Source organism: Paenibacillus sp. SEL3, assembly GCF_054602585.1.
Genome location: NZ_CM137725.1, coordinates 288,358 through 346,028 on the forward strand (window position 1 = coordinate 288,358; position 57,671 = coordinate 346,028).

A 57,671-nucleotide genomic window follows, 5' to 3' on the forward strand; every position below is an offset into this window, starting at 1 on the left:
CATCTTCATCAAGATAGTGGAAAGCTAGGAAAGGGATATTTAATTCAGCATTAGTTTCTTGAATATAACGTTCAATACCACCAAGACGATGTTGTCCATCCATCAGGGATGCTTTCCCTTTGCACATAAGTCTTCCATAATTTGTTCTTATATTATCGTAAGCTGAAAATTCCCAATTCCCAGCAGCATTTAACAAAACAGGTGTAAATAAAGCATCGTCACCTTTAGATAAATATATTGCAAAATCAGTACTTCTTTTAGAATCTATAGGCCGTTGATACCCTTTACCAGCAGGATGATCGTAATGCTTTACATAAGTAGCATTTAGTGCAGTTGAAGCAGCTAAGTAACTTTGATAGGCTACTTTACCGCGCATTTTATATTGAAGAACATTTTCAATAACAATTGGCTTAGGCAAGCTATTCATAGAAGTTTAATCACCTTTTCTTTCTAATTTCTTCGTAGTTGCTCATAAACAATATAGATCTTAAACTGTATAATTTCAAATAAAAATATATAACATGAATATCTGTAATCCTGACTGAAACTTACCTAATCTGTTAAGAGAGGTGGTTACTGTGGGGATTCATATTACTGATTATGTAGGAGAGCGAATTAGAGCTATCCGAAAAAGCAAAAATTACACCCAGGAGCAGCTGGGTGAAAAAGTCGGCTTGCCTCAGCCCTATATTGGAGGAATATAACGAGGTGAAAGGAATATTTCCTTAGAAACATTGGAAAGAATTTTAGAAGCTCTCGAATCCACTCCTGACGAGTTTTTTAGATTCTACAATGATAAGTACTTCTCTGAAGATGAAAGAGCAAAAGAAGAGGTTATAGACAGCTTAAACGACTTGTTATCGAGGAGATCTATTTATGATATTCAATTGATTCAACAATTGGCATACAATATTTTAGTTACAATAGATTCTCATATAGAAAAAAGATAGCCTACAAGACAAAAGTCTAGATAGGCTATTTTTTTATCATTTTTTAGTTTTATTAACTCATCATACAAAGCGTCTAATTTCTTGATCAACTTGGTAGAAATGAGAATTTTCTTAGAAGGTCTTACTTACTTATAATATGCAAGTTTCTACTATCCTCTTCTCAAATACTTATTCTCATAAAATTATCACTCACGCTTATTTTTAACAGCTGGAACCCATTACTTTTTATCTCCATACATTAAGACATTTTGAAAAAATAAAAATATGGGTTCCTATAAATTCATAACTTTTTTTCATTTTGGCCTAAACATATCAAATTGTTCGATTAAATCAGTCATAATTTTATCCTTATTCTTTTTATCCCCTTTTTTGAAGTCAAATACATTTTTTAATTTTGAATCGGGGTAAGAAGAAGTAACAGCAATATTACGATAGGCTTGGCTAAAATGCTCAACTTGTTCTCTCAATAATTTATTTTTATTTTTTTCCACAATAAGTTCTTCATTAATTTTTATTATCTTGTTATTCAAATCTTCAATCTCCTGCTCAAATATGTGAACACTTTTAGCTTTAACATATAGTTTCTGAATAATACTGTTTACTTGATTTAACGTTTGAATTAATTTTTGTTGATTACCAATATTATTTTTAACCAGTTCATCCATATTAGGAAGAGGAAGAGAAGATTCATTTCCTTTTTCTAATATGGATGGCGGGCGATTGAGATTTTCTATTTTTTCTTTCATATTTCGAGACCATGTATTGCGTCCTACTCCAGTAGCTCTCTCCAAATCGATATATGTAATTGTTGTTGAGGGATTATTTTCAACATATTTTAGTAGCAAACAATCTAACTGGTCTATTGAATATTGCTTTGGTTTACCAACTCTATTCTTCATCATGTAATGCTCCTTCTCTGAAAATTAAATTGAGCTTAGCGTCATTTTGAGCTTTTTGCTCTCTTAGTTTCTTAGAATTTGCCGCTAAGAAACTAAGCTCAGACTGCGCGATAGGATCGCTCTCAAATGTTCCAAAATTGTATGTCATGTTACACGTAATACTTTTCATAAGTTCCAATTGTTCTTTGATCAAGTTAGTAAGTCTAATTGATTCATCGTTTAACCAATAAATTAATTGAGAATTAAACTGATCTGCTGGAATATATAAATGAGAACAGTGTCTACAGTCACCTACTGGACATTTTTCCGGATTAAAAGTGCAGTAACCAAATTCCATAGAGAAGAAATTTTTTATTTCATCTTCTGTATATCTTTTTAACAAAGATTTAGCCTTAATAATCTTTTCTTCAGATCTTAGTGAACTTTGATCGGGTAGAGAACTAAATTTGTTGTGTTGTTCTGCTAAAAATTGAATCGAGGATTGACTTAAATTTTCGAGATGACTAAAATAATGCATTTGAGCATTAAGCGTTTTATGTCCGCCTATCCGAGCTATGGTTAACATATTAAAACCTTGTAGCATCATATTACAAAAAGCATAATGGCGGGTATCTAGAAGTTTTATTTTTTCTAATGTGAAATTGTACTTTTTTTCAACAATTTCTTCATAGAAGTATACTAATAATGAAGATAGTTGCTGAGTTCCAAACATATCAATATTATTCTTGCGAAGTTGTCTCCCGTTGCTTTTCTTCACTCTCAGAGATTCACAGTAGGCATCATAAGATAACAAATAGGGGGTTTTATTGAAATCCTGAGTTGTTTCCTTATACTCTAAAATTAAATTGAACAAATCTTCATTAAGTTCAAGAACATCGGCAATATTTATCTCGTTTTGTTTTTTAGCGCGTACTTTTTTCCTAGGAATTTTTAATAGAAATCGATTAGAAGAATCTACAGTAATACAATCGTTTGCAAGTGAACAGAATTCAATTACTCTCATAGGAATAACAAGAGTAACACGCCACCACAAGATAATTGGGAAAAAAATCAGTTTTTCGTAATCGGTCCATGTCTTCTGGAAATCCGTAATAATATGATCAAATATCAAGGTATCTTTAAAATTAGGCAGAGTTCGTACACCATCAACAAATATACAAATTTGATTTGATATTTCTAAAAGTTCTTTTTTTAAAATGGGATTATAAAAGTTTAAAAATTGATTGAGAATTGGTCCTAATTTAGAAAGTAAAGGTTTGGTTTTTGAAAGAAGCCAGCTTTCAAATGCTATGACATTTTTTTCAGACTCTGCTTGATAGCCAAAACATTGCAGTAAACATTCATTTAAATATTTAATACGTAATTGCGTATATGCATTAACATGTCCTTCAATGATCCCTAATATAGTAAAACATTTAAGTAACAGCTTCATTTCAGTGGATAATTTAGTATTGAATCTAATTAAAGATTTTGATTCGTTTTTTTGAGCATTCAAAATCCATTCATCATCTTTAAAGTTAGTATTTATTATTCTTCCACTGGATCTTATTTCTATAAATTTATCAATGTAAATTTGTAAATCTTCCAATTTAAAAGTTATGTTTTCGAAAGAATTCACAAACTTTTCATAGCCTAAATCTGTGACATACTCTTCTTTAATATACCCATGAACATTCAACAAACATCACCCTATAATTATTATTTTAATAAGCCATGTTGATTATGGTAAGCTTCTGCAATATCTAATAGTAAGTTTTCATAATCAACAAATGTCTTGGTGTACTCTATACCAAACGTGTTAGTTGCTTCTTGTAAAAGTATTAACAACTTGTTTATCCAAGCTCTCTCCCGACAAGCAATTGAGGACTTAACCGTATACTTAAGTATTCCAACCCGCCGTTTCAACTCATTTGAAACACTTATCAACAAATAATTTTTGGGGATCATATTAGGACATCCAACACAAGTTATTGCAGTTGGATGAATACAATTAGGATGTACAAAACATTGAGTATGCTCCGTATGACCAGGCATTTTATCTTCATATACTTTATTCAGTATTTCACTGGCTTCGTCTGTTGTCATTAGAGATACTCTTATAGCGAGAGATTCTCTTTCTTCAAATTGTTCTTTTAATAATTAACCGAATTTTTCCAATTCATATGGAGTACTAAAAATTGATTTGAATTCTTGAATTTTAAGGGATCTTTCATTTAGCGAATCATTGATTTCTTTTTTTGCAAGCATATAAGATCTTTCAATTAGCAAATTATAAAGATAACCAAAATGTCCTCTGTTACACAAATTAACTGTTATATTTGATATGTTTCCATCCTTATTTACAGATTGAACATACAGAGCAGTAGAGTCATTTCTCTTATGACGGCGACTATTTTGTACTAACTCTAGAGCAATTCCTTGTGTAAATGTATTTTCTGTTGCTTTATAAAATAAATACGTCATAAAGGAACGATTCATTTTCATACTTCCAAACTGAAGTGGATAGGGTAGAAAAGTGGGAAGGTTTCCTTTAATTAATGTACTAATGCTTCTTCCTGATGTAAGGAGATGTCGGGCATTCTTTTTTCTTCGATGAAGCTCACAAATAACAATCATTGTCGCAATCGGGATAAGCATTTCGAAATTTATAAGAAAACGATTGAGAGCACCGGTTTTAGAAACTTTTAAACGAGTATAGGCATATTGGTTTACAATTCTTTGAGACTGCTCAGACGACAGGCGATTACCTTCGTAAAACCATTTGAAATCATTAATACCGATTAATGAAATATCTACAGTAGGTAACCTCAAAAAATCTGAAGACCTCCAAGCATTAGTTAAATGTAAAGAAATGTAAAGCCAGGTAGCCGCATAATTCCTGCTCCTCAATGCATGCCCAATATGATGTTCTATGTCTTTTGAATATTGCTGAATACTAATGAATTCATCATAGGAATAAATATCTTTTTCTTTAGGTTTCAATTGTTTTTCTGAAATTCTGTATTTCTCCACAAAAACTGTCGAAGTTTGTTCTTGTAAATACAATAAAAAACCAATTAAATTCCTTTTTAAATTTGTATTTACAGTTGTACGCAATAGCCATTTAAGTTCAGAATCTGTAAAGTAAGAAAGTTCTTTTTCAAGCTTCATTAGGTATTGAAGTAAAAAACCATATTCTCTTGCCTTCATTCTTTGCGAATCTTTACTAGCTTTCGAAGTATTTTGCTTCAAATTAACAAATTCAAAATATAAACTCTTAGTTTGGGTAAGATAGGTAGGAACTTCTATCTTCAAAGCAACGTTTAAAAAAATCAAATGTGGATCTGTCATTTTTTCCAATCTATATTTATCAAACTTTTCAAATAAAGCTTCAAAATCAGACTTTAAAATAACTCTTTCGATTTGTTGGACAAGTACAACCCATTTAGTTTGCTCATGCAAATTTTCATTAAGACACCTGTTTACAAAACAGCGATGGAGATTAAACTTCTTTATAATTTGTTTAACTGTATAGTATTTGTAAGGTATTTCATTTATAAAATCATTAAACTGATGGACATCACTTTTTAATAAGAAATAAGAGTTTTTTCGCATATTTTTTATTCCAGTGAGTTCAACCTTCGGACTTCTTATCATTGTACGTACGGAATCAGGAGAATAATTTAATATTTCAGCTGCCTGGCCTATAGAATAATAATCATCTAAATCACTAATATTTTTTAAATACTTATTTTTATATTCTTCAACAGATTCCCTTGGTGCGTAAAAATGACCTTTAACTATAAAACCACCAGCAATTTCGTTTTTATGGAGGGCATCAAGGACAGTACATCTATGTATTTTTAACTCAGCCGCAATCTCTTTGGTATTCATACAATCACTTATGTCAAAACTAAGATTTCGAAGAGGTTTAATATCATCCTTATATATATAATTGGTACCCCCTATCTTCTTAATTCTGATCTCTTTGCGATTACGAGTGACCCAATTCTCTAATACACCACGCTCCCATCCCAGATCAGCAGCAGCTTCTGCAACTGTTATGTAAAAACTCAGAAAATTTTCATAAGCTTCAATTATTGTCTCCTTGATTAGCAATCTCCCATTAATTTTCTCAATTTTCGTACCAGAGATTACTTCTAATGGATTATACCTATTTTGGAACCACCATCCTAGCTTCTTCTTTTCAATCTTCAGCCTTTCTGAGGCTTGTTCAATAGTGTAATACTTCATGCTCTCACCTTCACTATTCTTTGTATATACTATCGATCAGATCCTCCAAGATTAGTTTCATTTCCTCACTGTTACTCATATAAGTTAATGAGGAGGGAATATTTTTATCACCTCTAGGCAAAGCAATATCGTAAGGATTTACAGCCGCTCTAGCCAAAAGATTAGTAAAAGTTCCTCTACCTATATGAAAAGACCATTTCGTTGATTGCAGGTTTATAGCAGTAATCATATCATTTGGATTTTCTGACGAAGTGAGGTTCTTAAGAAAAGCCTCCTTCACTTTACCAAACCTATCTCGTAAGCTTTTCCCTGTTAAAGCTTTTCCATTAGCATTAACAAAGAGAGGAGAACTTCCACTAAATTCACTACCTAGTTTTCTTTGCAAATTATTTAAGTGGAGCTTATACAAAACAGAGAGCATATTTTTTACAGAATAAACAAATTGCTTCCTATCTCTTTTCACTCTGGAACTTCCCGAAGTATCTTTAATGTCCGTTCTCAGATTTTGCGTTTTTAGAAGAATCAGCAGTCCTCCTTTTCCATATTCATCACCATAGGGTCGCAGATCATTCACCCTAATGTTAACGATTTCGCCTGCACGAAGCCCCCCAAAAATAGAAAGGTATATTGCAAATGCAATGGATGGAGATATCGATAAAGCAGTCCTCAAAAAAACGAATATATATTTATTGGGCAGCGTATGTTCGATTGCTAATTTCCCCCTCTCCATATCATAAGCAAACTCTTTTGAATACATTGGATTAAATGGATGCAGAACAATATCATGAATTAAACAATCTTTCTCAGCTAAGAAGTTATAAAAACACCTTAATGTACGCTCCACATTTTTAACACTGACATTTGCATTCCCCTTGCTTAGTAGATAATTCAAGAAGTCAGTTCCATGATTATTTGTTAGTTCAGACAAAGATTTCAATTCATATTTTCTTTTTTTCTTGATAAGTACGTAATTTAAGAATTGAGACAGATGAACACCATGCAATCTTTGAGTATTGTACTCCTTATATTTCCACCTCCATTGAATAAAGGCTGTTAGAGGATGTACAATCATTTTCCCATCAAGCTTATTTTTCAGTACAATAACGGCATGTTTTCTAGTAGCTCTCTCTTTTTTTATCCAATACTCTGCAAATGCTACATCTACACCAAAAGAAAAATTCTCATATTCTAATTCTTCGATTTTATGGTGCAATTCCAATAGTATTTCCCCCTACTAAAACAGCTCTCTTTCAATATACAATCTCCAGATTTTGTACACAACTAGGAAATTGCTCGAAGAATAATGTACATCAATCTAAGACTAAAACTCTCTAAGCCATCATTCCGTAGAGAAAAAAGCATTAATTATGTACAAACTAATTACGTGCATAATTAGTTTGTCTACGCGACAGATATATGGGCTAAAAAAATGACAGTGGCATTTTCTTGTTGCCTACATCCGATATTACAGCGTTGCTGTGGCCTCAGCCAGTACGTCTTATGTTCGGCATTGGTTCGCGTATGGAACGGCATTTGGAGAAGCTTGGACTACACACTATTGGAGATATCGCACGTACCCCCTTACCCCGGCTACAGGACAGATTCCGGTCTCATTTCGGCAAGCAGTCCGATATTCAGGCAGAGGTGATATGGCGAACTGCTAACGGGATCGATCACAGCCCGGTCAAGCCGGAAACATTTAATACACCTCCCAAATCCATCGGTCATATGATGACTCTTCCCCGCGACTATCTCCAGCCTGCGGAAGTGGAAACCATCCTGCTTGAACTAACAGAAGAGGTGTGTCGGGACGCCCGCCGCAAAGGATATATGGGCTCAGTTGTGACTGTTCATTGTATATGCAGTCCCTACGAGGCACCAACTGGGTTCTCCCGACAAATGAAGATACCCGATCCTACAAACCATACCCAAAAAGTATATGAAACCGTTAAAAAAATCTTTTATACTTTTTGGAATCATATGCCCGTGAAGCGCGCAGGGGTTACTTTAAGCGGATTGGTGGATGATCAACTATATCAGTTGGATTTATTTGAGGATCAGGAGCGATCCCGTGCTTTGGAAAAGGTGACGGACACTTTAAAGGATCGGTATGGTCAGTCCATCATCATGCGAGCATCATCGTTAACAGATGCCGGGCAGGCCATGGAACGCTCTATCAAAATTGGCGGTCATTACAAATAAAAAGTCTCATGATAAGTGCACACTAGCTATTGCCCGGGGAATGAACTAAAACAAACCAAAAAGGATCGCCTGATATCAGGCAATCCTTTTTTTATCTGTGCTTCACAAAAAAACATGGAGAATGCTTTGAAGCACCTCTTCAAATAGCAATCAACGGAACATTCCCCACAGCTTGATTAGATGAAATGTATTGGACGGATCAATTTTTTGTGCCAATACGAAGGCGGTCAATTGCTCCTCCTGCGCAGCCGTCAAACGCTCGTTTAAAATAGCAGAAGTGGACTTCACAAGATGACGCACCTTCGCTTTATTTTGCAGGTCCGCTTTAGTCACACCTTCAATCTGCTGCTTAACCCGCTCCTTGAGCGCACGATTCTTCATTTTCAACTTAATCCGCTCCACCAGTTGCGGACTGATTCCATATTGCTGATAGCTCAATGTTGCCACACCTCCCATATCATTCGGTCATTCCCAAATATATGACGGCCAGCCTGTCCATTGTGCCTATCTGTTTAAAACGTTTAAAACAATCTCATAATTCATGGTGGATTAATCGATGAGATCCCCCTGAAAAATCTGCTCTTTTTGCAAATAACCGCGCAATGCTTCATACTGCGGAGATGTCCAAAAGGACGCATCCTTGATCAGATCAGTTGCATCCTCACGCGCCATTTCCAGCACCTCAAAATCCGCTACCATATCTGCTAAACGAAACTCGGGTAGCCCACTCTGCTTGGTACCAAAAAAGTCACCCGGCCCCCTCAAATCCAGATCGCGTCTAGCCACCTCAAAACCATCGTCCGTATCGGTCATAACCTTCATCCGCTCCTGACCAACCTCCGACTTAGGGTCAGCGATCAATACGCAATACGAGGCATGTGCACCCCGTCCGACTCGTCCACGTAATTGATGTAACTGGGATAGTCCAAAACGATCCGCATCCATAATGACCATTAGTGTCGCATTGGGAACGTCTACCCCTACCTCCACAACCGTCGTTGAAACGAGCAACTGAATTTCATTCGCATAGAAAGAACGCATAACTTCTTCCTTTTCTGCGGGAGTCATCCGTCCATGTAATAGCCCAACGCGGTAATGTGGAAAAGCCTGCTGCATTTGAATATGCAAATCGATGGCATTCTGTACGTCTAGCTTCTCCGACTCTTCAATCAACGGACAAATCAGATAAGCCTGCCGTCCCTGGTCTACCTCGCGGGAAATAAAACCAAGTACCCGATCCATCAGTTCGTGCTTCACCCAATAGGTGGAAATTGGAATACGCCCCTTCGGCCGCTCTGACAACGTAGAAACATCCATATCGCCAAACGCAGTGATGGCCAGCGTACGAGGGATCGGTGTGGCCGTCATCGTCAGCACATCGGGATTATAGCCTTTGCGACGCAGTACACTTCGCTGGTTCACTCCGAATCTATGCTGCTCATCCGTTACAACAAGCCCAAGCTGACGAAAATATACATCCTCCTGAATGAGAGCATGGGTGCCTACTACAATGTCCAGCAGACCCATTTGGAGAGCAGCTAGCAGTTCCTTACGCTTCTTCCCGGTTGTACTCCCAGTCAGTAGACCAACGCTGATTTCAAAGGGCTCAAACAGCTTGTGAAGCGATCGCATGTGCTGCTCGGCCAATATTTCGGTTGGCACCATCAGCGCTCCCTGAAAACCGGAACGTACTGTGGCAAATAAACCGATGGCAGCAACAACTGTTTTACCTGACCCAACATCCCCCTGAAGCAGACGGTTCATACAATAAGGTGAGCGTAGATCGTGCAGTATTTCAAGCTCTACCTTCTTCTGTGCATCCGTTAATTCAAAAGGCAAAGCCCTTACAAATTCACGAATCGTGGCGTTATCCACTGTATGTACCACCCCGTCCGCTCGACCACGATTTAACGCCCGGAATGCCTGCATTTTCAGCTGAAATAAAAATAGCTCCTCATACACCATTCGCCGACGAGCCTCTTGCCCCTCGCGGTTGTCCTGAGGCTGGTGTATACCCGCAATAGCCTGCTTGCGCGGCATCATACTATATTTGCGTACAAGCAACTCAGGCAATATTTCGGGGATCATTTCACCAAACTGCTGGAGCGTCTGATTCATCGTTTTTCGCATCCAGCTTTGCGTAATCTTGCCGCCTATAGAGTACACCGGTTGAAGTGTCCCCGAGCGGGCTACTCCTTTATCAGGAAACTCAGAATCTGCAACAGTCATCTGCATACGTTTGAGGTCCCATTTACCAGTCACCACAATTTCACGACCTGAGGTTAGCTGCTCCTTCATGAAATGCCGATTAAACCACGTCGCGGTAAACATCCAATCCTCGGCCATCAATTTACAAGTCAACCTTGATTTGCGCCCGTAACGCTGAAGCACCGGAATGCCCATAATTTTGGCTTGTACCGTAATCTTATCTCCGTCCTTCACTTCGCTTAGCGAGCGCAGTCGGTAATCTTCATACCGAAACGGATAATATTCCAGCATATCCTGTATGTTAAAAATGCCAAAAGCGTGAAGCTCTCCCTCTTTGAGAGCACTCACGCCATGAATTTGTTTTAAAGGTATTTGATCCAATTGCAGCATATTACCTCTCATCTCCGGCCGGCCACACAAAAATGCCAATCGTTCCTGGCCCTACATGGGTCCCAATCACAGCGCCAAGTTCAGTATATATTCGATCTCCTAGCTCAAAATGCTCTGCCAGCTGAGCCACGAACGCTTCTGCCGCTGAGCGATCTGCCGTATGACCCACAGCAATATTAATTTTTTGGCCTTTTAAGTCCCGCTCCAGTAGTTCAATAATTCTCGCTGTCGCTTTTTTATGCCCTCTCGCCTTATCAACCGAATAAATAATGCCTTCTTTGTCAATCGAAAGTATCGGCTTAATGTTAAGCAACGTGCCCACCATTGCCGCTGCCTTACCAATACGTCCGCCTTTTTGTAAGTATTGCAGGGTATCCACCAGGAAATACAAACAACGGCGCTCTCCACGACGTTCCACAGCCCGAACAATATCAGCCGGGGAGTGCCCGGCTGCCGCTAGCTCTGCCGCATAAACCACTAGCATACCGTATCCGTATGAAGCTGATTTGGAATCCACCACAGTCACTCTATGTTCATGCTTCTCTAGCATGGATTTGCCCAGCAAAGCAGACTGATACGTTCCGCTCACACCCGAGGATAAATGGATAGAGATAACCTGACTCTCAGGGTATTGCTTCAACAGTGTCGTGTACGTCTCCAAAAAACGGGCTGGTGAAGGCTGTGAAGTCGTAGGCAGCTCATCAGCCCGCACCAGTTCGCTGTAAAACTGCGCCGCTGACATCTCAATGCCGTCCAGGTAAGCTGTGCTGCCGAACATCACTGTCAGTGGTACAACGACTATACCGAGACGGTCTGCTAATTCCGGTGGAATATCAGCTGTGCTATCCGTCAAAATGATGGTACTACTCATCAGTCAGACCTCCTTTTGTAGTGGACTTCCTTGGGGCGCAAAAGCACATCAGGTTTCCACTGAGAACAAATAAGGATAAATCGGCTGACCACCTTCATGAACTTCCACTTCAGCATCCGCATAATTTTCTTCAATCCATGCAACAAGCTGATCTGTGTCTTCTTGATTCGCGTCCGAACCTGTAAGAATCGTAACAATTTCATCGCCATTCACCAGCATTTTCGCTAGCAAAAGACGGGACGTTGCCATTAAGTGTTCCTCGGTCGCAACAATCTTGGAATCCTGAATACCGATGTAGTGCCCTGCTGTAATATGCAGATCATCAAGCGTCGTATCCCGTACCGCGTAGGTCACTTGCCCAGACTTCACCCGGGTGACTGCGTCACGCATATTGTCCTGATTTACCTCAAAAGCCTCTTCCTCCTGAAAAGCAAATGCTGCCGCAATGCCCTGAGGAATTGTTTTGCTCGGAATAACCGACACCAAACGTTCCATCTCTAGCAGTTCACGTGCTTGTTCTGCCGCCAAAATAATATTGGAATTATTCGGAAGAATAAAAATATGTTGAGCCGCAATCGAGCGGGCCGCATTAACGAAGTCCTCTGTGCTCGGATTCATTGTTTGACCGCCAGCAAGGACAACATCGACGCCTAAACTTCTGAAAATATCAGCAATTCCTTCACCGGAAGCCACAGCTATAAAACCAAAGGATGCCAGTTCATGAGCGGGAGGCTCAGACGGCTCTTCCTCACGTACAGGCTCTGTTGGTATTTCAGCAAACCACTCAGGCTCAGGAGCAACATCCATACCCGCAGACAACAAATCACGATGCTGCTCGCGCATATTTAAAATACGAATCTGTGTAATTTCTCCGTAACGCAGTGCCAAATTCAGTACTTCACCAGGAGCCTTAGAATGCACGTGAACCTTGATGACATCATCGTCTGAAATCACGATAATAGAATCACCATCTACAGATAACGCTTTCCGGAAGGCTTCCTCATCAAAATAGGTACCTTGCGCATCGCCCAGTTGTCGATTAATAAAAAACTCCATATCATACAAAAATTCAATATTATCCGTTTCGAGCTTCGCTTGCGCAGAAATCGGCGCATCTGGGGAAGGAACAACTGCAGGAGCAGTAGGTCTCTCCGATACGTGAGGAGCAAAAACCTGGCGTGCATTATCACTTTTTGCAATTGGAGACGTCACCAAGCCGCTTCCAAGATGCTGCATAAAGCCTTCATAAATATACACAAGACCTTGCCCACCCGAATCTACAACTCCTACTTGCTTCAGTACAGGGAGCATGTCCTGCGTCATGGCAAGCGTTTCCTTCGCTTTGGCAAGCACTTCTTCCATCAGTTCCGTGATATCGTTCGTCCGGCGCGAGAAAAACACAGCATGCCTAGCCGCTTCCTTCGCCACGGTAAGAATTGTACCCTCCACCGGCTTAACCACCGCCTTGTAGGCCGCATCCACCCCGCTCTGCAATGCCGATGCGAACTGAAGGGTATTCAATTCCTCGTATGGGGCAGCGTAACGGCTGAAGCCACGAAACAACTGAGACAGGATAACCCCTGAATTGCCGCGGGCTCCCATCAGCAAACCTTTGGATAATATGCCGGACATGACACCGATGGAGGAAGAATCCCCCCTCTTTAATTCCGTTACGCCCGCGCTCATCGTCAAATTCATGTTGGTTCCCGTATCACCGTCTGGCACCGGGAATACATTTAGTGAATTGACATGTTCCGCATGCTGCTGTAATTGTTCCGCCCCGGCTAAAACCATTGCGGTAAAATCTGTTCCATTCAAAGAACGATTACTCAAGAGAATTCCCCTTCCTAGCTTAATACACTTGTTTTACTATCAACCTTCACCACACCTTATTCAACTGTGCCTACAGGTTCAATTAAATTATACTAAAGCCAGACGACGAATACGAATGTCACACTTTCATAAGCTCTTGTACTCACGTCTGGTCGTTCTTCTACAGGTCATATACAATGAAAAACCAGTCAACTGCCCCACAATAAATCATCGGCTGGAATGATAACTATAGTCCCGCCTCTGAACCGCCGGCATGACTGGAATAAGAATTCACATTCCATTTAAATACAAAATAATCGCAACAATAACTATCCCATATTGTACTATAATGCGAAAGAGAAATAAATAAAGTTTTTGAATCAGTTGACGGAGCTTTTTTGACTATGATATTATATTTAAGTATTGTTTTGTTCAGGTTAGTGACTTACAAAGTCCGGCTGACCCAGTCGGCCTGAAGAGAGACCCGTTCCATATGGAATTTGGTTATTTTCAGAATAGGAGGTGGAATCATGTCTCGTAAATGTTCTGTAACAGGCAAAAAGCCTGGCAGCGGTAACCACGTATCTCACGCTAACAACCGTAATCGCCGTACTTGGGGCGTCAACGTACAAAAAGTTCGCATTCTCGTTAACGGTAAACCGAAACGCGTTTATGTCAGCACTCGTGCATTGAAAGCCGGTAAAGTGACTCGCGTGTAGTCGTAAAAAAATATCGTTATAAACAAAAGGCACCTCGTTTTAAACGGGTGCTTTTTTGGTTATTCGAAAAGTAATATCTGCCTAGTTCAGGAGAACAAAATGTCAGGCACCTTCCCGTGCGTTCTTATCTTTTACTACCGAGCTACCTATCTGTTCTGCCCGGGAAGCGTGCCCTGTGTACCTCTAGCTTTCATCCTACATCCTGTGTTTACATTACGTTGAATTCAGTTTTTCTGGAATGTATTCAAAATGGCTTTAACGAATCCACCCAGAAATTTTGGCAGCTTGATTGTGTAAAACTTCATGCCTCACCCTCCCCATCATCCTCCTGCATCCGTTCTCTGTAGTTTATGCAACCTGTCAAGGGTTGTTACCCCACAAAAAAAGGCTACATGAGAATCCCGCTCATGTAACCATATTTATGCACAACCATCCCAGGCTATACCATCAGACAAGTCCGCGAACATAGAGATATGCTGAGAGTATGAAAATAAACAGGATATAATAAAGTACGCTGCACACCACAAAACCTATTCGTAAACCACGCCGTTCATTTTTACGAAAATAAAACAGCACAACTAGAACAGCCAAAAGTGAAAGAACGGCATTCCAAGGAGCCTTCACAAGCGAGAAACAGCTAAGGGTCAACCCCGTCGCCATGCTCGCGACAGTCATCCACAATGCTTCGGTCAGCTTCACTTGGACAAACGAGCTGCACTGTCCCGAATCGTAGCAATAGCCGCTGCGCGGTCTGCTCTGCCGAATACCGCACTACCAGCCACCAGCACGTTAGCCCCCGCTTCAAATACGGCTGGTGCCGTCTCCTCCGCAATACCTCCGTCTACCTCGATATGTACGTCTGGACGACCCAATTCGTTCAACCAAGCACGGATTTGTCTGATTTTATTCAACGTCTCTGGAATGAAGGACTGTCCTCCAAAGCCAGGATTGACCGTCATCACTAGAATCATATCTACATTTGGCAGCACTTCCTTGATCGCGTATGGTGAAGTACCCGGATTGAGAGCCACTCCAGCCAGAGCGCCTTGCTGCTTGATCAAGTGAAGGACACCATGCAAATGAACACACGCCTCAGCATGAACAGTGATGATATCGGCTCCTGCTTTTACGAAATCGCCAATATAACGTTCAGGATGCTCAATCATCAGATGAACATCCAAGGGAAGAGTCGTATGCGGACGAATAGCCTGAACGATAGGTGGCCCCAATGTAATATTGGATACAAAATGCCCATCCATTACATCCACATGAATCCAGTCTGCCCCTCCTGCCGCAGCTTCCGCAACTTCACTGCCCAAGCGAGCAAAATCAGCGGATAAAATCGACGGTGCTATTTTTAACATAAACTTAGTACCTCCGTTTTTTTTCTTTTAATTCCTGATAGAACTGCAAATAGCTATCATACCGTCCCTGTGAAATATGTCCTTCTTCCAGGGCCTCTCTTACTTTACAGCCAGGCTCGTGAATATGGGTACACCCCCGAAATTTACATCCTTCCGCATACTGCTGGAATTCACGAAAACAGGGAGATAGTTCATCCACACCCAGCTCCAGAAAATCCAACTGGCTAAACCCCGGCGTATCTGCTACAAACCCTCCGTTGTCTAAAGGAATAAGCTCTACATGACGAGTCGTATGTCTTCCTCGGCCCAGCTTATTGCTTATGGCGCTCGTCTCGAGCGTTAACCCAGGCTCCAAAGCATTAAGCATGGAAGACTTCCCTACACCTGACTGCCCGGAAAACACGCTGATTTGACCAGCCAACAGCTTCTTAAGCTCAACCGTTCCTTCTCCGGTACGGGCACTGGTTACCAGCACTTCATAACCGATCTTCCGGTACATTTCCTGAACGGTCAGCACGGTGTCATCCTCTGAAGGGCTGCCTTCATACAAATCGCGCTTAGTCAGACAGATAATCGTATCCAGCCCGGCGTGCTCAATATGGACTAAAAATTTATCCAGTAAAGGCAGGTTTAAATCCGGCTCACGTAAGGAAAACAGCAGCACAGCAAGCGTGGTATTAGCTACCGGAGGACGAATCAGCTCCGTTGTACGCTTTCTAATCTCCTTGACCATACCTTCCCCGTTCTCAGTCAGTTCGTAAACGACCCGATCACCGACAAGAGGCGTGATCTCTTTTTTCTTAAAAATGCCGCGTGCTCTGCATTGTACCGTAGCTTCGCCAGATATCGGACGCCCATCCTGATCCAGGCTGGAGACATAATAATATCCGCTAAGCGCCTTGACGATCAGACCTTCAGGCATGTGTAAGATGTCCTCCTTCATAATGTTTAAGTTTTATTGCGTATAGCAGGTTGAGCATCTCCTATTGCACGTTTACTGATGCTGAACAGCCTCAATCACTTTTTCCTTCTTTTTGTGGGAAGCGTGACCTGGGTTGTTTTTATGGCTAACTGCCAACTCACTGCGCGTAGCCCCCGTGGAATTCGTTCCAGGAACAAAGGCGGAAGGGTCACCATTACCTCCTGTGCCCTCCTGATTGTTCGAGTCGCCTCCACCGTCACCACTATCATTAGAAGATCCCCCGTTATCACCTTCCTCGCCGTTTCCACTTCCATTTTGCGAGGAATTACCATCAGGTGTATCCGTTGGTGAAGTTCCAGCAGGTGGGGCAATTTGAGGCATCGTCACTGTTCCATTTTTCGCATCAATATAAGAGACCGGATACGTATCAATAAAGTCACCATCTCTAAATACTGAGACAACACTGTCTTTGTTCGGAGCCATTAGCAGGTTGATAGTGAACACCTGTGTCGTATTAATTGTACGGCTTCCCCATTCCTGATTTTCTCCACGTGCATCCGTATAAGTAATACGAATTTTGCTGTTTTTACCCTCTTCCTTCGGTGCAACAGGCACATTAAATGGCAGCGTAATCGCTTCTGGCGGGTAACCAGTGCTTACATAAAACGTAATTTCCGTATTTGGTGGCAACTCACTGCCTGCCTCTGACGGCCATTGTTTGGTTACTCTTCCTTTTTCATGCTCATAGCTAAACTCTTCTTTAATTGAGCCAACCTTCAACCCTGCCTTTTTGACCTCATTTTCCGCTTGGTTCTGTGTTTTCCCTACGAGGCTTGGCATTTTTACAGTGTCAGCGCCCTTGCTGACTGTGAGCACAACTTGGACTGAATCCTTATCAAATGGCTCATTTGCAGCTGGAGCCTGACTAAGGACGGTCCCAACGGCCTGATCACTGAACTGCTCATTTTGCTGAATCTGCGTCTCCTTAATTTGCTGGGCGGTCAGCAGCTTAACAGCATTCTCGTAGCTTTGGCCTTTTACATCCGGCATTGGGGTGAGCGGCTTGGCAATCCCGACTTTCAGACTAATCTTGGTTCCTTCCTTGACTAAAGAATCTGCAGGATAGCTTTGATAAAATACAATTCCAGGCGCGATCCCCTCTTTGTATTCATGCTGGATTGGCTCCTCAATGAGTAAACCCGCTTTACTGAGATTAACCTTCGCTTGGTCTTCAGTTTGTGTCAATACACCTGGTACTTTCACCTCAGGCACGACAAGTACACTTTGCACATAGTACACCACTCCGCCCATGCACAGAAGTAACACCAACACTAGTGTTACCCACAAGATCGCTTTTTTTCTATTTTTCTTGGACGATTGCTTGCTCGGAAGCTGTTCAGACTCACGCGGTTGGGCAGGTACATCTTCCCCGCTAGAAGACATCCCTAATTGTTGAGGCTTAATAGCCGGAATAACCCGTGTTTGATCCTCATCATCCAAATGTGTAAACTCCAGCTTGGATTCATTACGCCGTCCCGGCAGCAAACAGGTTTCCAAATCTTTTAGCATTTCATCTGCCGATTGATAACGCTCTTCTGGATTTTTGCGCATGGATTTTAGAATGACATTTTCCACACTTTGCGGAATCAACGGATTAATTTTACGCGGTTCCTCAAACTCCTCTTGCAAATGCTTGAGCGCTACACTAATTGGACTTTCTCCGAGGAAAGGGAGCTGCGCCGTCAGCATTTGATATAAGACAATACCTAAAGAATATAAGTCCGATTTTTCGCCGGTGACGACACCCTTTGCATGCTCAGGTGAAAAATAATGAACAGAACCTACAACAGAACCCGTCTGGGTAATGGTCGTTGACGTAACAGCTCTAGCAATCCCAAAATCGGTTACCTTAACCCGTCCATTACGTCCAATTAATATATTATGAGGCTTGATGTCTCGGTGAATGATCTGATTTTGGTGAGCATGCTCCAGCGCATCACAAATCTGGGAAGCAATCCGTACTGCTTCATCCACTTGCAATGGCGCACGTTCTTTAATAATCTCATTCAAATTTTTACCTTCGATGCACTCCATTACAATATAATGGATTTCATCCTCTTGGCCGACATCATAAATACTGACCACATTCGAATGCGAAAGCGAAGCCGCAGACTGCGCCTCACGCCGAAACCGGCGAATAAATTCCTCGTCATGAACAAATTGCTGGCGCAACACTTTAACTGCGACATTGCGATTCAGCAAAATGTCTTGAGCCTTGTACACCAGAGCCATACCGCCGCCACCGATACGCTCAATAATTTCGTATCTTCCCCCTAGCAGGTGCCCGATCATGCGTCACACCCCTTTTCATTCAATGAAACCGTGTCATCGGGCAATTCAAACAAAGCTACAGTAATGTTATCGTCTCCTCCGGCAAGCAACGCCAGATGTAGCAGACGATCCGCACGCTCCTCCAAAGGATTCTCTGCGGCACCTACTACTTTACTGATTTGTTCTTCCGTTACCAGATTGCTTAATCCGTCGCTACACAGTAACAGTACATCGCCTTTTTCCAGCATAATGGAGTCAATATCCACTTTCACCTCGGAATCAGTGCCCAACGCCCGTGTCAGTACATTGCGACGAGGATGGTTCTCCCGTTCTTCCTTACTGATCTGACCGTTTTTGAACAGCTCGTTAACCAAAGTATGGTCTTCTGTAAGCTGACGTACCGCTCCTTTGGATATGACATAGGCGCGACTGTCACCGATATGTCCGATAATTCCGGATGCGTCGTATAGTAAAACCGCAACAACTGTCGTTCCCATATTATGATACTTCTCATCGCGTGCAGCCGTCTGGAAGATGACTTCATTGGCATGCAAAATAGCGTCGCTGAGCGCCGCCGTCAAAGAATGTGCGGATAATCCGCTCTCCAGCGTCGCCAAATCAGCGGCAAGTGTCTCTACCGCAAGGCGGCTGGCCGTATCACCGGCCAAATGCCCCCCCATACCATCGGCAACAATCCCAAGAATATAGCCTTGCTCTAAGTGCCTGATCCAGGCAGAATCCTCATTCACCGAACGTACACGTCCGACATGGCTGACATGAACTGTTTTGATCAAATGGTTTCACCCCAACTCCATATGCTTTGCACGCAACTGACCGCAGGCAGCGGCAATATCGTGACCCTGTTCACGCCGGATCGTCACATTGACGCCTTTTTCGGCAAGAATACGTTGGAAATTAAAAATATCGCTACGCGATGTGCGCACATACTTGCGCTCAGGCACATGGTTGACTGGAATCAAATTAACGTGACACAGCATGTCCTTTAACACATCCGCTAGCTCTTCAGCATGTTCTGCCTGATCGTTTACCCCACCAATCAGGGCATATTCAAACGAAATTCTCCGCCCCGTCTTAGCAAGATAGTAACGTAGAGAATCCATAACATCCTTAAAGGGATAACGCCGATTTACAGGCATTAGCTTCGACCGAAGTGCATCATTAGGCGCATGAATGGATATTGCCAGATTAATCTGGGTATCCTCGTCGGCAAATTTATAAATATTCGGTACAATACCGCTGGTCGACACTGTGATATGACGTTGACCAATGTTCAGACCTTTTTCATGAACCATTGTACGCAAAAACGTCATGGTCGCTTCATAGTTTTCGAAAGGCTCGCCCGAGCCCATAATCACGATGCTGCTCACTCGTTCATTCGTTTTATCCAAAATTTTCTGAGCCTGTACTACCTGTGCAGTAATTTCACCAGCTGTCAGGTTTCGTTTGAGGCCTCCAAGCGTCGAAGCGCAGAAAGTACAACCAATTCGGCAACCCACTTGTGTCGTTACACAAATACTGTTTCCGTAATTGTGTCTCATAATGACCGTTTCAATGGCATGATCATCATGCAAACCGAACAGGAATTTTACTGTACCGTCCTTTGATTCCAACTTTGTAATTTCACTAAGCGTCACAAAACTAAATTGCTCCTCAAGCTTCTCTCTCAGCGCCTTGGGCAAATTCGTCATCTCGCTGAAATCATTGACCCGCTTCACATACAGCCAGTCAAAAATTTGTCCTCCACGAAAAGCAGGCTCGCCATTGTTCTTGGCCCAGTCCTGAAGCTCCTCCAAAGTTAAATCATATATAAAAGGTTTCATCAATGTTTGCACCCGTTCCTTCTTCATTAAGTTCTGTTTGATCGCAGATCGTATTTTTCATTCTTCCTATTTTAGCACAAATCCCTGAGGGGGTAAAAATTTTTCGTCTTCATGCAAAAAACCGCCGGAAATGTTCCGGCGGAATGTGGAAATGCTGGTGGGCAGCTGCATGGAATTCTCTTCCGCGCTATTTCACCCGACGCAGGCGCGCGATATAAAATCCGTCGCTGTGGAAATGCTGCGGTAACAGCTGTACCGAGCCTCCCTGTATACTATCCTTTTCGCGGCTCACGTCCGGGAAGGAATGACCCTCTGCCAATTCATACTCTGGATGTTCGCTTAAAAACCGAGTCAATTGTCCTTCATTTTCGTCCGGCTCAATCGTGCATGTGCTGTAGACCAGAATACCACCTGGCTTCAACAGTCCCGCTACACTATCCAGCAGCTCATGCTGAAGCTGTGTAATGTCGCGAACATCCTGCGCAGTTTTACTCCAACGCAGGTCCGGTTTACGACGAATTACTCCAAAGCCAGAGCATGGCGCATCCAGCAAAATACGGTCAAAAGAAGCTGGGGCATATCGTTCCTTCAGTTCTAGCGCATCACCAGTGACTGTTTCCACGGCATCCAGGCCAAGTCGTTTAGCCTGTTCACGGATTAATTGATGTTTATGGGCACGCAGATCATTTGCAATGATCTGGCCGCGATCCTTCATCAGCTCAGCCATATGAGCTGTTTTGCCGCCTGGAGCGGCGCAGCAATCCAGTACCAGCATACCGGGCACAGGAGCAACTGCTTCGGCAACGAGCATAGAGCTTTCATCCTGTACGGACAGCAAGCCGTCCGTATACCACGAGGTAAGCGCCATATTGCCACCGCTACGAACAACAATGCCATAGGGACTAACTGCCGAAGGAACGGCATCAAGTCCTTTTGAGCGCATCTCGTCCAGCAGCTGATCACGGCTGGTCATTGTCGTATTCACCCGTACGCTGACCGCAGGGGGCATATTATTAGCCTGACAAATAGCCTCAGCAGTATCTGCACCGTATTGCTTAATCCAACGCTTAACTAGCCACTGTGGATGAGAATGTTCTAATGAAATCCGTTCCTCTGGTGACAAATCGTCAGGAATACGCAGCTTGTCCGGCTCACGCAGCATGCTGCGGAGCACGCCGTTGACCATACCGGAAATCCCCTGATGTCCACGACGCTTGGCAATGGTCACCGCTTCACTAACGACTGCATGATCTGGAACTCGATCCAGATACACCACCTGATACACACTCATCCGCAGCAACGAACGTACCCAAGCCTGAAGCTTGGCCGTTCCTTTTTGAACAAATTTATTCAAAAAATAATCTAGTGTATTTCGGCGTGCGACTGTACCGTATACAAGTTCAGTCGCCAAACCAGCGTCACTTGCAGATAAACCTGCCTGCTGAAGTCGACGATTCAATTCAAGATTGCTATACGCACCCTCTTGCTCCACACCGGTCAACACATCAAGTGCAACTTCCCGCGCCGTCTGTTTGCGAGTATTGCCGGATCTGGCACCCACTCCCTTGCCTTGGCCTCCCTGACGGGAGTGACTCCCGCTCATCCGAGCACCGTGCCTGGCTTCATCTGTCCGCCGCGCGCAAAGGTTCCGGCATCCATAACCTTTTTGCCAGCCGGTTGAACCTGAGTCAGCCAAAGAGTTCCTTCGCCTGTCTGCACCTCAATGCCACGAGCGGTCAATTGAAGAACCGTTCCGGGTGCTGGAGCATTTGAGCCACTCACTTCATTATTTATGAAAGGCTGCTCAGCAGCCCATATTTTAAAAACATTTTCCTCCCAAAGCGTAAACGCGCCCGAAAAAGGAACAAGGCCGCGGATCCGGTTGTATATCTGCTGTGCATTGTCACTCCACGAAATACGCTCATCGTCGCGGTTCAGATTCGGAGCATAGGTCGCCTCGTCCTCGTTTTGCGGCGTACGGTCTGATTGCCCAGCCAGCAATTTAGGCAGCTCGCCCTGCAAAAGCTTTGCTCCAGCTACGCTTAGCTTTTCAAAAATCGTACCGGAGGTATCCTCCGGCTCTATAGCAACCTCAACTCGCGATATCATATCGCCAGTATCCAGTCCTTCCGCCATATACATCAGCGTCACACCCGTCACGGTCTCACCGTTAATAATCGCACGCTGGATCGGTGCACCTCCCCGATAACGGGGAAGTAACGAACCATGCACATTCAGGCAGCCGAAACGAGGCAGGTCTAGTACGGATTTTGGCAAAATTTGCCCATAGGCTGCGGTTACGATCAGATCAGGACGCAGCTCCGCCACCTGAGCCACCGCTTCTGGCTGGCGCAGGCGGGTCGGTTGCAGTACAGGTAATCCGCGTTTTTCTGCCGCTTCCTTAACTGGTGTAGGCGTCAATATTTTTTTCCGTCCCTGTGGCTTATCGGGCTGTGTAATCACACCGACCACGTTATAACCATTATCCAGTAACATGTTCAACGATGGCACTGCAAACTCAGGAGTACCCATAAAGATAATACGAATGTCTTCACTCATCGAACCTCACTCTCCTATCTGACGGTTCGGTCCTGGCTGTTCCAGCGCAACCTCATATACTTTTTCTGCAATATCCGTGAACAAAATTCCATTTAAATGGTCGATTTCATGCTGAAAAGCACGAGAAAGCAATCCTGTCGCTGTAACGGTAATGGCCTTACCCTCGCGGTCCAGTCCCTTGACTGTAACTTTCTCGGCACGACGCACATCCCCGTTCAACCCTGGTATACTCAGGCAGCCTTCTGGACCCAATTCCTCCCCTTCTTCGGCCACGATTTCTGGGTTGATCATTTTAATCAAACCATGTTCATCTCCAGCATCTACAACGATGAGACGCTTCAAAATACCTACTTGCGGAGCAGCAAGACCTACACCCTCCGCTTCATACATCGTATCTGCCATATCGTCAAGCAGCTTTTGCACGTTAGGTGTAATTTTAGTGACTTCCTTTGCTACTTTGTGCAATACATCATCCGGCTCCAACACTATAATTCTAATTGACATGACAACAGAACACCTTCCTCTTTATCCTTTTTCCTTCGTTTAGGCTTAACTGTATTCATCACAAACGCGACTGCTACATTATCCTATGTACGGACGACTTGTCCGCATTAATTGTGCTAATAACTTTTGTGGCAACGCTCTACATAAGCATTTGTGGATCAACATCCAGACTAATCAGCAACTTTTGCGCCTGTGCGGATTCGGCCATTTCATCAGCTACTTGCTGAGCCAAACTAATGGCGTCGATATTTCCACGCCATTTTATCATACATTGAAATCGGTATCTATTCTTGATTCTCGAAATGGGTGAAGCTACTGGTCCCAAAATGTCGAGTACATCCGATGTAAGACGATCCATATTCCCGAACCAGCCCCGTTGTCTGGCCCGTCCCTGTAGTGTTGCTGAATAATTCTCAGCCAGCCGAACCAGCACCGGGAGTTGTTCATGAGAAAAGGTTACCAAAATAAGACGACAATATGGTGGATAGTGCAAATTGCGGCGGTGTTTCAATTCTTCCCTCACAAAAGAAGCATAATCATGGCGACTTGCGTGAATCACCGAATAATGCTCTGGAGTATAGGATTGTACGAATACTTCCCCTGGCAATTGATGTCTCCCAGCACGTCCAGCTACTTGTGTTAACAGCTGAAATGTCTTTTCCGCAGCCCGAAAATCCGGTAAATTGAGAGCTGAATCCGCAGTAATGACACCAACCAGTGTCACATCGGGAAAGTCCAGGCCTTTGGCAACCATTTGAGTACCGAGCAGCACGTCCGCTTTTTTATCACGAAATTGCTTGAGGAGCTTTTCGTGGGCATTTTTTTCTGTCGTTGTATCAACATCCATTCGAACAACACGTATACCGGGGAATAGCTTCGCCAGCTCTTCTTCCACTCGCTGGGTACCTGTACCGAAATAGCGAATATGCTCACTACCGCATTCAGGGCAAGTCTGAGGCACAGGCTCGGAATAACCACAGTAATGACAACGTAAATTGTTCGACCGCTGATGATACGTAAGCGAAATATCACAATGCGGACAGCCCGCCACATAGCCACAGCTACGGCACATGACGAATGTGGAGTGTCCACGCCGATTCAACAGGAGCACCGTCTGCTCCTTACGCTCTAACCGCTCTGCAATCCCATTATGCAACGCACGGCTAAACATAGAGCGGTTGCCAGCACGCAGTTCCTCACGCATATCCATGATATGTACTTCGGGTAACGTGTTCCCCAATGCGCGAGTTGGCATTTCAAGTAGCAACGGCGCAAACTCGTCGTTGCTTTGTGAGCGAGCCGCATAGTAGCTTTCCAGCGACGGTGTAGCCGAGCCGAGAATAACGACAGCCCCATGCTGATGGGCTCTGCGAATGGCGACATCACGCGCATGGTATTTAGGTGTCTCTTCCTGCTTATAGGACGTTTCGTGCTCCTCATCCATAATAATAAGACCTAACTCACGAAAAGGCGCAAATACTGCCGAGCGAGCACCAATCGCCACTTTCACACGGCCTTCGCGTATTTTGCGCCACTCATCGTACCGTTCTCCTCCAGACAACCTACTGTGCATCACTGCTACCTGATCGCCAAACCGACCTTTAAAACGCTCAACCATTTGTGGGGTTAACGATATTTCAGGTACCAGCACAATGGCCTGCCGATTCTGCTCGATACAACGTTGAATCGTCTGTAGATAAATTTCCGTCTTACCGCTCCCCGTGACTCCATGCAACAAATAAGCTCCTTGCTCACGCGTGTCCAGCTGGCGAATAATCCGTTCATACACCGACTGCTGCTCTGCTGTGAGAGGGAGTGGCTCTGTAGGCTTGAAGTGTCTGCCCCGGTACGGGTCGCGGAACACTTCGACATCCTCCAGCAACACATAGCCCTTATCTTCCAGCGCCTTAACCGTTGCAGCAGACACACTCAATGAGGTCATGACTTCCTTGAGCGACAGAGGCAAAAACTCGCTACGTTCCAGCAAAAAAGCAAGTACCTCCCGCTGACGCTGTGCTTTGGCAGAAAATTGCTCCAGTACCGTTGATGCCTCGTCTATGCCGATAGCCAGATCAACGGATTTCATGGTCTTTTTGCCAAGCTTGTCTTTAATAACTTGACTTTCCTGAAGCACACCCCGGCGTAACAGTGATTTAATAACCTCCGCTTCCTCAGGGAAACGTCGACTGAGTTGCTGCAACGGGACTTGCTCCTTCTCCTGAATGAAGCTGACAATCCGACGCTCTGTCGGATCACTCATACCATCGTCGGTCAGAAGTGCCCATTCGAGCTCATCGCCCTGATTCGGTTGTATACTACGCTGTGGATGCGTTAACTCATGCTGTTCCGCAATTGAGATATAACGTTCTGCTTTGCCTTTGAGCGCGGTAGGAATCATCACTTGCAATGCCATAATTTGATTACAAGCATAACGTTCACTCATCCACTTGCCCAGTTCGACTAGGTCGGCAGATAAAGGTGGCACCAAATCCAGCAACTCCTGAATCGCTCTCATCCTGTATTTCGGTGGTTCCTCAGCTGGGACTACCGAGATGACGAAAGCCTGCACCGTCCGTTTGCCAAATGGCACAGCTACCCGACTACCCGGCTCAATCCAAGGTCTCATTGAATCCGGTATCAGATAATCGAAGGTGCGGTCCGTATCCTTGGCAGGTACATCGACAATGACCTTGGCAACTAAATTGCCCGTCTCCATTAATGCAGCACCCCACCCATGCGTCCCGCGGCTATAGTAAGCAACTTACGCGCAACTTCTTCCTTTGACTGTACAGGAATACGCTCAACGATCCCGCTTCGGTCATAAATTTGAACAGCATTCGTATCGACGCCAAAACCAGCACCATTCACAGTTACATCGTTTGCCGCGATCAAATCACAATTTTTACGTTCTAATTTATCTTTCGCATACGTCTCCAAATGTTCAGTTTCAGCTGCAAAGCCAATTAAAAATTGATGTTTCTTACTCCGTCCGAGTGATTCTAGAATATCGACGTTCTTCACTAACTCTAGCGTAAATACACTATCTTTTTTCTTGATCTTGGTCTGTGCTATCTCACGTGGTCGATAATCTGCAACTGCAGCAGCCATAACCACCATATCGCTCGTTTCCCATTGTTTTAATACAGCTGCGTACATGTCTTCAGCCGACTGGACTCTTTCAAGCATAATACCAGCAGGCGGTTCCGCACTGGTATTGGCAGCAATCAAGTGCACCTCTGCCCCCATCTTTTGAGCCACTTTTGCAATGGCGAAGCCCATTTTTCCAGATGAATCATTTGTGATATAACGCACTGGATCAATTCGCTCGATCGTGCCTCCAGCCGTTACAATGACTTTTTTACCTGAAAGCACCGATTCATTCTCATTCACAGGTGACTCAGGCACTTGAGCCTCCATAGATTCGCCACCAAACCATCGGGATTCAGACTTAATGTTGTTTTTTTGTTCCTGGGCTTGCTGATCAAAAAAGTGCTCTATCGTTTGCACAATTGTGTCCGGCTCTTCCAAACGTCCTTTGCCAACGTAACCGCAAGCCAGTAATCCTTCACCAGGCTCAATCATCTTCACACCACGTGATACAAGCGTCTCCATATTTTGCATGACTGCCGGATGAGTGTACATATGTACATTCATCGCAGGTGCCACCATAATAGGCGCTGTTGTAGCCAACAACGTTGTAGACAACATATCATCAGCAAGGCCATGCGCCATTTTTCCAATAATATTCGCAGTTGCAGGTGCAACAAGCACCAAATCAGCCGCATCTGCCAGATGAATATGGGATACGACGGACGGCTCTCTTTCATCAAACGTATCACTGTACACCGGATTACGAGAGAGCGACTGCAGTGTAAGCTCGGTAATAAACTCCTTAGCAGAGGCTGTCATAATCACATGAACATCGGCGCCCTTTTGTGTCAACCTACTACATAACGCAGCCCCTTTGTAAGCAGCAATTCCACCGGTTATACCAAGAATAATAACTTTCCCCTTCAACATCGTTAACTCCCCCTGACCTAAAAAAATAACAACCTTGCGGTTGTCAAAGGAATTGGCATTGCGCCCGGTTATAATAGTTGTGTATAATTCTTACTCGTCTTCGCCGCTTTCAAGACGCAGATGATCCGCGTAAATCTCTTCCAACGCCACTCCAACCTGTTTGTGGGATTTAGGATTCTTGAGGGTCGTCTTTTCACCCTCGCGCAACTGTCTGGCACGACGTGAAGCCGCTACAACCAACGAATACTTACTATCTGCCTTTTTCATCATTTCATCAATGGAAGGATACAGCACGAATAGACACCTCTTCATGTAGTTTTGGGACTGTATAAGCTGAACTCCAGTGTACACCTTCAAGCTCAGCTTATACAGTATTATTTCTCTTTAGGTACGCTTGGCATATGTAAAGCCCTCGTTTAAGGATGAACCTTACAATGTTCGGCGATAATAATGGATTCTATTCGTTTACAAGCGAAATCAATCTCATCATTGACAACCGCATAATCATAGTGACGCAACAGATTCATTTCATCCACAGCTACCGACATACGGTGGTCTATGGTCGCTTGAGTTTCTGTGCCCCGTCCCCGGATTCTATCCTTTAATTCATCTAGCGAAGGCGGAAGCAGAAAAATGAATATGCCTTCTGGAAATTTTTCTTTAACCTTTAGCGCTCCCTGAACTTCAATCTCCAGAAAAATATCTTTTCCCTGCGCAAGCGTCTGATCTACAAAATCACGTGGAGTACCATAATAGTTCCCTACATACTCAGCATACTCCAGCATTTCATCTCGTTCAATCATACCCAAAAATTCTTCACGCGTTTTAAAAAAATAGGTCACTCCATCCTGTTCACCCGAACGAGGTGTTCGAGTTGTAGCAGAAACGGAGTACGTTATCTCTGGTAGCTTGTCACGCAATGCGTTGCCTACCGTCCCTTTACCGACACCCGAAGGTCCGGATATTACAAATAATAATCCCTTAGCCATAGTACACTCCATTTTTATTCGTCATTGTCATCATCTTTAGTGGATAGGCGATGAGCGACCGTCTCCGGCTGCACCGCAGACAGGATTACATGATCACTGTCTGTAATAATAACAGCCCGCGTCCGGCGGCCATAGGTAGCATCAATTAGCATATGACGGTCCCTGGCTTCCTGTATAATCCGCTTGATCGGAGCAGACTCCGGACTGACGATGGAGATAATTCGGTTGGCCGACACGATATTGCCGAAACCAATATTGATCAATTTGATTGCCATATTCAGGTCTTTCCCCCTATACATGTGACTCTTGCAGCCGTGCCGCTACCAGGTAGCTACTCAATATTTGCAGCCTGCTCACGAATTTTCTCGAGCTCTGCTTTCATCTCAACGACCAAATTAACCAAGTTGAGATGATTAGCCTTGGAGCCGATCGTGTTGACTTCTCTGTTCATTTCCTGGATTAAAAAATCTAATTTGCGACCGGCCGGCTCGTCCGATAGCAGCAACCCCTTGCACTGCCCAAAGTGACTTTGAAGCCGGGTAAGTTCCTCATCAATATTGCTGCGATCCGCGAATAACGCAATCTCCATTCCGAACTTATGTTCATCAAGCGTAAATGAACCGTCCTGAAGCTCTTTAAGCCTGTGTTTCAGCCTGTTACGGTAGTCGCTCACAACATGAGGAGCCAGCACCGTCATTTCATGATGCAGGGATTCCAGACGTAAAATACGGGATTTCACATCTTGCGCCAAATGCCCGCCTTCTCGCCTTCTCATCTCCAGTAAACCTTGCAAAGCTTCATTCAAAGCTCGCTGTAGTTGCTCTTCCCAGTCCTCTTCGTCTCCATGGAAAGCCTCTCCAGGCTCACCCAGAACGTCAGGCAAAGCAAGAATATCGCTTATCCCTAACGTTCCTTTCACTCCATAACGATCCGCCAGCTGCTCCGCTGCATGCAGGTAAGCCTGCACCACAGTGTCATTTAACCGCGCGGCGGGCATCTGTTCTTCATCACGTTCCCTGTGGATAAAGACATCGATACGACCGCGTTTAATCTGCTGTTGAACCGTTCTTCTCAAGCCATCTTCGTAACGAGTCCATTCGCGCGGAATTCTCATCATCACTTCGCAATAGCGGTGATTTACCGATTTCAATTCCAAGCGCACTTTATAGCCCTCATAATGAAGGATAGCTTGACCGTATCCGGTCATACTCAATGACATCGGCATCACATCCATTATACTATTGTAATTGATTATTATAGTCGAAACAAGGGGGCCTGTGCGCGGCCTGATTTTTGCCATACGTAAGAAGTCAGTTCAGCTGTCATTTCATAGAACATAAATGGAGTCATAAAATAGATACCATTAAAATGTTCCATTGCCGTATCGAGTAGCTCCTTGGCAATAGACACACCCATTGTTCGTCCTTCCGGACCCTCAAGACCAGACATACGTGCACGCACCTCATCGGATAACTGAATGCCTGGTACTTCATTGTGCAAGTATTCTGCATTGCGCCCACTAGCCAGCGGCATAATACCGATAAAAATCGGTACTTCCAAATGTCGTGTCGCTTCCGCGATGGCTGCAATCAACTCGTGGTCGTATACGGGCTGAGTCATAACATAGTCGGCTCCGGAGGCAATTTTCTTCTCCAACCGCTGTACGGCTTTACCCAAATGCTTGACGTTAGGATTAAATGCGGCACCTACCACAAAATTAGCTTTCTGCTTCAGTGGCTTACCGGAAAATGCGACACCATCATTTAATTGCTTGATCATGCGTATGATTTCAAAAGAGGTCATATCATACACCGAACTGGCGCCTGGCAAATCACCGAACCGCGCCGGATCTCCAGTAACCGCCAGTACATGGTCAATACCGAGCGCGTCAAAACCCATCATGTGGGATTGAGTACCAATCAGATTGCGATCACGACATGCTATATGAATTAATGGACGCAAGCCTGTTTCAATACTGACCAAATGTCCAAGCGCCATGTTGCTCATGCGAGTGACTGCAAGCGAGTTGTCAGCCAGTGTAAGCGCGTCGGCCCCGGCTTTCTTCAACGCATGAGCACCTTGCATAAACCTCGTAATGTCCAGATCGCGCGGAGGATCCAGTTCTACAATGACCGTATGTCGTTCCTTTACAAGATCCACGATGTTGGGCTCACTGGTATGTCTGCCATTTCCTCGTTCCCCTTCATCTGCAATCTGCTCCGCCACTTGAAAGGACTCTTTCGACAAAGCTTCTTTTGAAGCAAGAGGAGGCGGTTGCAAACGGTTCAAGGCTTTGGATATAGCAGCAATATGATCCGGTGTAGTTCCGCAGCAACCACCGAGCAGCCTCGTTCCCAGGTCTACAAAGGTTTTGGCACATTCTCCAAAATATTCAGGTGATGCACCGTATACATAGTGGCCGTCCACATAATCTGCTAGTCCCGCATTCGGATATACGGACAACGGTACAGACAAAGGGCCGTCCAGCTGCTCCATTACACTCATAATTCCCTGCGGACCCGAGTGACAGTTAAATCCAAGGATGTCTGCCCCCTCATTACGCAGCACCGAAAAAGCTTCCGCGACTAAAAAACCATCCTGAGTACGACCAACCTGATCGACCGCAAACTGACAAATCACCGGAATATCACTATATTTACGTACACTGTGAAGCGCTATGCGTATTTCATCCAGCGAATAAAACGTTTCGCACAAAATACCGTCGACTCCTTCGGAGAGAAGAGCATCAATTTGCTGTTCATAGTTTCTTGCCAGCTCCAGCTTTGATATGTTAAGCCGCTTTCCCCCACATATGGAACCCACTGCACCTACCACATAATGTTCAGGTCCGGCCGCATCTCTGGCAATTCTCACACCAGCACGATTGATCTCTTCTACCTTAGATTCCAGTCCAAACCGGGCTAACTTATAATCATTTGCAGAAAATGTATTAGTCTCCAGCAATCGAGCTCCTGCACTTAAATATTGACCATGCACGTCTGATATAACATCAGGCGAAGTGATGTTCAGTTCTTCGAAAGACGTATTTACTGGAAATCCTAGCTGATATAAAAAAGTCCCCATTGCGCCGTCTCCGACAATAATTTCACGATTCAGCACAGTACGCAAATCCGGTTTCATGTCCCCTGCTCCACCCCGCTCTTTATTTTCATACTAATGTAACATAAAGAGACTTCAAACATAAGCCAAAAACAAAAAAAGCCGCCCCACTCCCCGACAATATGATATCAGGAGTGGAGCGGCTTGATTCATCTTTTCTATTTCCTACTACATTTTCCCAACGGAAGAATGGAGAGAGTAAGCGTAAAAAGTCCCTTTTTTATTTACTTTAGCCACAATAGAATCCGTTCCCTTTTGCTGCTTGTAGAACGTATATTGATTCCCTTGAACTTTCACTTTATAGCCGGTCAAATTGATATTAAATAACATCTGAGCCTTGGGCTTGACTAGCTTCAAAGCTTCTGAGGCAGTATATTTCGGGCTTGCAAATGTTTTTTTGAAATCTGCGTCATCATTCCAGTCCACCCCATAGGTGGATACGGCCAGCACTTTACCGGTTACCGCGCTAATTTTGACCTCACTGGCCTCGTTTGCATCCTCAAACGACCAATATGAAAGCCCCTTCGTTTCGTCCTTGTACCGTGAAGCGTGCTGCACCTTAATTGGCTGTCCACTCACACGCTTAAATGTGTTCATTGCACGGTTCAGTATCAGAGGGTCCACCTTCTTCAGCGCATAGTCCGCGTTGATGGTAATAGCGTTACCTCGATCCACATCTACATACAACGAGGAAGCCTGTTCTCCTGCGCCCCAAAATACCCAGTAATTTGATGGCTTGTTGGACTGATAAGGGGATTTGACCCGCCAAAATGCTTCAAATTGCAAAGGACGCTTGCTGTCAAACGCTTTGGCGCTGTTTAGTACTTTCGTCTTGAGTGGCGCGTTCATCGCTTTTCCCAAGCTGCTTATTTTATATCGTATGGTTGTAGAATCTACTCTATTTTTTTCTTTATTATATTCTGTTTGCAACGTAGCAGTTCCATCTTCCAGTCCGCCCTCTACAATCCAAGTTTTCCCCATATCCGTCACATCGTCAAATTGAAATGCTGTCTTCGAGCCGATGAGTTCTTGCACCGCTTTTTCTAAACGGCTTACCACTGTCGGAGTTAGCGACCCAACCTGCTTATCCGTCGTTTCCGCGGCGGCAGGAATGGTCGCCGCCTGAACCGGAAGCGCGGTGGCTACAAATATGAGGACTGCAACTGTTGAAATCCAACGAAATTTCCGCACTATGAACGGCCTCCTTATTGTTTTTCATTTTCTATATTATACATCGTTCAGGCGCCAAAAAAAGACAGAATGTTGCTTTGTTCATCGTATTCCTTGTATACAGGGGCATCTAAGTCCAAAAAAAGAAGACCTACTAAGGTCTTCTCAGGCTGTCGAGAAACCCCCTGTTTTTTAATCAGGTTTAAAATGGCCACTTTGATCAAATAAAAATGGGTCCTCAGATCGTTTTAAATCGATTTTTGTTTTAAAAGTTGAGTTTCCCCAAATAAAAAATAAAGTGCCGGAAAGTCCGTTGGACTTTCTCGACACTCTGAGAAGACCTACTAAGGTCTTCTCTTCACTCACTTCTATACGATTCATAAGTAGTTGCACGTTATCTTTATAGTCACATGATTCAGAACAGACGACCTTCGTACACGATCTCAGCCGGACCCGTCATATATATGTGATTATCTTCCTCGTTCCATTCGATATCCAGATCGCCGCCCTTCAGGCTTACAATGGCGTGGCGGTCGCTATATCCATTTAGTACAGAAGCCACAAGCGTAGCACAGGCTCCGGTTCCACAAGCTAGCGTTGGCCCGGCTCCTCTCTCCCATACTCTCATATCTATATGTTTACGGCTACGTACTGTGGCGAACTCAACATTTGTTTTCTTAGGGAAAAGCGGATGGCATTCCAGCTTTGGCCCCCAGGCTTCCAGATCAAAGCTTGGCGCATCCTCCACATAAATGACACAGTGCGGATTCCCCATAGATACAGCCGTAAAGCGAAAACCACTTCCTCCCGCTTCAATGGGCTCATTAATTACGCTGGTCAGATCCAGTGTAGTTGGAATCTTCAAACCCTCAAGAATTGGCTCTCCCATATCTACCTTCACCATACGAACAAGTCCATTCTCTACAGTTAGTTCGACCTGCTGTACACCTGCACCCAAGGTCTCAATCGTGATCTGTTCACGGTTGATATGCTTACGGTCATATACGTATTTGGCAGCACAACGGATAGCATTACCGCATTGTTCGGCCTCTGAGCCGTCCGAGTTAATAATGCGCATGCAGAAATCCGCTTTTTCTGATGGCAATATATATACCAACCCATCGGCGCCAACACCAAAATGTCGATCACATAGCCGAACAGCTAATTCCGAGGCGTCAGACGGCAACTCCTGATGCCCAAACCAAACGATAAAATCATTACCTAGACCGCTCATTTTTGTGAATTCCATAGCTTACCTCCGCCGTTGCTGCTGATGTCATGTTCCTCATGAAGCTTTGATCCCATGATATCATACAGGGCAATAGTGGGAAAGCGATGCGATATGCATAACCCGATTTCTAGGATGAAAACTTCGTACGTCCCGCTGAAAAGTGTGTATTTCCGCCGCGACGACGGTTGCGTCGACCGCCCCACACACTTCCCGCTCCCATCAGAAACGTCGGAATCCCAGCTGCGACAATGGATAGCGCCCACTCACGCAAACCGAGCGGTACCGTTTTGAAAATAGGTTGCAGCATAGGCACGTACATAACCACTAGCATTAGTACTATTGAAGACAGCACGGCAAGCACAAGATAACTATTTTGAAACGGATTACGATGGAAAATAGAACGGGAACTGCGGCAATCAAACACATGAATTAACTGCGCCAGAACTAGCGTAGCAAAGGCAACGGACTGTGCTTTGATCAGTTGTCCTGCGTCATCCGGTGCAATACGTAATGTCAGCCAGAAGGCCGCTAGCGTACATAAACCAATCAACAAGCCACGACTAATGATTTTCCAGCCCAGTCGACGAGCAAAAATATTTTCCTTTGCGCCACGAGGTTTGTGCTCCATGAGATCCTTTTCTGGTTGGTCCACCCCCAGAGCCATCGCTGGTAGGCCATCTGTCACCAGATTCACCCATAAAATCTGGATCGGTAACAAAGGTAATGGCAGCCCGGCCATCATGGCAAAAAACATCGTCAAAATTTCACCCACATTGGAGGCGAGTAGATAACGGATAAATTTACGGATATTCTCGTAAATATTCCGTCCTTCCTCAATTGCGGCTACAATCGTAGAGAAATTATCATCACTCAGAACAAGCGCAGCCGCTTCTTTGGTCACGTCCGTCCCTGTAATACCCATTGCAATGCCGATGTCCGACGCCTTTATCGCTGGAGCGTCATTGACGCCATCTCCAGTCATGGCTACGACATGTCCGCGCCTTTGCAGTGACTTGACGATCCGTAGCTTGTGCTCCGGCGAAACCCGTGCATATACAGAGACGGTATCAACGGCTTTGTCCAGCGACGCATCATCCATCGCAGACAATTCCTGTCCTGTTAACACGTGGGATCCGCGCTGAAAAATGCCCAGCTGCTGTGCAATGGCCTCTGCAGTTGTACCGTGATCTCCGGTAATCATCACAGTGCGAATGCCAGCACGACGACACTTGCCAATGGCTTCGCGAACCTCGCGACGTGGCGGATCAATCATGCCTGTCAGCCCGATAAAGATCAGTTGTGCTTCAGCCTCCTCAACCGTGGAGACACGCTCATGCGAGCGGATATCACGGTAAGCGACACCAAGTACACGTAGCGCCTCCGAGGCCATTCCTTCGTTAGCTGCCAGTACCTTTTGGCGCAGCGTACCCGTTAACGGAACGACATTTCCTTCCCATAAAATGTAGGAGCACTGGCCCAGCAATACATCCGGTGCACCTTTGGCAAAGACAATGTGTCCTCCCTGGTGGCGTACGAGTACCGACATTCGCTTCCGATCCGAGTCAAAAGGAAATTCTCGCTCCCTTGTGTATAGCTCATATAGCCCTTGTCGCGTGACTCCGCCCTTGGCAGCTAACGTGACCAGCGCTCCTTCCGTCGGATCACCCTTTAGCTCCCAAACGGAGGACGGCGTCGGCTCTTTGGTTTTCTTTTTCGAACGTAGCTCCTCTGTATCGGCTTGAACAATTTCCGCATTGTTGCAAAGCACACTGGCTTGCAGCAGTCTACGCAGAGATTGTCCGTTTTTAAGATCGGCAGGAAGGTCTCTATCCATAATATGCCCGTGAGGGTCATAGCCCTCTCCCGTAACTCCCCAGAAGCGGCCGTCCAGCCATAGCTTGGTAACCGTCATTTTATTTTGGGTCAGGGTACCCGTTTTGTCGGAACAAATGACAGATGCACAGCCGAGCGTTTCAACAGAAGGCAGCTTACGCACAATCGCCTTTCGTTTAATCATACGCTGCACACCCAATGCGAGCGCAATCGTCACAATAGCTGGCAACCCTTCCGGTATAGCCGCCACAGCCAAGCTCACTCCGGCCAAGAACATGCTCATGGCTGGCTGTCCATGTAAAATGCCTGCTACGACAACGAGCACCGTTAGCGCCAACGCTACGATAATCAAAATTTTGCCCAATTGCTCCAATCTGTGCTGCAACGGTGTCTCCTGCGACTCCGTATTTTCTATCAAGTCTGCGATCTTACCCATTTCGGTACTCATACCTGTACGTATAACTATTCCTTGTGCGGTTCCTCTAGTCATCATCGTGCCCATAAAACCGATGTTTTTTTGATCCCCAAGTGGTACCTCGGCGGCATGAATAGGGCGGCAATGCTTACTCACCGGAACCGATTCACCTGTCAGGGCGGACTCCTCTACATCACAGCCGTTCGTACTCAACCACCTTACATCTGCGGGAATGCGATCACCACTTTCCAGCAGCACAATATCACCCGGTACCAGTTCTCTGGCTTGAACTTGAATTCGTTTTCCGCCCCGCAACACTTTGGCCGTCGGAGCCGATAGTTGTCTCAAAGCTCGCAATGAACGCTCAGCTCTGAATTCCTGTACAAAGCCAAGAATTCCATTCAGTACAACAATAGCAATAATGGTAATCGCGTCCAAATACTCGCCAAGCAGGCCGGATATCAGGGTCGCTCCCATCAATACAAGCATCATAAAATCCTTGAACTGGTTGAGCAGCAGCAAGATCGCCGAAACTCGCTTCCCCTCGCTCAGCTCATTCCATCCTGACCTTTCTCTTCGTTCCGCAAGCTGTTCCTCCGAAAGACCCTGCTTCGGGTCGACTTCCAGACTTGTTGAAAGCTGTTCATTGCTTAATTGGTGCCAGTGTGCTTGTTCCATTCTCCCCAATTCCCTCCCGGTCAGATAGTCCGCTTCCGTCGGTTGTGCGTAGGATGGCTGCCCGTTATTATATTTTTGTGCCGCGATTGCTGATAAGCTGGACAGACTTTCTAGATTCAATCTATTCGGACAGGATCTGAAATATCACAAAGCCGCTTAAGTTTTGTCCCAAAGTTATGTATCATAGTAGGAAGGCGAAAATACATTTGCTTCAAAGGAGAACATAATTATGGCATTGGACGGAATCGTAACCCGCGCTATCGTACACGAACTGCAAGGCATCCGAGGCGGGCGCATTAATAAAATACATCAGCCAAACGATCGCGATATCGTGCTGAATCTGCGGGCACAAGGCGGAAGCGTAAAGCTGCTGCTGTCAGCTAATCCGACCTTCCCGCGTGTACATTTTACAGAACAAAGCTTTCTTAATCCGACAGAAGCCCCTATGTTTTGTATGCTTCTTCGCAAGCATTGCGAAGGAGGCGTTATTGAGAAAATCACGCAGGTGGGCATGGAGCGTATTATTCACATGGATGTACGTCAACGTGATGAACTGGGAGATGTTTCACTCAAACGAATTATCATTGAACTGATGGGCAGACACAGCAACATTATTTTGCTTGACCCGGAAACAGGCGTGATGCTAGATGGCATTCATCATGTTACACCGTCTATTAGCAGCTATCGGGTCATTATGCCCGGCTTTCAATACACGGAGCCTCCTGAACAAAACAAGCTAAATCCACTAGAAACAGAAGAGGCAGCTTTCATATCCTCGTATCAAACAGCACTCGAGGCCGGAGAAGCTCCCAAACGCTGGATCGTGAACACTTTTACTGGACTCAGTCCCCTCATTGCTGAAGAGATACTAACTCGAGTAACTAATGAAGTATCTGGTGATAGTGATCGTTCACTATGGAGTACATTCAATCACATCATGGATGACGTGCGGAACCATCGTTTTCAGCCGGTATCTGGACTAAACGCACAAGATAAAGTGATATTCTCAGCCATTCCACTGATGTTGATCCAAGGAGAACGTAAGGAGTACGCTACGATCAGTGAGTGTATGGAAGACTTCTTCGGTGAAAAAGCAGAAAGGGATACGGTTAAGCAAAAGGTCAGTGACCTACTGCGGTTTCTGCAAAATGAGCGGAGTAAAAACGTAAAAAAACTCGACTATCTCCAACAGGATTTGGCCGAGGCGGAAGATGCCGATCAATTTCGCATTTATGGAGAGTTGCTGTTCGCTTCGCTGCATGAGGTGAAAAAAGGGGACAAAGAAGTGACGATCATCAACTTTTATGATGAGGAACAGCGTCCAATGTCCATCCCACTGGACCCACTACTCAACCCGTCGGATAATGCGCAACGGTATTTTAAAAAATACAACAAATATAAAAACAGCCTAGCTGTCATTGACGAACAACTGGAGAAAACGCACGAAGAAATCCGTTATATGGACAGTCTTCTTCAGCAGCTAGCCCATGCCTCTATGAATGACATTGAGGAAATACGTGAAGAACTGGTTCAGCAGGGCTATCTCAGAGATCGGGTCAAAAAAGGAAAGAAAAAGAAGAAAAACGACCGTCCAACCCTGCACGTCTATACATCATCCGAAGGTATCGAGTTACTGGTTGGCAAAAACAACTTGCAAAATGAATATGTAACAAATCGACTGGCCGGACCAAATGACACCTGGCTGCACACAAAGGATATTCCGGGGTCACACGTCGTTATACGTGCTGAGCAATTCGGAGATGCGACGCTGGAGGAAGCAGCTCAACTCGCTGCTTATTTTAGTCAGGCCAAGCAGTCCAGCAGTGTACCTGTGGACGCCACCCTGATTCGACATGTACGTAAGCCTAGCGGAGCCAAACCTGGCTTTGTCATCTACGACCATCAGCGTACGCTTTTCATTACACCCGATGAGGAACTAGTCAAAAAGCTGCCGAATCGCATCAAAAACGGTTAAATCTTACTAGCCTGTTGAACCCACAAAAAAAGCCCTTTGTTCTTTGCACGGTACACTTCTTGTGTTCCATGCATAAGGCAAGGGGCTTTTTATTTACTTTTGTCCAATAGCAGCCTTCCTCAATTCCTCGACTACCTGCCCTTCCACACTACGGCTACCCAGATCACCGTGAAAAATAACACCTTGACGCGCGCCGTGAAAATCCGAGCCGCCAGTTGCAATGAGGCCATATTGCGCCGCCATCGCAGTATATCGGCTCTCAGCCTCAGCATCATGGTCCGAATGTCGCACCTCCAAGCCCGCAGGCTTCGCCTCCTCTATAATAGAACGAACCAGCTCATCATTTCCGTACAAGCCAGGGTGGGCCACCACGGGTACCCCTCCTGCTTCACGAATCCAGTTTATGGCCTCCGCAGGCTCTACACGGGGTACAGACACATATCCGGGCGCTCCTTCCGCCAAGTAACGGTCAAACGCGTCCCGCATATCCTTCGCATATCCTTTTTGAACCAGCGTATCCGCCATATGCGGACGTCCAATGCTTTCATCTGGTGCCAGCGGTCTGCCCATCGTAGCCACCACTTCACCCAGTGTGATTTCCACACCCAGACTACGCAATTGACTCAAAATCAAATCATTACGGGTATCCCGTGCCTGGCGAAGCTTTTCCAACCGTTCCAAAAACACTTTATTGTGGTAATCCATAAAATAACCGAGTATATGAATATCCTTATCGCCAGCTCGAGTACTAATTTCCACTCCTGGCACCACAGTAATTCCTATGCGTTTTCCCTCTTCCAGAGCTTCCTCCAGGCCAGCTACCGTATCATGATCTGTAATGGCCACACCTGCCAGTCCTTTTTCCTTGGCCCAGCGCACATTATCTGCAGGTGGTTGCATTCCGTCAGATGCTTGGGTGTGTGTGTGTAAATCATATCGTTTTACGTTAATCTGCTCCTTCATTATACATCCTCCTTCTCTTTCACCTTTGCAAGCTCGTCCTGCGAGTCCCTCAGGACGTCCGTTCCCTGATCATGACGACGCAAGTAAGACAGGAAGGTTACTACCGGAATCGGCAACAACGCCGACTTCAAATGAATTGCATAAAATTCTCGTTTGAACGTGATATCTGAAATATTTACAATTTTCAATAATCCGAGCGCAACTTCATGCTTCACCGAAGATGGTGATAGCATGGTAATACCCAGTCCAGCCTCCACCGCCGATTTAACCGCTCCAGTGCTCCCCATCTCCATTACAATCCCAAGTCGGGAGGCATCCATACCACGATTTTTCAGCTCATCTTCTATTACTTGACGTGTACCAGATCCCTTTTCTCTGGCTACAAAAGGATGCTTGAACACATCTTCCAGAACCACTTTTTTAGCCTTGGCCAGCGCATGTCCTGAAGGCACAATCAATTTCAGTTCGTCCTGCATCACAGGTTCCACCACGATATCCGGATGCTGGACTGGGGCCTCAATCAGTCCTAAATTCAGCTGATGTTTTAGTATATCATCCATAATCTGAGTTGTATTCATCACATTCATCGCCATGCGTATATGAGGGTATTCCTGACCAAACGGTCCCAGCATTCTGGGTACAATATACTCACCAATCGTTAGGCTGGCGCCAATATGCAATCTTCCCTCCAACATGTGAGTAAAAGCAGACATCGCCTCGTCAGCTTCCCTGATCAGTTGCATGCTTTTTTTCGCAAAAGGCAGGAGTGTCGCTCCCGCCTCTGAAAGTTCGATTTTTTTAGTCGAACGTTGCAGCAGTTTTGTGCCAAAATAATCTTCCAAAGACTGAATTTGCATCGTCACCGCAGGTTGTGTCATATGCAGCGCTTGTGCCGCCGCCGAGAAGCTCCCGCGTTCCGCTACGGTATAAAAAATGTGCAACTGATGAAAGTTCATACTGACAGCCCTCTCCCCTCTGTTCTCCCTATTTTAACATAAGAAAAACGTCTGTCGAAGCATTTCCAAGTAAACTTACTGAATTGGGTAGTTTTATTATTGGAAAATAAAAAAAGCATGCAGCTAATAACTGCATACTTTCTACTTAAACTTAACGGTATTCAGGAAGTTTGGAGATTTTTTCATCTGAAGCCGTTCTCCAAATGACCGTCTATTTTTGCTTACGAGTGCTTTTCATCAGTGTCATGCGCCGCGAATGGCGTAACCATGAATAGTATGACTTCAAATCCCTTAATTCAATGGTCTCCGACATCCGGCCCAAAAAGGTAATGACAATCATTTTGTGAAGCGGATTCCCCGCAATATCCATCTCGCCGGGCAACTCTCCAAATTCGGCCACGACGACCAGATCACCATCAATTAAATATACATCCTCTTCGTTATGATAATAGGACTCCATCCTGTTTTGCTTCAGGCATTCCCAAAGCCAGGCGGCGATATGATTCGTCTCGGACTGTTTCTGCTCTACCCGATCTAAGTAACGTGTTTTCGCATGATTTGTTATCACGATATCGGCGACTTTTTTATCGCCCATCTCCACGTAGAACGGTTCGTATGTACTCCATCGCTGCATTGCTTTGTCACGCACGGGATCACTCTCCCCACCAGATAGGTCTTTATATCTACCAATATATTCATATGTTACCTCAACAGACCCGGGACTACAAGTTACAAAATTGAAGTTTATGGGTGATATTTAAAGATTTTTTAGGTCTAACAGCATCAAGACCATTATGCAAAAGTCCTGACTTCACAAAAAAAAGCCAGCCTGTAGGCTGACCTTTCAAGAAAAGTTTACAATTTATAGACATTTGAGATTATATTTCATATTCTTTCATCTTTTCCTTATCGTCGTTGTAATCCGTCCTAATCTCATTTCGAAAAGAGCGCTCGACCTTACGCACATAGGAAAGTCTGCGAATATTTTTAACGGTGTCTTCTGCCCGATCCGCATTCATATATATCACTACATAATGCATACGCTTTGAAATAAAGTGGACATTTCCGTATTTCTCCAGATTGCGGGCAGCCTTGATATCGCTTACCCAAATGATGTACCCTGTCCGCTCGGCAAACATTCGCTTCATCTCCCCTCCATTCGGTATCATTCCTATGACCTATCCACAGGAGCATTTCCCTCCGCTGCCACATCCGCCTTTTTTCACATTCGGATCGTTGCTCGGCACCTTAATAGTCTCGGACACGGAATATGCAATCGTTTCAGACATGGCATGAAGCATATCATCCAGCGCCTTTTCGGCTCGTTTGAACTCCTTAACATCCACGAATTGTTCCAGTTCCAGCTCAACGACCTGCACTGCATCCTTCGCTTCATGATAGTTCGGATGAAAATGCCCAAAACGCTCCGTTTCCGCGAATAGCTCCTTTTTGGCATCCAGCTTGCGTACACACGCCTGAATAGACGGATTCAATTCCACACGCTGCTTCCAATATAAATAATCCGATACCTCAAAGGATCGGTTGACCATATCGCCCAATTCATAGGCGTTAATAAGCACTTCTGCCATATTGACCGTGTTCAATTCGGCTACGCTCATGAATGTTCATCTCACTTTATATAAAGTTCTACCCTGTAAAAGTAGACTCATTTATCATACCACATCCTTCTTTTGAGAAGAAGGAGTTTCATGCACTTCCTGGCCCTACTATGTAAAAGGAACCAGCAAGCGCATGTCTGACCATTCACTTGGTTGTAAGGTCGCAGGAGAAAGTGTTTCGTCATCCCTTCCTGAGGCATACCAGCCTGTGACACTCCATGGTGCACCGGAAACCACCGCCTCCGGTATCCATTTAACCTCTTTCCCACCGATTCGCAGCCCCACAGCAGCCTGCCAACGAATCGCTTGCTCGATCAACTGCCGGGCAGTGGAAGTATGGTAACTCCTCCATTCTTTTGTCCATGAGGAGGGGACTGTAGATCTTTCTGGAAAATAGTCAGACGGATCAGGCAGTGTATGCTCTTGTTCGTAAAAGTGCAGCGTTCGCCCTGTATAAACCAAACCTGCTCTCCCCTCTTGGGAAAATATAGAACGGGCTTGAATAGGTTCGGACTCCATTTCACTGTTGAGGCTGCCTGAATTTATGTTCTCTGTTTCCGAAATCAGTGGATAATGATGAGCTGGCTCGTCCACACCTTCGGGTTCACGACGTGGACCTAATCCTATTGCAGCAAGCGTTTTTCGTATTTTGACAGTAGAGCTCGCCGGAATAATAAAGTCCTTGTCGCCAAGCCGTTCCAGCAATCCTTCCAGCGCGGGATGGCGTGCAACCATGTCTGCATCCTCCTGTGTGCCACATCGCAAAAGTGTTACCTTTGCAAAAGCCGTCCGTCCGACATCGCCTGCCCACTGTTCTACCGCCATACGTACATGATCAGGCACGCCTGTCCGGCTGAACTTGTCCAGTAGAGTAGGGATTGCTTTGGCTTCCATCCCTAACTCGATTGCCTCTGTAACACTTTCTCTGGTGATCCGGTATATTGCCATCCGATCTCCTGTCACACGTTCACAGCAGCATTCCAGTCGCCAGCGCACATCATATGCCACATCTGGCGGAACCAATATTTCAAAATCAGGTTGTACATAAAAAGTACCTTGTTGTTGATGTGTATCCTCGTAATTATTGGGACGAAGCATGTCTAACACAGATACATTCCAGCGAAAACACAGTTTACCCGATGCAGTCTGGCCCCAATCACCCATTCCAAACGCAGTCAGGGCCTTCAGCCAACCCTTCAATCCCTCCATGAAAGATCCATTAAAATTAAAATCAGAACCCGTTTCTCCCGCAAACCCTTCCGGATTTGAGGATGTAGGAATGAAGTCTAAAAGGGCGCCGTTCTTGGAATCAGCTCCGCTCGTACTCTCCTGCTGGATTAGGCCTACTTGAAGCATCCATTGCAGCAGACACTTGATAGATATCCACCCTTCTATTCCCATATACTGGGAGACGGCACACAGCATATAGCGAAAATGCTGCATGGATGCTTCGGCCTTGCCGTATCTTTCCATGAGTGTAGCAAAAATATGCTTGCGCATTTGCCAAGCAGACAAACGAATCCAAGTCGCCAGTTCCGTTTCCTGAATGCGAAAAGACACCGTTTCTTTCACTAACAGCCCCAAACTGAGTAGCAAATCCATCATGACCACCGTTTGCACAGGATACAGCTCTGCATGCGCATAATGCAACCCAAGACCCATCAGGTCCTCCGGGCGAAAGGGGGTCAGTTCATTCAATTTTTGCAATGATCGCTTATGTATGGTTCCTTTGGCCGTCAAAGGGACGCCCTGTACTGCAATACGTGACAACGCATGCAGCAATTCCGACTCCAGGCCTGTCATTGATTCATGTACCGTTATCGGATGATCCGAATGCATCATGTTCATTGGATTTTCCTCTAACAACATATCGTACAGATCCGGTAGTCGATAAACCGGGATATATAAAATTCGTTCGCCCCACGATTTGGTAACAGCCTCCAGCCAGCCCCGGGCACGTAATCCACGCAGTGCCAGTTTCGTTTCGACTCCGCTTAACGATCCCCGGGTAAGCTGTATAGGTTCTTCTTCCTTCATGGGCTGTCCCGCGTGCCGAATAAAGCATCGTCTAAGTACAAGCAGCTCATCCGATGAAAGCTCATTCCAGCTGTCTTGCGTGTTCGTTACGCCCATTCTGGATTAGGCCTCCTTTTTCTTTCCACGATCTCCAGGCTTAGCATCCCTGCTTCCAATAGCCTCTGTCACACTAAATCTGCGAACCGCATATTCATAGCCTTGCTCAATCAGGAACAGCTGACGACGAGCTGCAAAATCCATCTCCTTGCTATTCTCCGTCACTAGAGCATAAAAATAAGCTTTATTCTCGCCTGACTTTGGTCGCAAAATGCGTCCCAGTCGCTGCGCTTCTTCCTGGCGAGAGCCAAAGCTGCCCGATACCTCTATGGCTACTGCTGCATCCGGCAGATCCACCGCAAAGTTTGCAACCTTGGACACCAATAGGGTCCGAATTGCACCCTTGCGGAATGCATCAAACCAACGCACCCGCTCCGTCTGGCTCATTGAACCCGTAATCAGTGGGACACCGAGCTCCTGAGCCAATGTACGCAACTGGTCCAAATATTGACCAATAATGAGCGTGGGCAAACCGCTGTGATGTTGCATCAGGCTACGTACAGCCTCCAGTTTGATCGGATTTTCGGCTGCAATTCGGTACTGCTGTCTGCCCTCGGCACGCATACTGCGCTCCAAAAGTTCAGCTGTCATTGGAAGCCGTAACTCCACACAATCGACCTGAGCGATCCAGCCCTGTCGCTCCAGCTCCTTCCACGGCATGTCATATCGTTTGGGCCCAATTAAAGAGAATACATCCCGTTCACAACCATCCTCTCGAACCAGCGTGGCTGTTAACCCCAAACGACGGGTAGCCTGAATATCAGCCGTCGCCCGGAATACTGGCGCGGGCAGCAAATGAACCTCATCATATATAATGAGTCCCCACTTCCGCTCACTCAGCAGTTTCATATGCTCAAAATCCCCATCCTTGGTGCGACGGTGTGTCAAAATTTGGTATGTTGCCACCGTAATCGGGCGCACTTCTTTTTTCTGACCACTATATTCCCCGATGGAATCGGCAGAAATATCCGTCTTTTGCTTTAATTCTTCTACCCATTGCCGTACAGAAGTAGTATTAGATGTTAGAATAAGCACTTCACACTGAAGCCGATTCATCACCGCCATGCCTATCACTGTTTTTCCAGCTCCGCATGGAAGCACCAGTACACCACTACCCCCTAAGCCGTCCGCTCCTTCAAACGCATCAGCGGCCTTTACTTGATAATCACGAAGCTGCAACTTCGTTTGTCCCTTTCCCAAGGTAAAACTAAGCTGATTCCCTTCAAGATAGCCTGCCGTATCCACAACGGGATATCCCAAGCGAGTTAATTCCTGCTTGAGCAAGCCCCGATTTTCGGGCGGGACCGATGCGCTTTCCTCATCAACGCGAAGTAAACCAAGCTGTTTTAGCTCTTGCTTGGTCAGTAGCTCATCCAGTAAAGCGGGGGTCTCTGCTGCCAAGATCAAGTGATCACCTATTGTATAGCTGTTGGCTTTCCCTGTCTTTATACCTCCGTCTTCTTTCGTACCTCGTGAAAGCGTCAACGTCCCATAACGAGAAACGAGCTGTTCAATATCATTCAACAAATCACGTGGAATATCCCAACGGGACATGGAATACAAACTATTTTGAATGTCCTCAGCACTCCATCCGAGGGCAGCTGCATTCCACAAAGACAGTGGAGTGATGTGGTATGTATGAAAAGCGGACGGACTTTTAACCAGCTCCGCATAAATCTGCAACTGTGAACGAGCCCATTCCGAACCGGGCAAGCCCATTTCCAGCAGAACGGTAAAATCACGTTGTACAATACAAGGATGATCTGGATTCATGACTACCTCCTGATAATCTAACAATACATCATTTTAAAGTTGAATCAATTTCATAACTCATTAAAGTTTGGTGGTTGTAATTAGATACAGACAAATCGAATCATTTTGATCTATATCTAGTTTTGATTGAAGCAGCTAAAGGTATTATGAAATTGATTCAGTTATATAATAAATAGCTTATCCGTTTATTCGAATATCAACCAGAATAGCAAGGAGTCCAACCCATATTCGGGTTGAACTCCTGATTTAACGCCCGGGGTTAAGACCCCCCAACAAATGCCTACCTTAATTATTCTTCTAGTGGACCTGCTCGGAAATATGACTAAGCGCCTCTCCAGCGTTGTCTGCAAAAATATTACGAACAGCCAAATCCCCGATTGAGACAATCCCGATCAGACGGTCTCCTTCCGTCACAGGCAACCGACGGATTTGCTGCTCCGCCATCAGTTCAGCTGCTTGGTCCACCGACATGTCCGCACTGGCTGTACGAATACCTGTCGTCATAACCGTATCGACTGAACCCGAACCCGAATTTTTAGCCGCATAACCGCGAACGACAAGATCACGGTCCGTTACTACGCCGATCAACTTATCACTGCCTTCGCTTTCCACAACCGGAATAAAACCAGTATCATTGTCCTTCATTTTGACCGCAATTTCATAAATATTGTCCTGCGGGGTAACCGTTACGCATTCTTTAGTCATAACTTCCTGAACCTTTTTCATGGGTACTCCCTCCTTTTCAAGAGTAGGGTACCCCATTTCATTCAGCTCATACTCCAGATTGAACCGTTCCCAATTCAACTCATTTTAGCCCTTAATTGCCCCTGCTTTTCGTTCCGCAGCGTATCCCGTAGACATCGCAATAAACAACCGAACCGCGTTAATCATAGCATCCTCATCAAAGTCAAATTTAGGATGATGGTGTGGATAAACCGCTCCTTTAGCTGGGTTACCCGCTCCTACGAACATGAAGCAACCTGGCACACGTTCCAAATAATACGCAAAATCTTCAGCAGGCATCAGCTTCGACGCTTCCTGTACATTCTCCTTGCCGAAAACAGATTTTGCTTCATTAAAGAAACGAGATGCTTCATGTGCGTCATTGACAACTGGTGGGTATCCCATAATATAGCGAACCTGTGCTGTTGTACCGTATGTTGCGGCTGTGAGCTCTGTTACCTCATGCAGTCGCTCCTTCATCACCGTTCGTGTCTCCTCATCAAACGTACGAATCGTTCCACTCAAGCGACACGTTTCTGCGATCACATTTTGCGCAGAGCCCCCTTGGATGGTTCCCACCGTCAGCACGGCAGGTCGTAATGGGTCGACTGAACGACTTACGACACTTTGCAATTGCATGACAAGAGCTGAGCCCGCCACGACACTATCATTAGTGGACTGAGGCATCCCACCATGCCCACCCTTACCTGTGATTTCAATATAAAAATCATCTGCCGCCGCCATCAGCGGCCCTGCACAACTCCCAGCCGTTCCGACAGGAAAAGGTGTCCATAAATGGATACCATAAATGACGTCCACACCTTCCAATATACCATCCTTTATTACACTGACCGCTCCGCCAGGCAGCAATTCCTCCGCAGGTTGGAACAACAACCGAATTTCTCCTTGCAGCTCGTCCCGATTCAGACTGAAATAGTAAGCCGTTCCAAGTAGCGCGGATGTATGTCCATCATGGCCGCAAGCATGCATGGCTCCGTCTACGTTGGAGCGATATTCACATTCCTTTTCATCCTGAATAGGAAGAGCATCCATATCGGCACGCAGCAGGACGACAGGCCCGGGTTTAGCACCACGAATGGTGCCTACAACACCGTGTCCCCCTACCTGACGGCGAATCTCGATTCCCCAACTCTCCAACTTATCCGCTACAAAAGCTGCGGTTTTGCTTTCCTGAAAGGAAATTTCGGGATTCTTATGTAAATGTCTACGCCACTCCACCATATTTTCTTGCAACTGGTCAAACCAGGTCTTGTCTATCGCATGTTGTGTCATAATGCTCCACCTCTCCTTTTAAAGCACCGGGCAAGTTCCCGATTCATCATGCAGCGTCACCACGTATGCACCGCTGCTCTCAAGTCTTCATTTTTATCCTATTGTAGCAGATATGGAATTGTTGTGATATCTGTTGCTCCAGGGAGGTTGCAGAAGCCCATCAAACATAATATGATAAAATGGGTAAACGATAAAATGATAACCGTCTGCGAGGAATATACCTTGTGGCGAATACCGGGGGAAGCTGATATGAGAAATACGAAGCCGGAGACTCGAAGAAGAGGCACACCGGATTTCCAATTGCTGATCCTCACTTTGTTACTGGTTGGATTCGGTGTAATTATGGTATTTAGCTCCAGCTCCAGCGTAGCTTTGCTGAATAAAGAATACAATTTTGACTCTTTATATTTTGTGAAGCGCCAATCTGCATTTGCTGTACTTGGACTTTTTATTATGTTGGTAGCTATGAATATTAAGATGGAAAAATATAAAAAGCTTTTTGTACCTTTATTTTTCATAACTATATTACTGCTAATCATCGTTCTTTTTACAGGCTCACTTAACGGCGCAAAAAGCTGGCTCAGGTTTGGTAGTGTTGGCTTCCAGCCAACGGAGCTTGCGAAAATTTCCATCATTCTTTACTTATCTGCACTGATTGTCAAAAAAGGAGATCGCTTTAGAGATCTGCGGACTGGCTACATACCTGTAACCGTCATTGTAGGCTGTGTTGCAGGACTCATCATGCTTCAACCTGATTTAGGCTCCTGCTTCATTTTGGTTGCTACGAGTGGTCTGATTATTTATGCCGGGGGAGCCAGTGTCAAGCACATTACAGCATCAATTGTTCTGCTCGTGCTAGGCGCCTCCATTGTATTTGGTATTGGGTCGTTGTTTGGAGGAGATTCTGGAACCACAGATGGACAAGCTGCTGCCAAGCAAGATTACAAAATCGGACGCTTTCAGGCCTTTCTTAATCCCGAGAAATATAGACAAGGAACGGGATACAATCTGGTACAGTCCTTGCAAGCTATAGGTGAAGGCGGCTTAAACGGGTCAGGATTTGGTAAAGGTATTATCAAGCTTCACTATCTTCCTAATTCATTTAATGATTTTATCTTTTCTGTAATTGGTGAAGAATTCGGATTTATCGGAACAGCCATATTCCTGATGCTATATTTGTATTTCATTTGGCGAGGCATGATCATTGCTCTGCGTTGCCATGATCCGTTCGGAACGTTGGTAGGCACCGGTATCATGGGTTTGATCGCCATTCAGGCCTTCATTAACATCGGCGGTGTAACCCAAACAATTCCAATCACTGGCGTAACGCTTCCATTTATCAGCTTTGGTGGCTCCTCCTTGCTTGTCATGATGTTTTCGATGGGCATTATGCTCAGTATTTCTCGTGAGAACACCAAACAAGCGGTGCAGGAACGCACCACAGGGGTAGCTGTCCGTAATGAAGTACCCAATCGCTTTCAAACTCGTAGAACCAACCGTTTTCGCTAAAAAAAGAACTTCCAAGGACCACTTACAACGGTGGCTTTGGAAGTTCTTTTGGTTATGTATAAAAATACGGAAACCTTCTGCAAAAATGGCTATGCTGTTGATTCATAAAACGAAAACTGGCGATTCTATAACCACCAGTTTTCGTGTTTTTATTCGGGTTATCCTACGGAATTCCCGGCATGTATACAATTGGTTAAAAATGTAGAATTATCGGTCCTTGATTCTATTACACTGCGTCGTCCTTGAACGCGACACCTTCCACTTTTACGTTCACTTCCACGACCCGCAAACCTGTCATACTTTCGACGGCTTCTCGTACATTTTGCTGAAGAATTCGGGACACCTCATGAATAGGTGTTTCGTAGAGTACGATAATACGTAGATCAATGGCAGCTTCCAGCTGTCCAACCTCCACTGATACGCCTTTTTGCACATTTTTACCGCTCAGCCTTTTGGCCCAGCCTTCCGATAAACCGCCTGACATTGCAGCAATGCCCGGTGTCTCTAATGCGGCCATCCCGGCAATTTTACCCACGACATCGTTGGAAATCTTGATGTTTCCTGCTTCCAGTTGTTGAATTTGCTCTGCCATGACCTATGTCCCCCTTCATCCATCCTTTATTTGTATTGTAAAGCCTCAGCCACTCCAAATGCAAACCCTACGTATGAAAAACAACTTTCGTTTACAACCTATATCATTTTGGGTATATTAATTTAGAAAATCCATACAAGTGACAGCTTTCACCAAACTTGTACACATTTATTGATATCGAGGTGCTCTTCATTGAAAAAATGGTTATCTCCCGCTTTGCTTATAGCGACATTTGCACTTAGCGCAGTCGCTCATTACACGCATTGGAACGCTATAGCCCAATTTGTCATTTGTGCAATTTCTGTTGTATTCGTAGCCGGTTTCCTCGGCAGGGCGACCGAAAGTGTCGCGCATTATGCTGGCCAACGTTTAGGTGGATTCTTAAATGCCACCTTTGGTAACGCAGCCGAACTGATCATCGCCATCTTTCTTGTTAAAGAAGGTCTTTACGATATGGTAAAGGCCAGTCTTACCGGTTCTATCATCGGTAATCTGCTGTTGGTGCTAGGAGCAAGTCTGTTCGCTGGCGGTTTAAAGTACAAAGTACAAAATTTCAATATATCGCTGGCTGGATTAAGTGGTTCTCTGATGATTGTGGCTGTTATTGCCTTGTTCGTTCCAGCTGTCTTTTTGAACACACACGTTATCACGGATAGCGAATCAGATACGCTCAGCCTCATTGTCGCAGGCACGCTCATTGTCGCGTATATTGCGTGGCTTATTTTTTCTATGATTACGCATAAGGACTATTTATCTGATGTGACCGAACAAAAAGATGAAGAATTACCACATGAGCATGCCCCTGTATGGTCCAGAAACAAATCCATTGCCTATTTGATACTTGCTACCGTCATGGTCGCTTTTGTCAGCGAATGGCTGGTAGGTACGCTGGAGGTGTTTACGACCCAATTTGGGCTCAGCGAATTGTTCGTAGGTGCCTTCCTCGTCGCTATTATTGGTAATGCAGCCGAACACAGCGCTGCTATTTTACTGGCGATGAAGAATAAAATCGGTGCATCGGTTGAAATAGCTGTCGGCAGCAGTTTGCAAATTGCGCTATTTGTTGCCCCTGTGCTGATATTTGTCAGTTACTTTATGGGAAACACGATGAATATTGTTTTCACTACTATTGAGCTGGTCGCCATTGCTGTCGCTGTATTTATCGCCAAATCCATCACCCAAGACGGCTCAACCAACTGGTATGAGGGGCTCATGCTATTGGTAGTGTATGTATTGTTAGGTGTATCCTTCTTTCTTGTGTAGCTTTTTAAGGTTTTAAAATGTTCATTAGGATGGTGGAAGGGGATGCGCTTTTACCATCCTAAAAGAACATTTTTTTAAAAAAAGGCATCAAAAAAAGCATGCTCTCAAGCTCCGCATGCTCTCATCAATTCAACCGTCTTCCTAATTGGCCTTATTATTCATGGCCTCATATAGAATAGCCAGATTGCGTTCCAGCTCACTGACCAGCTGTTTACCTACCATTTCCGGAAGAAGTCCAGCGCGAACCGCAAAATCCACTTCCTTGGAAAATCCGTACATCTGAGTATCCAGCACTTCCTCATAGAGAGGGCAATAACGGGTTGCCAGATTCTCCATCTGTACTTCAATAAGCTTCTTTATTTTATCTGCATCTTCCTGAAGCAGATTAATAGCCTTGATATTCAATTGTTCCTGCAAATCAGATGAAGTCATGGATTCTTCCCCCCTATGTCTCAATGTCGCACAAGACGTCCTATCCTTAATATTAGACCAAATTGCAGGCTAATACAAGAACCTGACAAAAAAAGCATCCCTACAGTTACAGGTAGGGATGCTTTTGCTTCAAGAATAAAGTTAGCTGGCTACTGAAATATGAAGTCCGTGCTTCTCGAACACCTCGATGATCGCTTTCTTGGCTTCCTCCGCATCTGGTCCATGAACGTGTAGTTCATAGCTATGGCTGCTGACTAGGGTCGTAAACAAGCCCAGTATACTTTTCACATCAATATACTTATTTTCGGAATGAAGGACGATGGAAGAGGTGAACTTGCTCGCCGTCTGTGCAATTTCAACAACCGCCGCGTTATTATTGGACATAGAAATCCCTCGCTTTACTGAATTGTCATGTATCGTTACTCATCCATAATGATACATTGAAATCGCTTTCTCAGCAAGAACGGATATCGTTATTTTAAATTTTCAGGGTTTAATGGCTCCAGCTCAGGCAGTACAAAGATGCCATCTTTACGAATCAAAACATCGTCAAAATAAATTTCACCACCGCCATATTCTGGACGCTGAATCAACACCAAATCCCAGTGGATCGATGAACGATTACCGTTATCCGCTGTTTCATAAGCTTGACCCGGTGTAAAATGTAAGCTGCCGGCGATTTTCTCGTCAAACAAAATATCCTTCATTGGATGTAAGATGTGCGGATTAAACCCGATGGCAAACTCGCCAATATAACGTGCTCCCTCGTCAGAATCGAGAATATCATTCAGCCGCTTCGTATCGTTACTCGTTGCTTCCACGATCTTACCATTTTCAAAACGGAATTTAACATTTTCAAAAGTAATGCCATTATACAGGGTTTGTGCATTGTAGCTGATCGTTCCGTTAACGGAATTACGTACAGGCGCGCTGTATACTTCGCCATCCGGGATATTACATTGACCTGAGCACTTGATAGCTCCAATTTGCTTAATAGAGAAATTCAAATCCGTACCCGGTCCACTAATCCGTACCTTGTCCGTCCGATTCATCAGGTCTGCCAATGCATCTTGAGCTTTGTCCATTTTTGCATAATCCAGATTACACACATCGAAATAAAAATCTTCGAACGCTTCTGTGCTGATATTCGCCAATTGAGCCATGCTGTCATTCGGATAACGCAGCACTACCCATTTGGTGTGTTTCACCCGTTGTTCGCTATGTACCGCATGCTGATAAATGGAATTATACAATTTCATTTTATCTTCCGGCACATCTGACAAATCATTTACATTTTCACCTGCACGAATTCCGATATAGCAGTGCATTTGCTTCATCCGGTTAAGGTCAATCTGAGCCCAGGTCTCCAGCATCTCCTTTGTCGCGTGACGAAGCATGGCGCTCTGTACCTTACGGTCTGTAAGTTGTACAAAAACATTTCCACCTTTTTTACCAACTTCATGAATGATGGCGTTAAGTAAGTCGCGCTCTGTACCAATCATTTCGATTAATACATTTTCTCCAGGCTGCACTTCAACAGAGTAACCTACCAGATTTTCCGCCAGCTTAAGTATTCTAGGATCTTTCATGTAGTGTCTCTCCTTCTCTATTTCATTCTTTTTGAACGATGGTTAATTCAAAATTCATTGTATCACGCCCGCCACGTTACTTGTAGTCCTCAAAAGTAACTCTGGTTATCAAAGCCTCTTGATGCAGATCTTCATTTTCTCCCTGTCGGGTAATCTGGCATTCGGATGAAAGCTTTAAGGGTAAACCTGTTTGGCGATCTATGGTCAAATGATACACCGTATGCACAATGGATTGCTTCAGCTGGTTATTCATATCCTCACAACTTTCCGCCCATATTTGGCTCAGCTTCTTTCGCAGCTCTCGATTCGTTCCTGTCTGCTGAGTTTTTAATATCACGATTTGAGGGTTTAACGTATTCATTTCTTTTATTAAACGATCTTTCAACCAGCGCTTTGCCGAAGCAGATTCCGGTTCAATCCTCAACACCCAAGTTCCCCGGGCAGCTCCCGTTTCCATACGAATGCTCTTATTCAGTGTATTTAATTCCTCAAGCTCCTGAATCGGATTGAAGCGATTTAACATACCATTTCCAACCACAGGAGGATAACCGGATGTCAGCGAAACCCATTTCCCACTCTGACGAATAAAACGTTCCTGTGTAACATCATGCTCGGACTTACCTTGTTTCAGAGCTGTGTAGCCACCTTGCTTACGGAAAGCCTCTGCAGAACCCCAGTGCATGGTCAATTCATCGTGATTTCTTAGCCTACCGCGATATTCAAACTGCTTATTCGTTGGCAGACCACTGTCTGCTCTAATTGCAGTCCGTCCAGTAAACGTTACCATCTCTTTGCCAGCCATTCCTGCAACTGCTCTCTTAAAAATCTGCTCAGGCGTATATTGTCGATCCAGTGCACAACCACTTAACACACCTATTACAAGCAACACACCACAAACCTGCATCATCCATTGCTTTTTCCAATGCATCCCATCATCCGTCCTATCCTGAACATAACTGTACTCATGAGCAATAATCCTGCTTCAAGCCAGTTATGCTACCTGGTTCACTTCATCGTGTTATCCCTATAGTTCAATCATACACACGATATAGCTACGTTTAGGATTACCTGTCCGCAATGGGTTATACAAGACAAAAAGAGAACATTCCCTAGGAATATTCTCTACACATTGGCTACATGATCAACAACTATTCGATTGCGTCCTTCATTTTTTGCTTCGTACAAGGCCATATCAGCCCTATAAAATAAAGATTCAATACTGATCTGCTCGTCCAGCCAGTTCCATTCAGCAATCCCGCAAGAAACAGTCACCTGAGGCTCAGTTTCATGCTGTACGCGGTAACGTATTTTTTCTGCATATCCGAGCGCTTGCTGTACCCCCAGCTGCGGTAAATAAATGGCAAGCTCCTCGCCGCCCCATCTCGCACATACATCCTCATCGCGAGTCGCCGAACGAACGATATTGCTGACGCTTTTCAAAATTTCGTCACCCGTCTGATGCCCATGCGTATCATTCACCTGTTTGAATTGATCAATATCTACCAAAATAAGAGATCCACAGAAATCCTTTTCCTGATGTTGCTGAATGATTTGGTCCACATAATGACGTACATACAGACCTGTTAACATATCCATATTAGCCAACCGCCGCACCTCAGCGTGCAGCATAGCATTGGTTACCGCCAACCCGATATGAGGGGCTAGCATTTGCAACATTTTGTAATTATCGTAAGAGAAAAAGTGCGGAAGCTTGCTGGACAATAGTATAACCCCTTTAGGAGTACCGCTGGTCTTCATAGGTACAGCCATCAAAGACTGGGAGTGCGTCGCATCCATAAAATGAGAGGATATCTTCCCATCCTTTCTATAGTCCGACACAATCACTGGTTCCCCTGTTAAGCGTATTAGTCCAGCAAATCCATCTTCAAGAGGGTAACTTTCCAGTCTTAAGCTTTCCACATTACTCGACATGACCTTAAAACAGTTTCCATCCTGGTCAAGCTGTACAATACAACAAAAGTCCGCCATGAACATTTTTAATAACTCCTGCACGGCAAATTCAAATATTTCATTTAACTTCAGGCTCTGATTCAAGCGCTGAACCAGTTCATTAATGAGACGCAATTCATGGATAAGTACATTCGATTGCTCAAGCAGCTTCGCATTTTCAAATGCGGTGCCAGCCGTATCCGCCATCATGGCAATCAGCTCTACATCCACTTTTTTCATACTATCCGCGCCCGATGGAAGAATCATATGGAAAACACCGTATACGCCCTGCTTACCACGTAATGGGATGCCGATTTCAGTTATTTCATCTTGTGTACCGACAGGCTCATTCACAGCCATTTGCCCTTTCATAAATGCACGGACGCATACATCTTCGTCCCGTTCATGCAGCAGTAAAGGTTTGACCTGCGGATTGCGACTATGTCGATCCTGACTCATATACAAGGTGATATCTACATGGGGAAACAAATAGGCGATGCTCCCGAATACCTCATCCAGCACGCCTTCTACGTCAATTTTGTCATGCATCCGTTTTACAATCTGAAATAAAATAGAACGGCGTCTACCTTCACGATCGCTTCGATTCCGCATCCCAAGGACATCTTCCATAAATATGTACTCAAACTTCGTGTAAAAGCAGGATTTAAAATGTAAAGCAGCTGATAACAATGTGTCCAGATTTGGGACAGAATGTTGAGCAGGCCGTGTAAAACGAAGAGCGGCAAAGGGCTCGCTCTTGTAATTACGGCATAGTATGGGAACCATATACACAAACGAAAGGCTTCCATCACGAAGTTTGCGCTGGCTCACTTCCATCTCTCTAGATATGCAACAACGTTCGACCAAATCCAAATCCTCGTCATCATCTTCTTTTTTACCAGCAACACGAACACCTATAAAATTAAAAACAGCAGTATATTCTTCGTTAATCCAGGATATACCATTGCCCTGTTGTAACCAACTCCGATATCCTTGGACAAGCAGCTGGTTAATATAGGGGAAATCATAGGGTGTCATATCCATGTTCTGGAGCCAGGCAAAAGAAGTATATCCTTTATCATCAAACAGCGGAGCACCGCTAGCCTGGACCGTTTTACTGTCAAGCATTTGCTGATCCGTTGTTGAAAATTCCGACATATTAAGGCGCTCCTTCACAGCAAAATTAGCTGTACCAAGACAGCGGCTATACACCACTATAGCTCATAATATGATCTATTTTACTCCCAACTCTAGAAATTTGCATCCATTTTCCAGAAATTCGTCCCACTTTTTTAGTTCTAAAGCCCTATCGACAAAATTTGACGTTTTCATTCTTTTTCTCTTCTTGACATTGACCTACTCTTACATGTAGTATATATTATTGAAAAAGACTGTACGGCAGAACTATCTACTGTGCGGATCTTAAATTTTGGGCGTAACAGTTTGTGTCACCCTCATCTTTTTTGTTGCTGACAGGACAGCGGCTGAACTTTTCTGTCAGTAGTGCGTCTCACCTTAATAGGTAGCGCCGAACAAATTGGAGCGCAAAGAGAGCCCCAACTCAAATTTTAATTATGAAGGAGTTAACTCTATAATGGCACGTTACACTGGTCCTAAATTTAAATTGAGCCGTCGTCTCG

General features: G+C 44.8%; 51 protein-coding genes and 1 pseudogene (2 of these 52 only partly in view). 8 read left to right on the forward strand and 44 right to left on the reverse strand.

All coding sequences use genetic code 11. The features are described from left to right. Positions 1–427: the 5' portion of a DGQHR domain-containing protein gene (locus tag ACYCS5_RS01510; protein WP_459760692.1), read on the reverse strand. 572 nt of this gene lie to the left of the window's left edge; only the first 427 of its 999 coding nucleotides appear in the window; its start codon is at positions 425–427; its stop codon lies beyond the left edge, outside the window. Positions 428–578: 151 nt separating this feature from the next. On the opposite strand from ACYCS5_RS01510, the gene ACYCS5_RS01515 reads away from it, so the two are divergent. Both ACYCS5_RS01515 and ACYCS5_RS01520 read left to right on the forward strand, forming a co-directional pair. After that, positions 579–704, forward strand: coding sequence for a helix-turn-helix domain-containing protein (locus tag ACYCS5_RS01515; protein ID WP_459760693.1), 126 nt, complete (start codon positions 579–581; stop codon positions 702–704). Positions 705–734: 30 nt separating this feature from the next. After that, positions 735–950: a hypothetical protein gene (locus tag ACYCS5_RS01520; protein ID WP_459760694.1), complete on the forward strand. Its 216-nt coding sequence runs from the start codon at positions 735–737 to the stop codon at positions 948–950. A 293-nt stretch (positions 951–1,243) separates the two neighbouring features. On the opposite strand, the gene ACYCS5_RS01525 is transcribed toward ACYCS5_RS01520, so the two are convergent. Genes ACYCS5_RS01525 through ACYCS5_RS01545 form a run of 5 tightly spaced genes read right to left on the reverse strand, consistent with a single transcriptional unit; the run spans position 1,244 to position 7,301 of the window. Beyond that, entirely contained in the window at positions 1,244–1,849 is a 606-nt protein-coding gene (locus tag ACYCS5_RS01525; RefSeq protein WP_459760695.1) for a hypothetical protein, read from the reverse strand. Further along, entirely contained in the window at positions 1,839–3,527 is a 1,689-nt protein-coding gene (locus ACYCS5_RS01530; RefSeq protein WP_459760696.1) for a hypothetical protein, read from the reverse strand. Before ACYCS5_RS01530 ends, ACYCS5_RS01525 begins: the two co-directional genes overlap by 11 nt. A 20-nt stretch (positions 3,528–3,547) precedes the next feature. Further along, entirely contained in the window at positions 3,548–3,934 is a 387-nt protein-coding gene (locus ACYCS5_RS01535) for a hypothetical protein (RefSeq protein ID WP_459760697.1), read from the reverse strand. A gap of 54 nt (positions 3,935–3,988) precedes the next feature. Further along, complete coding sequence (locus ACYCS5_RS01540; RefSeq protein ID WP_459760698.1) at positions 3,989–6,082, reverse strand: hypothetical protein; 2,094 nt, start codon at positions 6,080–6,082, stop codon at positions 3,989–3,991. A gap of 13 nt (positions 6,083–6,095) precedes the next feature. Beyond that, entirely contained in the window at positions 6,096–7,301 is a 1,206-nt protein-coding gene (locus tag ACYCS5_RS01545; RefSeq protein ID WP_238437751.1) for a site-specific integrase, read from the reverse strand. Between the two features lie 186 nt (positions 7,302–7,487). On the opposite strand from ACYCS5_RS01545, the pseudogene ACYCS5_RS01550 reads away from it, so the two are divergent. Next, positions 7,488–8,284: pseudogene (locus ACYCS5_RS01550) on the forward strand (DinB/UmuC family translesion DNA polymerase); the annotation flags it as partial. Between the two features lie 150 nt (positions 8,285–8,434). Here ACYCS5_RS01550 and ACYCS5_RS01555 read toward each other — a convergent pair. The 4 genes from ACYCS5_RS01555 to ACYCS5_RS01570 form a co-directional block, all read right to left on the reverse strand. Continuing rightward, entirely contained in the window at positions 8,435–8,722 is a 288-nt protein-coding gene (locus ACYCS5_RS01555; protein ID WP_013310877.1) for a stage VI sporulation protein F, read from the reverse strand. 111 nt (positions 8,723–8,833) lie between these two features. Then, on the reverse strand, positions 8,834–10,882 hold the full coding sequence (recG, locus tag ACYCS5_RS01560) for an ATP-dependent DNA helicase RecG (protein ID WP_459760699.1): 2,049 nt from the start codon (positions 10,880–10,882) through the stop codon (positions 8,834–8,836). A gap of 1 nt (position 10,883) precedes the next feature. After that, positions 10,884–11,753 carry a DegV family protein gene (locus ACYCS5_RS01565; RefSeq protein WP_340885802.1) on the reverse strand — a complete coding sequence of 290 codons (870 nt, stop codon included), beginning with the start codon at positions 11,751–11,753 and terminating at the stop codon, positions 10,884–10,886. Between the two features lie 48 nt (positions 11,754–11,801). Continuing rightward, entirely contained in the window at positions 11,802–13,586 is a 1,785-nt protein-coding gene (locus tag ACYCS5_RS01570) for a DAK2 domain-containing protein (protein ID WP_340885805.1), read from the reverse strand. 509 nt (positions 13,587–14,095) lie between these two features. On the opposite strand from ACYCS5_RS01570, the gene rpmB reads away from it, so the two are divergent. Continuing rightward, positions 14,096–14,284, forward strand: a complete 189-nt coding sequence (rpmB, locus tag ACYCS5_RS01575) for a 50S ribosomal protein L28 (protein WP_013310881.1) — start codon at positions 14,096–14,098, stop codon at positions 14,282–14,284. Between the two features lie 224 nt (positions 14,285–14,508). Here rpmB and spoVM read toward each other — a convergent pair whose 3' ends face one another. The 19 genes from spoVM to ACYCS5_RS01670 all read right to left on the reverse strand — a co-directional run bounded on the left by spoVM (position 14,509) and on the right by ACYCS5_RS01670 (position 37,261). Beyond that, a complete protein-coding gene (gene spoVM / locus ACYCS5_RS01580; RefSeq protein ID WP_010345573.1) occupies positions 14,509–14,589 on the reverse strand; it encodes a stage V sporulation protein SpoVM in 81 nt (26 codons plus the stop codon). Between the two features lie 390 nt (positions 14,590–14,979). Continuing rightward, a complete protein-coding gene (gene rpe / locus ACYCS5_RS01585; protein WP_029517208.1) occupies positions 14,980–15,648 on the reverse strand; it encodes a ribulose-phosphate 3-epimerase in 669 nt (222 codons plus the stop codon). Positions 15,649–15,652: 4 nt separating this feature from the next. Then, a complete protein-coding gene (rsgA, locus tag ACYCS5_RS01590) occupies positions 15,653–16,570 on the reverse strand; it encodes a ribosome small subunit-dependent GTPase A (protein ID WP_459760700.1) in 918 nt (305 codons plus the stop codon). Positions 16,571–16,642: 72 nt separating this feature from the next. Next, on the reverse strand, positions 16,643–18,922 hold the full coding sequence (gene pknB, locus ACYCS5_RS01595) for a Stk1 family PASTA domain-containing Ser/Thr kinase (protein WP_459760701.1): 2,280 nt from the start codon (positions 18,920–18,922) through the stop codon (positions 16,643–16,645). After that, entirely contained in the window at positions 18,919–19,695 is a 777-nt protein-coding gene (locus tag ACYCS5_RS01600) for a Stp1/IreP family PP2C-type Ser/Thr phosphatase (RefSeq protein ID WP_459760702.1), read from the reverse strand. Before ACYCS5_RS01600 ends, pknB begins: the two co-directional genes overlap by 4 nt. Before the next feature lie 6 nt (positions 19,696–19,701). Then, complete coding sequence (gene rlmN / locus ACYCS5_RS01605) at positions 19,702–20,742, reverse strand: dual-specificity RNA methyltransferase RlmN (RefSeq protein ID WP_029517204.1); 1,041 nt, start codon at positions 20,740–20,742, stop codon at positions 19,702–19,704. 187 nt (positions 20,743–20,929) lie between these two features. Continuing rightward, positions 20,930–22,345 (reverse strand): 16S rRNA (cytosine(967)-C(5))-methyltransferase RsmB, encoded by a 1,416-nt coding sequence (gene rsmB, locus ACYCS5_RS01610; RefSeq protein WP_459760703.1) that lies wholly within the window; start codon positions 22,343–22,345, stop codon positions 20,930–20,932. Beyond that, positions 22,342–23,301: a methionyl-tRNA formyltransferase gene (gene fmt, locus ACYCS5_RS01615; protein ID WP_459760704.1), complete on the reverse strand. Its 960-nt coding sequence runs from the start codon at positions 23,299–23,301 to the stop codon at positions 22,342–22,344. Before fmt ends, rsmB begins: the two co-directional genes overlap by 4 nt. Before the next feature lie 6 nt (positions 23,302–23,307). Beyond that, positions 23,308–23,805, reverse strand: coding sequence for a peptide deformylase (gene def / locus ACYCS5_RS01620; RefSeq protein WP_013310890.1), 498 nt, complete (start codon positions 23,803–23,805; stop codon positions 23,308–23,310). Positions 23,806–23,944: 139 nt separating this feature from the next. Beyond that, positions 23,945–26,521: a primosomal protein N' gene (gene priA / locus ACYCS5_RS01625; protein ID WP_029517200.1), complete on the reverse strand. Its 2,577-nt coding sequence runs from the start codon at positions 26,519–26,521 to the stop codon at positions 23,945–23,947. Continuing rightward, positions 26,521–27,825 (reverse strand): bifunctional phosphopantothenoylcysteine decarboxylase/phosphopantothenate--cysteine ligase CoaBC, encoded by a 1,305-nt coding sequence (gene coaBC / locus ACYCS5_RS01630; RefSeq protein WP_342444205.1) that lies wholly within the window; start codon positions 27,823–27,825, stop codon positions 26,521–26,523. The genes priA and coaBC overlap by 1 nt, the downstream gene beginning before the upstream one ends. Positions 27,826–27,915: 90 nt before the next feature. Then, positions 27,916–28,119, reverse strand: coding sequence for a DNA-directed RNA polymerase subunit omega (gene rpoZ / locus ACYCS5_RS01635; RefSeq protein WP_013310893.1), 204 nt, complete (start codon positions 28,117–28,119; stop codon positions 27,916–27,918). A gap of 122 nt (positions 28,120–28,241) precedes the next feature. Next, positions 28,242–28,814, reverse strand: a complete 573-nt coding sequence (gmk, locus tag ACYCS5_RS01640; protein ID WP_013310894.1) for a guanylate kinase — start codon at positions 28,812–28,814, stop codon at positions 28,242–28,244. 14 nt (positions 28,815–28,828) lie between these two features. Continuing rightward, positions 28,829–29,089 (reverse strand): extracellular matrix/biofilm regulator RemA, encoded by a 261-nt coding sequence (remA, locus tag ACYCS5_RS01645; RefSeq protein ID WP_005548256.1) that lies wholly within the window; start codon positions 29,087–29,089, stop codon positions 28,829–28,831. Between the two features lie 56 nt (positions 29,090–29,145). Then, on the reverse strand, positions 29,146–30,033 hold the full coding sequence (locus ACYCS5_RS01650) for a YicC/YloC family endoribonuclease (protein ID WP_029517198.1): 888 nt from the start codon (positions 30,031–30,033) through the stop codon (positions 29,146–29,148). 35 nt (positions 30,034–30,068) lie between these two features. After that, a complete protein-coding gene (locus tag ACYCS5_RS01655; protein WP_459760705.1) occupies positions 30,069–31,955 on the reverse strand; it encodes a bifunctional homocysteine S-methyltransferase/methylenetetrahydrofolate reductase in 1,887 nt (628 codons plus the stop codon). Positions 31,956–32,102: 147 nt separating this feature from the next. Further along, complete coding sequence (locus ACYCS5_RS01660) at positions 32,103–33,125, reverse strand: hypothetical protein (RefSeq protein WP_340885819.1); 1,023 nt, start codon at positions 33,123–33,125, stop codon at positions 32,103–32,105. Positions 33,126–33,519: 394 nt separating this feature from the next. Continuing rightward, a complete protein-coding gene (dapF, locus tag ACYCS5_RS01665) occupies positions 33,520–34,353 on the reverse strand; it encodes a diaminopimelate epimerase (RefSeq protein ID WP_459760706.1) in 834 nt (277 codons plus the stop codon). 109 nt (positions 34,354–34,462) lie between these two features. After that, positions 34,463–37,261: a calcium-translocating P-type ATPase, SERCA-type gene (locus tag ACYCS5_RS01670; RefSeq protein WP_029517633.1), complete on the reverse strand. Its 2,799-nt coding sequence runs from the start codon at positions 37,259–37,261 to the stop codon at positions 34,463–34,465. Between the two features lie 229 nt (positions 37,262–37,490). Between ACYCS5_RS01670 and ACYCS5_RS01675 the strand changes: the two genes are divergently transcribed. Continuing rightward, positions 37,491–39,236, forward strand: a complete 1,746-nt coding sequence (locus ACYCS5_RS01675) for an Rqc2 family fibronectin-binding protein (protein ID WP_459760707.1) — start codon at positions 37,491–37,493, stop codon at positions 39,234–39,236. A 93-nt stretch (positions 39,237–39,329) separates the two neighbouring features. Here the strand turns inward: ACYCS5_RS01675 and ACYCS5_RS01680 are convergent, their stop codons facing one another. The 9 genes from ACYCS5_RS01680 to ACYCS5_RS01720 all read right to left on the reverse strand — a co-directional run bounded on the left by ACYCS5_RS01680 (position 39,330) and on the right by ACYCS5_RS01720 (position 48,696). Then, complete coding sequence (locus ACYCS5_RS01680; RefSeq protein ID WP_342434280.1) at positions 39,330–40,199, reverse strand: PHP domain-containing protein; 870 nt, start codon at positions 40,197–40,199, stop codon at positions 39,330–39,332. Next, positions 40,199–41,155 (reverse strand): selenium metabolism-associated LysR family transcriptional regulator, encoded by a 957-nt coding sequence (locus tag ACYCS5_RS01685; RefSeq protein WP_069010585.1) that lies wholly within the window; start codon positions 41,153–41,155, stop codon positions 40,199–40,201. The genes ACYCS5_RS01680 and ACYCS5_RS01685 overlap by 1 nt, the downstream gene beginning before the upstream one ends. 211 nt (positions 41,156–41,366) lie before the next feature. Further along, complete coding sequence (locus tag ACYCS5_RS01690) at positions 41,367–41,804, reverse strand: hypothetical protein (RefSeq protein ID WP_025717787.1); 438 nt, start codon at positions 41,802–41,804, stop codon at positions 41,367–41,369. A gap of 229 nt (positions 41,805–42,033) precedes the next feature. Next, positions 42,034–42,294, reverse strand: a complete 261-nt coding sequence (locus tag ACYCS5_RS01695) for a YlbG family protein (protein WP_029517637.1) — start codon at positions 42,292–42,294, stop codon at positions 42,034–42,036. 39 nt (positions 42,295–42,333) lie between these two features. Continuing rightward, on the reverse strand, positions 42,334–42,774 hold the full coding sequence (locus ACYCS5_RS01700) for a YlbF/YmcA family competence regulator (RefSeq protein ID WP_013310906.1): 441 nt from the start codon (positions 42,772–42,774) through the stop codon (positions 42,334–42,336). Positions 42,775–42,882: 108 nt separating this feature from the next. Then, the gene (locus ACYCS5_RS01705) at positions 42,883–44,907 is read right to left on the reverse strand and encodes a helicase-associated domain-containing protein (protein ID WP_459760708.1); all 2,025 of its coding nucleotides are present in this window, start codon (positions 44,905–44,907) and stop codon (positions 42,883–42,885) included. Positions 44,908–44,913: 6 nt separating this feature from the next. Continuing rightward, entirely contained in the window at positions 44,914–46,680 is a 1,767-nt protein-coding gene (locus tag ACYCS5_RS01710) for a DNA repair helicase XPB (protein ID WP_459760709.1), read from the reverse strand. A gap of 297 nt (positions 46,681–46,977) precedes the next feature. Continuing rightward, complete coding sequence (locus ACYCS5_RS01715; protein ID WP_029517640.1) at positions 46,978–47,406, reverse strand: CBS domain-containing protein; 429 nt, start codon at positions 47,404–47,406, stop codon at positions 46,978–46,980. Between the two features lie 84 nt (positions 47,407–47,490). Next, positions 47,491–48,696: a M20 family metallopeptidase gene (locus tag ACYCS5_RS01720; RefSeq protein WP_029517641.1), complete on the reverse strand. Its 1,206-nt coding sequence runs from the start codon at positions 48,694–48,696 to the stop codon at positions 47,491–47,493. A gap of 249 nt (positions 48,697–48,945) precedes the next feature. On the opposite strand from ACYCS5_RS01720, the gene ftsW reads away from it, so the two are divergent. Further along, positions 48,946–50,205 (forward strand): putative lipid II flippase FtsW, encoded by a 1,260-nt coding sequence (ftsW, locus tag ACYCS5_RS01725; protein ID WP_029517642.1) that lies wholly within the window; start codon positions 48,946–48,948, stop codon positions 50,203–50,205. A gap of 226 nt (positions 50,206–50,431) precedes the next feature. Here ftsW and ACYCS5_RS01730 read toward each other — a convergent pair whose 3' ends face one another. Continuing rightward, positions 50,432–50,797 (reverse strand): Asp23/Gls24 family envelope stress response protein, encoded by a 366-nt coding sequence (locus ACYCS5_RS01730; RefSeq protein WP_013310912.1) that lies wholly within the window; start codon positions 50,795–50,797, stop codon positions 50,432–50,434. A gap of 192 nt (positions 50,798–50,989) precedes the next feature. Between ACYCS5_RS01730 and cax the strand changes: the two genes are divergently transcribed. Continuing rightward, on the forward strand, positions 50,990–52,060 hold the full coding sequence (gene cax / locus ACYCS5_RS01735) for a calcium/proton exchanger (protein ID WP_029517643.1): 1,071 nt from the start codon (positions 50,990–50,992) through the stop codon (positions 52,058–52,060). A 141-nt stretch (positions 52,061–52,201) separates the two neighbouring features. Here cax and ACYCS5_RS01740 read toward each other — a convergent pair whose 3' ends face one another. From ACYCS5_RS01740 to ACYCS5_RS01760, 5 genes are all read right to left on the reverse strand, one after another. After that, positions 52,202–52,492, reverse strand: coding sequence for an Fpa/YlaN family protein (locus ACYCS5_RS01740; RefSeq protein ID WP_007431028.1), 291 nt, complete (start codon positions 52,490–52,492; stop codon positions 52,202–52,204). 141 nt (positions 52,493–52,633) lie between these two features. After that, positions 52,634–52,876, reverse strand: coding sequence for an HPr family phosphocarrier protein (locus ACYCS5_RS01745; RefSeq protein WP_013310915.1), 243 nt, complete (start codon positions 52,874–52,876; stop codon positions 52,634–52,636). 89 nt (positions 52,877–52,965) lie between these two features. Beyond that, positions 52,966–54,081, reverse strand: coding sequence for an aminopeptidase (locus ACYCS5_RS01750; RefSeq protein ID WP_459760710.1), 1,116 nt, complete (start codon positions 54,079–54,081; stop codon positions 52,966–52,968). Between the two features lie 76 nt (positions 54,082–54,157). Then, a complete protein-coding gene (locus ACYCS5_RS01755) occupies positions 54,158–55,009 on the reverse strand; it encodes a hypothetical protein (protein ID WP_342434283.1) in 852 nt (283 codons plus the stop codon). A 194-nt stretch (positions 55,010–55,203) separates the two neighbouring features. After that, a complete protein-coding gene (locus tag ACYCS5_RS01760; RefSeq protein WP_029517646.1) occupies positions 55,204–57,189 on the reverse strand; it encodes a sensor domain-containing diguanylate cyclase in 1,986 nt (661 codons plus the stop codon). A gap of 436 nt (positions 57,190–57,625) precedes the next feature. Here ACYCS5_RS01760 and rpsD point away from each other — a divergent pair, with 436 nt between their 5' ends. Then, a protein-coding gene (gene rpsD, locus ACYCS5_RS01765; RefSeq protein ID WP_013310919.1) for a 30S ribosomal protein S4 crosses the window boundary here: on the forward strand, positions 57,626–57,671 show its 5' portion. The gene runs 554 nt beyond the window's last position; the window shows 46 of its 600 coding nt (coding positions 1–46); it begins with the start codon at positions 57,626–57,628; the stop codon falls past the right edge of the window.

Excerpts from the sequence above, each read along its gene's own strand:
- ACYCS5_RS01525 (WP_459760695.1), bottom strand. The coding sequence starts at position 1,849 with ATGAAGAATAGAGTTGGTAAACCAAAGCAATATTCAATAGACCAGTTA.
- ACYCS5_RS01535 (WP_459760697.1), bottom strand. The coding sequence starts at position 3,934 with ATGACAACAGACGAAGCCAGTGAAATACTGAATAAAGTATATGAAGAT.
- ACYCS5_RS01540 (WP_459760698.1), bottom strand. The coding sequence starts at position 6,082 with ATGAAGTATTACACTATTGAACAAGCCTCAGAAAGGCTGAAGATTGAA.
- recG (WP_459760699.1), bottom strand. The coding sequence starts at position 10,882 with ATGCTGCAATTGGATCAAATACCTTTAAAACAAATTCATGGCGTGAGT.
- ACYCS5_RS01565 (WP_340885802.1), bottom strand. The coding sequence starts at position 11,753 with ATGAGTAGTACCATCATTTTGACGGATAGCACAGCTGATATTCCACCG.
- rpmB (WP_013310881.1), top strand. The coding sequence starts at position 14,096 with ATGTCTCGTAAATGTTCTGTAACAGGCAAAAAGCCTGGCAGCGGTAAC.
- spoVM (WP_010345573.1), bottom strand. The coding sequence starts at position 14,589 with ATGAAGTTTTACACAATCAAGCTGCCAAAATTTCTGGGTGGATTCGTT.
- rpe (WP_029517208.1), bottom strand. The coding sequence starts at position 15,648 with ATGTTAAAAATAGCACCGTCGATTTTATCCGCTGATTTTGCTCGCTTG.
- rsgA (WP_459760700.1), bottom strand. The coding sequence starts at position 16,570 with ATGCCTGAAGGTCTGATCGTCAAGGCGCTTAGCGGATATTATTATGTC.
- pknB (WP_459760701.1), bottom strand. The coding sequence starts at position 18,922 with ATGATCGGGCACCTGCTAGGGGGAAGATACGAAATTATTGAGCGTATC.
- rlmN (WP_029517204.1), bottom strand. The coding sequence starts at position 20,742 with ATGAAACCTTTTATATATGATTTAACTTTGGAGGAGCTTCAGGACTGG.
- rsmB (WP_459760703.1), bottom strand. The coding sequence starts at position 22,345 with ATGAGCGGGAGTCACTCCCGTCAGGGAGGCCAAGGCAAGGGAGTGGGT.
- fmt (WP_459760704.1), bottom strand. The coding sequence starts at position 23,301 with ATGAGTGAAGACATTCGTATTATCTTTATGGGTACTCCTGAGTTTGCA.
- def (WP_013310890.1), bottom strand. The coding sequence starts at position 23,805 with ATGTCAATTAGAATTATAGTGTTGGAGCCGGATGATGTATTGCACAAA.
- priA (WP_029517200.1), bottom strand. The coding sequence starts at position 26,521 with ATGGAGACGGGCAATTTAGTTGCCAAGGTCATTGTCGATGTACCTGCC.
- coaBC (WP_342444205.1), bottom strand. The coding sequence starts at position 27,825 with ATGTTGAAGGGGAAAGTTATTATTCTTGGTATAACCGGTGGAATTGCT.
- gmk (WP_013310894.1), bottom strand. The coding sequence starts at position 28,814 with ATGGCTAAGGGATTATTATTTGTAATATCCGGACCTTCGGGTGTCGGT.
- remA (WP_005548256.1), bottom strand. The coding sequence starts at position 29,089 with ATGGCAATCAAATTGATCAATATTGGTTTCGGCAATATCGTGTCGGCC.
- ACYCS5_RS01650 (WP_029517198.1), bottom strand. The coding sequence starts at position 30,033 with ATGTCATTGAGTATGACCGGATACGGTCAAGCTATCCTTCATTATGAG.
- ACYCS5_RS01655 (WP_459760705.1), bottom strand. The coding sequence starts at position 31,955 with ATGAAACCGGATTTGCGTACTGTGCTGAATCGTGAAATTATTGTCGGA.
- dapF (WP_459760706.1), bottom strand. The coding sequence starts at position 34,353 with ATGGAATTCACAAAAATGAGCGGTCTAGGTAATGATTTTATCGTTTGG.
- ACYCS5_RS01670 (WP_029517633.1), bottom strand. The coding sequence starts at position 37,261 with ATGGAACAAGCACACTGGCACCAATTAAGCAATGAACAGCTTTCAACA.
- ACYCS5_RS01675 (WP_459760707.1), top strand. The coding sequence starts at position 37,491 with ATGGCATTGGACGGAATCGTAACCCGCGCTATCGTACACGAACTGCAA.
- ACYCS5_RS01680 (WP_342434280.1), bottom strand. The coding sequence starts at position 40,199 with ATGAAGGAGCAGATTAACGTAAAACGATATGATTTACACACACACACC.
- ACYCS5_RS01685 (WP_069010585.1), bottom strand. The coding sequence starts at position 41,155 with ATGAACTTTCATCAGTTGCACATTTTTTATACCGTAGCGGAACGCGGG.
- ACYCS5_RS01695 (WP_029517637.1), bottom strand. The coding sequence starts at position 42,294 with ATGTTTGCCGAGCGGACAGGGTACATCATTTGGGTAAGCGATATCAAG.
- ACYCS5_RS01700 (WP_013310906.1), bottom strand. The coding sequence starts at position 42,774 with ATGAGCGTAGCCGAATTGAACACGGTCAATATGGCAGAAGTGCTTATT.
- ACYCS5_RS01705 (WP_459760708.1), bottom strand. The coding sequence starts at position 44,907 with ATGGGCGTAACGAACACGCAAGACAGCTGGAATGAGCTTTCATCGGAT.
- ACYCS5_RS01710 (WP_459760709.1), bottom strand. The coding sequence starts at position 46,680 with ATGAATCCAGATCATCCTTGTATTGTACAACGTGATTTTACCGTTCTG.
- ACYCS5_RS01715 (WP_029517640.1), bottom strand. The coding sequence starts at position 47,406 with ATGAAAAAGGTTCAGGAAGTTATGACTAAAGAATGCGTAACGGTTACC.
- ACYCS5_RS01720 (WP_029517641.1), bottom strand. The coding sequence starts at position 48,696 with ATGACACAACATGCGATAGACAAGACCTGGTTTGACCAGTTGCAAGAA.
- ftsW (WP_029517642.1), top strand. The coding sequence starts at position 48,946 with ATGAGAAATACGAAGCCGGAGACTCGAAGAAGAGGCACACCGGATTTC.
- ACYCS5_RS01730 (WP_013310912.1), bottom strand. The coding sequence starts at position 50,797 with ATGGCAGAGCAAATTCAACAACTGGAAGCAGGAAACATCAAGATTTCC.
- ACYCS5_RS01740 (WP_007431028.1), bottom strand. The coding sequence starts at position 52,492 with ATGACTTCATCTGATTTGCAGGAACAATTGAATATCAAGGCTATTAAT.
- ACYCS5_RS01745 (WP_013310915.1), bottom strand. The coding sequence starts at position 52,876 with ATGTCCAATAATAACGCGGCGGTTGTTGAAATTGCACAGACGGCGAGC.
- ACYCS5_RS01750 (WP_459760710.1), bottom strand. The coding sequence starts at position 54,081 with ATGAAAGATCCTAGAATACTTAAGCTGGCGGAAAATCTGGTAGGTTAC.
- ACYCS5_RS01755 (WP_342434283.1), bottom strand. The coding sequence starts at position 55,009 with ATGCATTGGAAAAAGCAATGGATGATGCAGGTTTGTGGTGTGTTGCTT.
- ACYCS5_RS01760 (WP_029517646.1), bottom strand. The coding sequence starts at position 57,189 with ATGTCGGAATTTTCAACAACGGATCAGCAAATGCTTGACAGTAAAACG.